Below are 57,671 nucleotides of genomic sequence, written 5' to 3' on the forward strand. Positions count from 1 at the left end.
TACCGTTGGCAGCACCCGCTCATTCTGCCCGGTGGGAATTTCATCTCCAAAAGTCTCTTCAAAATCACCAAATTCGGAACGGTTGATCGACCAGAATTTCATCATGGTGGTCAGGTCCATTACGTGCAGTCCAACCACGGTGTTACCAAACCGCATCTGCGTGCCGGCATCTAGTGAATATCCCCAGGCATCGGCAAAAGGGCCCAATCTGTGGTTAATCACTTTGGCGTTCACTCCCCAGGAGAGGCGATCACTGGCCTTTGTGGCATAGGAGAGAATAAATGCCATATCGGCGACGCTGAACTCTTCGATATAGTCCTGCACATTTTCGCGGGGCAGGTTGCGTTCGCGGTCCCAGGCGTTCAGCGTATTGGCGATGTTATCCACACCCTGACGAAAGAAACTCAGTGCGATGGTGGCATCAGAATCTCTCAGCGGGTAGGCGATGGCGCCGTAATCGTAGCTGACAATCCCGGCAAACCGTTCGGAGTGCATGTAGGCGATATCGATTCTCTCCACGTGCGCCAGTCCGGCGGGGTTCCAGTAAGCTGAGGTGACGTCGTTAGAGATTGCTGCGTGAGCGCTCCCCATGCCGAGTGCGCGAGCCCCGGCACCTACAGACATAAAATCACCGCCATACTTGGCGTTGGTGAACGACTGTGCCGCAACATCAGAAATGCAGAAGAATGCAGCGATTAAGAGAATTAGAAATGACTTCACGAAAAAAAATATGGTTGAATCTGGTGCCCCAATATAGGATTTCTTACCGGCAGATAACAAACGAACGAATAAAATGACCCGATCATATACCTCCGGTGAAAAGAGCGGTTAGAATATTGGATAACTCATATCTTGAGCAATCTTGATTATTTTATTGGTTTGAATATCAATAACCTCAAGTCCATTTTTCGATTTAGAGGAGTTGGCCAACTTTTTTTGCTGAACCATTCCTTCAAACCTAAAAGATAAACTACGTTTAACTCTGTCCTCGGCAGTTATTTCATTATTTAGTAACCAAACAGCTAATGAACACGACTCTAAGACTGAACGACTACATGTAAATGGCGCTACTGTTTGGATTGGTTCTTTAAGAGTTCTAGAAAAGGCCATTAGTTGGTCGCATGCCACTTCGACAAAGGTATGACCTTGACTATATGCTGTTTTTAGGGACAGGGGACGTTGAAATGTTTCTAATTCCTTCGACGATATTGAACCAGGTTTTGAATTAACGCCATGTATGTTTATTAACTCTCCGGATTTATCGATAAGATTTTCAATTGCTGAAACTATGTTTTCAGTATCTCTTTTATTCAAAATATAAGTTTTGAAATTTCGGTTTCAATCAAACAACTAACGGTCTTGCGGCTAAGTGGCTAGGCGACCAACTCTGCTAAAATCCCAAAACGCGAATTTGTCATTTTGAGTGGTATTGTGAAGGTACTGGTTCTTCATACCACCAATACGTTTTGTCAAAATCACGTTGAGCTTATGGGGTAATTATGAATGGTTTGCCCACAATACCTTATAAATAATTTTTTCTGAATTCGCTCCAGGGCTCTCCCTTCTCTCTATCCTCATCAAGAGTTTTTAGACGCTCATCCAAAATGGTTTTATGATGTTCTGGTAATGGAACATCCTCGGGCTCGGATGCGATGGAATCCCACAGAGATTCTACCAAAAGCAGTTTCTCACTCGTATTTAGCTTTTCAATCTCTTTGCTAAGTGTGTCTTTCATAATAGTTCGACTAAGATTCATAGTATTCAATTTCTTTAAAAATGGGTAAGAAAGTACCCTATCATCAGAATTTTGCGAACTTTAATTATTATTTATCCCGCCCATTCATCACCTCTCATCCCATTTCGGCGTCGGAAAACGGGGTTCGGTTTGTGAGAGGTCATCAGGCCAGACGATCACTTTTTCGCCATCCTGCCACTGGATAATCAACCCGCGGTTTGCGGTTTGATATCCGCGCTCATCCACGGCAAAGTCGCTGAAAATGGTTGTGGTTTCGAGATTTAGCAGCTCGTCACGGATGGCGTCCGAATCAAGAGTGCCGGCCAGTTCAATCGCCTCCGCAAAAAGCTGACAGCTTCCGTACGCTCCCGCAGCGTGAAAACTGGGCTGCCGGCCAAACTCTTCTTCATACGACTCTGTAAACTCTTCGATGCCGGGATTTGGCAGGCCCGGCTCCCAGGCGGAGAGTCCGTACGCATATTCGGCCAGTTCCCCCAGTTCATCCCGGAATTCAGTTACGGCGCCTGATGTGCCAAACATCTGCACGTTCACATCCAGCTCTTTCATGCCGCGAACAACGGCCGTAAAATCGCCCAGTGAGGAAGCCGCCATCCCGATCACGTCTACATCGCTAAATTTGATGAGATTAAGAATTGGAGAAAAATCATCCAGACCGGATGGGTAGGTGTATATAACCGGTACGTTCATGCCTCGTTCCCGTGCCATTTCAACGGCGCCTGATCCGGCAGCTTTAGGAAAAAGCTGATCTTCCTGGATGATGGCAACCGACTGCAGGCCATTCCGGTCCGCCATATCAATCAAACCGGCAAGAAAATATTCTGCCGGGGGCAGCACCATAAACAGGTATTCGCGTCCCTGTTCCCAGATGGACGTAGTTGCCGCCAGCGGGGAGATGTGAACCATTTTATGCGCTTCCGTGACGGGAGCTACCGCTTCGGTCAGAGTTGAACCGTACGGACCCATCACCAGGTCAACTTCATCTTCGGTAATGAGCTGCTCATAAAGAGCAATTGCCCGGTCGGTGCTCGATTCATCATCGTAAATCAAAAATTCAATATTTCGTCCAAGTATGCCGCCCTGTTCGTTGAGATGTTTCTCGCAAAGCAGATATCCGTCCCTCGCCGGAATACCCTGCGTGGAGTACGCCCCGGTTTCTGACATCGTGGCACCGATACGGATGGGCGGATCATCATTTGGTATAAAAGCTGTTGCCATAAGAAAAACAGCCAGGATGAAGGCAGAAATTAAACGGGTTGAAAACGTGGAAGCGGGATGATAGGCCATCGTTCGGAATGATTAATGCGCAATAGTTTTTCGGTTCACAGAAGAATATGGTTAAATATGATTTAAATAGAAAAACCGCTCTCGATTTTCCTCTTCAAAAACGATCAGCGGATATTTGCATTGAGGCGGCTAAGGCGTATTTTTAAAACTATGCCCGGACAAAGCTGGAATAAATTTAAAGAGTACTGCCGCCTTGCCGCACGCCTGGCGCTGAAAAAGAACATTTTTTTTAATGCTTCCGCAATTACGTTCAACTTGTTCCTCTGTGCGATACCATTTTCACTGATACTGATCTCCTTCCTTGGATATGTGCTATCTGCAGAAGCGGCTTTCGATGAGCTGATGCGCTATGCCCGCGAACTTTTCCCTACATTTACCTACGAAACGCAGGGAGGAGATGTCATCGAAGGCGTAGTTACTCTCGAAGCACTGATTATGCCGCTTGTGGAAGCGAGGAGAATTTTCGGGATTGTCGGTCTGATAGTGCTGATGTTTTTTGCCCAGGGATTGTTTCAATCCCTCAAACATGTGCTGTTTGAAGTGTATGATATCGAGGAAAGAAAACACCCGATCCTTGAGCTGGTCTACAATTTCTTTACGTTTGGTGTGGTGGGCGGTGTTTTTCTTTTCTTCACGATTGCAATTTCGCTGCTTACACTCTATCCGCTCGATTCCATCGTAATTCCCGTTACGGATACGGTGATTGTATTAGGCTGGCTCAGTGATGTGCTGAATTTTCTGGTTCCCGTAATTTTCACTCCCATTTTGTTCTATGTGATCTACAGGTATATCAGTGAAAAACGAATCACGAGAAAAGTAGCTCTGCTTTCAGCACTTACCTATACCATTCTTTTTGAAGCCGCCAAATATGGCGTTGGTCTTTATATTGAATACGCCTTCACCGCATACCGGTATTTTTACCAGGGCTATACGGTTATCGTAATTATCGGCGTTTGGGTGTTTTACACGGCCGCACTTTTTGTGATCACCGCAATACTGGCCCGCGCATACCAGGATGTGTACGAAGAAGATCAGCCGTCGATCGAAAAAAATCCTTATACCGCTATTTCCTGATGATTAACAAAGAGGCACTTCCCGGCCACGATTTTTATGCACGTCCGGATGTGGTTCAGGTCAGTAAAGATCTGCTTGGCTGCACACTTCACACATTTTTTGATGGAGAACACACCTCAGGAATTATCGTCGAAACGGAGGCGTACTGCGGGCGAAACGACAAAGCGTGCCACGCCAACAACGGAACCCGCACGGATCGCACCGAAGTGATGTATGGTCCGCCCGGCCACTGTTATGTATATCTCTGTTATGGAATTCATCACCTGTTTAATGTGGTTACGAACCGGGAGGGGCTGGCAGACGCTGTGCTTGTTCGTGCACTTCAGCCGCTGAACGGAGTTGAAATCATGAAAAAACGCCGGGGGATGGAAAAGATCAAACATCTCACCGATGGCCCCGGGAAACTCTCCCAGGCGCTTGCCATTCATACCAACATGACCGGGAGCGCCCTCTCCGAACCCCTGCTCTGGATTGAACAACGCAGGCAGGAAATTTCTGATGAACATATTGAAGCCTCAAAACGTATAGGGGTGGACTATGCAGGGGAAGATGCACTTCGTAAATGGCGTTTTACCGTTGATAGCGGTCTTTTTAGATAGGTGTAAAATAGTTTAATGTTTAATGAAACGATTGTTGAATTGCCTTGGTTTATCGCTGAAGATTTATCAAACAATTAATATCTAACATTAAATTACACGGTTATGCTGAACAAAATTACAACCTCACTTTTTTTACTTTTCTTTGCCTTTTCGGGTACAATCCTTGCCAATGGTGATCATGAAGAAAATCTGCGCTCCACAGCGTGGGAGATCGACAAATCACACAGCGCGATCAATTTTAAAATCAATCACTTCTTTACTCCGGTTGATGGAACGTTCGAAGATTATGAAGCAACCGTGTTATTCGATCCGGAAAATCTCGAAGGGAGCAGTTTAGATGTGGTGATTCCGGTTAATAGTATCAATACAAGAAACGACCGGCGCGATGGTCACCTGCAATCTGAAGATTTCTTCAATGCTGAGCAGTGGCCAACCATCACATTCAACAGCACAAGCATTGAAAGCCGCGGTGATAACGAATTTGTAGCGATTGGTACGATGACAATCCGCGACGTAACCCACGAATTTGAACTTCCGTTTTCGCTTTTAGGTGTGATGGATCATCCGATGAGAGAAAACACGCGCGTTGCCGGAATTGTGGCAAATGCTGAATTGATGAGAACCGACTACGGAGTGGGTGTCGGCGATTGGGCCGCTACTGCTGTTGTAGGCGACCGGGTAAACATTGAGCTGAATCTGGAATTGACAACAGGCATCTGATCTGTTAAATGTATACCTTTTAAGCCGCAGGGAGTGATTCTTGCGGTTTTTTTTGTTTTACTCAACCTATTCTGGAATTCCAATCATGTTTAATCTTACGTTCGATCACTACACCATTAAAGTTAACAGTCTGGACGAAAGCGCGCGATTTTACAAAGAGGTGCTGAAACTAAAGGAGATCAAAAACCGCACGGAAAAAGAGTATATCCGATGGTTTTCTCTCGGCGATGGCAGTGAACTTCATGTGGTGGAAGGTGATCAAACCGGAATTGAAACCAATGTTGGGCTGCACCTTGCGCTCCGGCTAAAAGAGTTTGATGCTTTTATCCGTCAACTTGAGGAGAATGGCGTTCGTCAGCACAACTCAAAGGGTGAGCCGGATCAGATTAACGTCCGGGCAGACGGAATTCGGCAGGTCTATTTTAAAGATCCGGATGGCTACTGGATTGAGGTAAACGAGGCCGCAATATTGGAAACCTGAGTTCGATTCTTAAATATGACGTAAATCATAAAATCAGTCAAACAAGGGCGTCATCTCGCATCCGAGCGTTCGGGACGTGATCTACTTTCCTTAACAAAGGCAGGAGATGCCGGATCTAAGTCCGGCATGACATAATTTTTGACGAGTTAGTTTAACTAACGCCCTTTTTTGAACTGATTTTGCCATTTTTTAATCGAACTCAGGTTGGAAGAAAATTAAAGAAAAATTCGCGGTGGGCGTTCAAGGCGTTAATCCAATGCCCATGACATCTCTTCCTTCAGAACCTGGCAGCAGTTTTCACGTTGATACTGCCTGCAGGGCATCCGGATTTAATTTTCAACTTACGATTCAAAAGCTTTACTTGGTCAGAAATGGAAAAAGACTGAAATCTAACACTACAGGCGCATCATGGAAGAAAAGATTTTGAAATACAAAGCCAAGGATATCACAGTAAAGTATGATGTAAAGCGATGCATCCACGCGGCAGAATGTGTGAATGGGTTGCCCGATGTTTTTAATCCAAAGCGCAAGCCGTGGATCAAGCCGGAACTGGCCGATGCCGATGCGGTTGCCGATGTCATTGAAAAATGCCCGACCGGTGCGCTTCATTATGAGATGGAAAATTCCGATCGGACCGAATCTGCATCATCTAAAAACCGAATCCTTCTGCAAAAAGATGGCCCGGTTTACATGTTCGGTGATATTGAAGTTCAGGATCATGAGGGCAATACCATACTGGAGGATACGCGATTTGCTTTGTGCCGCTGCGGTGCGTCTGTCAATAAGCCCGCCTGCGACAACTCCCACAAAAAATTTGATTTTGAAGCCGGCACAAATGCCGATTCGTCTAAACTTCCCGCTCCGGAAAACGGGGAAAGTGATAAGCTCATCGTGAAGCTGATGAAGAATGGCCCTGCTATTCTTGAGGGCACCTACACCGTGGAATCCGGCTCGATGGACCCGCTCACAAGTGACAAAGGTGTGGCGCTATGCCGTTGCGGGGAATCAGCAACAAAACCGTTTTGCGATGGGAATCACAAAGAAGTGGGTTTTAAAGGGTAGATAAGTGGATTGGATTTGTTCTCTTACAAAAACGAATCTCCAGATAGGTTTGTAATACAATCAGCCATAAATAAAAAAGGGCGGAAATCTCTTTCCGCCCCCCTCGTTTTGATCACCCCGAAAGCCAGTTCGAGGAATCACAAACCGATCCTCATGTACTCACTGTTATTATCAGCCATAACGGGTAAATCTTAAGCACTCTTTTTTATTTTTTTTTGTAAACCTGAGTTCGGTTGGTCAGGTTTTTAAAGGACCAATCGTTGTGAATAACTTCATCTACCTGATCTATAAAACCAATACATTCTACGAACAATTGTTCATTTTTTGACCGAAGGACGGCATTTAAAACTGTTTCAACGCCCTGATTCTATTCCGCACTATTGAGTTCTGAATCCGAAATGAATTCCAATGATTTGAACAGGCGAGAGGTTAATTGTAAAATTAAATGAAAAGGGAGACAGATTGATGAGAATTTAGGTTGAGTCATTGATTAGCATACATCATTTAACTTTCTTCCTGCTTACTTTCATTCAACCTATTTTTATATGACATTGCGATACTCATTTTTTTCATTTCTGATACTTCTCTTTTCATTACAGCTCTCAGCTCCAAACACAGCCGTTTCACAAAATGGCCCGGATTTTAGTGATGGATATCTCACGCCTGCGGAATCCATTTCAGATGAGGTTCTCGCTCCCCGCCACGAAAATGTAACTTTGAGTAATCTCAGCCCATCCGGCGAATGGTTTTTGAATACGGTTCAGAGCGGACTTTCCCCGCTATCTTCACTGGCAAAACCGCATCACAACCTGGCCGGCCTGCAGGTTGATCCGCGGGCCAGCCGTCACCGCTCGTTCAACACCCGTACACCAACTGTCGGTTTGGAACTGATTGACGCACGTAACGGTGAATCGCGAACGATAAGCACGCCCGGAAATGCAACAATTACAAATGCAAGCTGGTCGCCTGACGGTGAACGCCTCGCATATTTTGCACACTATGAAAATGCTACGTTCATTTATGTGGCCGAAATGGAATCGGGCCAGTCTACACTCCTGACCAACCGCCCGGTTCTCGCCACTTCTGTAACATCATTCCAGTGGTCGGGGGATGGAAATTCTATATTTGCAGTATTTGTCCCTGAAGGTCGATCTTCAGCTCCATCCGCACCGCAAACATCTAATGCACTCCAGGTGCGTACCACATCTCCCGGAGAAAATCGCCTGCGAACCTATCAATCGTTGCTGAAAGATCGCCACGAGGCAGATCTGCTGGAACATTTTGTCACAGGTCAGCTCGCCAAAGTGGGTGTCAACAGGCGATCCATTAACCTGATCGGCGAACCGGTGATGTTCAGAAGTTTTGATGCATCCCCGGATGGTAATCACGTAATTGTTCAGAAAACGGAGAAGCCGTTCTCTTATATCGTGCCGGCATCGCTTTTTGGCTGGACAGAAGAGATCTGGGACCTCAACGGTACTACGCTTACCGAACTGCGAAAATCAGATCTTCGGGTCGGAAATCCCGATGCTGACGAATTCGAAGATTTTGGGCGCCGCAATATTCAGTGGAGGCCCGATGGTAACGGACTGAGTCTGCTTCTAAAACCGGAAGATGAAAAAAATGATGAAGAACCGGAGGAAAACGGTGAAGATGAAGAAGAAAACGGGGATTCTGATTCAAAACCGGCTGACCGCGTGATGCAGTGGCTGCCTCCATTCGGAGATGATGACCTTTCGGTTGTTTATCCGGCGGACAGGGAAATGAGCTCTGTTTCATACTCTGATGATGCAGAAATCCTTTTTATTACCGAACGCCGAAGCGGAAACGAAAAGCTGTACGCGGTTTACACGGAGCAACCCGACAGCACCTACACGATTTACGATTACGATCGTGATGATTTTTATGAAAATCCCGGTAACCTGATGGAGGAAACCGGCTCAATGGGTGTTCGGGTAGTGAAACTCTCTTCCGATGAAAATCACGTCTACCTTCGTGGTACCGAGTATTTCGAGGATTATGAAGAGCAGGCGCCGCGGCCGTTCGTAGACCGCGTTACGATAACGGAAGAAGAGACCGAGCGTATCTTCCAGAGTTCAGAAGACCAGTTTGAGCGGATGCTGGCTGCTTTGGATGACGATCTGAATGAGATGATTGTAGAACGCCAGTCTTCAGAAATTTTGCCCGATTCCTGGCTCTACTCCAGGGAAACGGAAGAGTATACCAAACTCACGGATAACCAGGATTATAACGAAGCTGTAACCCAGACCTATCGCGAGCGGATCAAGCTGAAACGAGCCGACGGCTATGAGTTCTGGATGGAAGTTGTGATGCCAAACGACTGGAACGGCTCGCCGCTTCCCGGTCTGATCTGGCACTACCCGCGCGAATTTAATGACCAGGAGTCGTACAATGAAGGGCTCCGTACCTACAATAAAAACAGTTATCCGAGAATAGGTGCCCGAACGGCCGATATTATGGTGAAAGAAGGATATGCGGTCCTTAAACCCGACTGGCCGATTGTAGGCGAGCGCGGTACATCCAACGATAGTTTTGTTTGGAGCATCGTACAGAACAGCACTGTGGTGATCGATAGCGCAGCTGCCCGTGGTTATATCGACCGTGACCGAATGGCGATTGGCGGACATAGTTATGGCGCATTTGGCGCTTCCAACGCTATGATTCACACATCCTTTTTTAAGGCAGGGATTGCCGGTGCAGGAAATTATAACCGAACTCTTACACCGATGGGCTTTCAGCGGGAACGAAGCGATCTCTGGCGGGGCGCCGACCGTTACATGCAGATGTCTCCCATTTTTTGGGCTGACCGGATTGACGGCGCTCTGCTGATGTATCACGGGGAGAAAGATCAGAATGTGGGCACCTGGCCGACCAACTCAAACCGGATGTTTCACGCGCTCAACGGTCTCGGTAAAGATGCGGCTCTCTATATGTATCCGCACGAAGGCCATGGCCCGTCAGCAGAAGAAACCCTGCTCGATATGTGGACCCGCTGGGTTGACTGGCTCGATTTTTACCTGAAAGAGGACGGCTACCAGCGGAGTTATACTGATGAATAGGAAGACGAGCAGGCGGAGGAGTGATTTAATCATAAATGGTTTAATTCCCCGACCCTCTGAACGAAAAAGATAATAGTCCCCCTTTTGCCGCGGGCATCCCATTGGGGGAAAGGGGAAGCGAACGATGTGAGCAGGGGGATGACTTCCTGAGTTCGGAAGCGTCCATCTCTTGTTGTGAAGCTCAGCAGGCCATCCCCCATTATCCCCTTCGAGAGGCTGTGCAAATATTCCTGTAACCTGTTTAGCACTCCTGACATTTTAAAGTTGTAAAACTCATTCCGAAGCTCCCCTCTCTGGCAAGTCCCGCCAGGGCGCGGTAGAGAGGGGGCGGGGGTGAGTCAGAAGGACTGGTGACGATGGAAAAGACATAAATCTTAACTTATTTAGGTGCGATTTCTTTGGAAGGTAGTTTTCTCATAGCCTCCCGAAGGGGGACACTCTAAAATAAACTCCATATCAATCAAAAGCAGTTTGTATAAAGTCTTCATTATCAATTAAATAGAACGGTAGATGCACTTGATTTTTTAAACTTTCTGTATAAATTGACGGTGTAAGATGTAGATCTCCAAAATAAACCATCATTTAAACAGGAACAGGACTATGGAACTAAAAGAACTAAGTAAATACGACGGACTGGCTACGCTATTCATTAGAATCGGAGTAGGTTTGATTTTTATCGTAGCAGGCTGGGGCAAACTTACAGGTATTGAAGGAACGCAGGGGTTTTTTGGAAACCTTGGAATTCCGCTGCCGGGCCTGATGGCATGGGTTGTGGCACTTGTAGAATTTGTTGGAGGTTTGATGGTATTGTTCGGCTCTTATATTCGAATCCCGGCCCTTCTGCTTGCCATTATTATGGTTGTTGCCCTGCTGACCACAAAACTCGATGGCGATTTCAGTGCGGCACGGCTTGATCTTCTGCTTCTGCTCACAAGTCTGGCGCTCTTTTTTCTGGGCAGCGGCAAATATTCCGTCGACAATGCGATGAACAGATCCTGATCGTTTTAACCAGTTTAATATGGGGGGTATTGATTGCATTCAATACCCCTTTTTTATGCCGTATATTCCTATTCTTTTGTACATACAATTAAGGGCAAGCCAAAAAGCTCTCCTGAAATCGCAAATAAATGAAGCACACCGTTTTTGTACTATACAGTCCGCTTGTGGATCGGTATTTTGTTGGTTCTTCTTCGAACCCTGAGAAGGCGATCAACCGTCATAATTCAGGCAAAAATAAGCATACAAAATCAGGCATTCCGTGGAGAGTTGTCTGTCAAAAAACGTTCGATACCGTAGAAAAAGCGAAAGAAGCTGAGGCCAGTATCAAATCATCGGGTGACAGGACGGAGCTCGAATCGCGTATAGAGAAACTGAAGTGAGTGATCAGGTGAACAGCAGCTATTTGTACTCGCTTATTGCATCATCCAGTTCTGCATCCTTTTCATAAAAAAGCTTCCATTTTTCGTCCGGATCCGGTGGGGTTAGTAGAGACACCACAATCAAAACAGTTATCGACAGACCGGCAGCGGGAAGTACGATATAATCAAAAGGGATTAGCGGCTCTTCCCCAACCGAGTTAAGTATAGTGATAAGCAGTGTGACACCCATTCCCGTTGCGATAGAGGCAACTCCGCCCGCTGTGGTTACGCGCTTCCAGAGAAATGCGGCTAAAAGTGCGGGGGTAAGCCCGGCGCCGATCATGGTGTAAGCCGTAAATGCCATATCAAGAATGGTTCGGAACTGCGTAAGAAGCAGCCAGGCCAGGATTCCGAGCAACAGAACCATCAGCCTCTGGAAAAGCACAATTACCTTTTCACCCGCATCAGGGTTAATAAACCGCTGATAGATATCCCGCGTCAGATTGGTGGATGGAGTGAGAAGAAAGCTGTTTCCGGTAGATGTGATGATCGCCACCGCGGCGCAGATCAGCAGGAGTCCGCCTGCCAGCGGAATTCCAATTTCAGTGCCAAACCGGGCGGCATGCAAAATAATCCGCTCACTATCTTCAGCGGCAAGATGCATGATACTGGATGGGTCGAGCGCGTTAAAATGGCTGAACGCGAGAATAGCCAGTGAGGCAATCGCCGTTTCGATGATGATGGTACCGATCACCCAGAACATCACGGCATTTTTTGCAGATTTTTCGTTTTTAGCCGAATAGAATTTTTGATACATATTCGACTCTCCCAGCAACAGCAGGAAAGTTGGAAAAAAGACGCCCATCACCCATATCCAGCTGTGTCCGCCGGTAATGCTAAACAGCTCCGGATCCAGTTCTGTTGTTACAAATTCCATCCCGCCCAGATTAAAGAACACAAGCGGCACCGCAATCAGAACCGCTACTGTAATTACCGCACCGTTGATGATATCCACGGAAACGATAGAGAGCATTCCCGCAAAGGCAGTAAACGCGATGATAAAACCGGCAGTAAGCAATACACCCTGCCACTCAGGAATATCGGCAATAAGATTCAGTACAAAACCGCCGCCGCGAAACTGGTATCCAACAATTGTTGTATATGCAATTACAATGACAATCGTACCCAGAATTCGCGCCCATTTATTGTAGCGGAGTTCAAGGATATCTGGAACAGTGTATTGGGCGATCCGGCGCACGCGTCCAGCTAAGAAAAAAACGATAACTATCCCGATCCATGCCCCGGCGGCCAGCCAGAGTTCCGAAATCCCTACCCGTGCAGCCAGGCCGGCGCCCGCCAGCAGTGTGCCCGATCCCAGCCAGGTACAAAGAAGAGTTCCCACCAGTTTTGGCGTGGATACCGATCGCCCTGCTACCATAAAATCTTCCTGGTTTTTGATAGCGCGGCTTTTCCAGATGGATATACCCATCAGCATGGCGAGGTAAAGAAGTACGATCCAGAAAAAGATGGACATGATACAAGGTGCAAGGTTTGTCCGGTATCGGCCGGGACCAGAGTTGTCGTTTCAGGATTCAAGTTTAACCACGAAAGTATTCATTTTAATGATGGAATTCACAAATCTCTTGCGTATTTGTATGTTTGAAAGTGAAAGAATATTTATAGCACCTGAGTTCGATTTAAAAATGTCAAAAACAGTCCAAAAAAGGGCGTTAGTAAAGTTAATTCGTCAACAATTATGTCATGCCGGACTCCGATCCGGCATCTCCTGCCTTGAAGGACGGGAGATCACGTCCCGAACGCTTTCGGGATGCGAGATGACGCCCTTTTTGGACTGTTTTTGTTGATATACGATAAATTTAAGAATCGAACTCAGGTTTATAACATCTGAGGTAAGATTTTCTGTTAAATTCCTTTTGAGAAGCTATATTTGCAGGGACTTCATGGAAATCAAAAAACAATCAAATGTCGCAACGAACATACAGCGAAGAAGAAATTGCTGAAATTATCAAGCGGGCAGCTGAAATGGAGTCAGGTCAGCTGAGTGAAAAGAATGCTCCCGGTGATCTGCCGGGCCTCAATCTCGATGAACTCTCGGAAGTGGCTGCAGAAGCGGGAATTGACCCGGAAAATGTTCGAAAAGCGGCACATCAGCTCGATCAGCCAGTTCCGGATCAAAGCACTCCCCCGTCAAAAAATGAAGTGTTTGCCGAACGCTGGGTTAAGGGTAAACTGACTGAGGAGTCCATAGATTTGATCATTTCTGATTTGAATCATAGGCACAATGCAACCCACAAGAGAAAAAGCTGGAGAGAGAATATTCTTGAGGACGGAGAGGACGAACTTGAGAAAAGCACCGTTCAGCGTACCGGTCAGAGCGTGGAATGGAAATATTCAGATGATTACTATGAAGGAGTAGAATATCGTGTACTGATTCAGCCCCGGAAAGATCAGTTTCGGATCAGGGCGAGTATGAAAGGTTTATGGGGTTCAAATCTTGGAGATTCCTATTATGAGGATGATCCGATTGAATATCTCTCGTATGTCCCCTACCTGGCCGGAGCTGTGGCCCTGTTTTCGCTGCCCTACTCGTTTCTCTTAAACCTGATTGTTGCTATCCTTGCCTTTTCCTTTTTACAGCTCACACTGGTGCCCGCAGCCAAAAAATTATCTGACCGTTTTGCAGATTCCGGTTCATCAAAACGGGAAAAACGCATCGACAGATTTAAACGAGAAGTTGAACAGGTGGCCGATGAGCTGGTTCAGCTGACCGGCGGTTCAACAGTGAGTACCGAGAATACCGGTCGGATTGAGTTGCCGGATTCAAAAGAAAACGAGCAAAATTCAAAAGAAAATATCCAGGGCTCAAAAAGCAGAGAGAAAAACTAAACCTCACCAACCTGATTCATGATTCCTGACTCCTGCATGATCAGGAAAATCCAAACATCACCATCGCAACCATGCAGATTGCAGCCATAGCAAGAAGTTTAATCAGCAGCGGCAGGCAGAAGCGGAACCATCGGTCATATGGGACGCCGGCCATCCCGAGGATTCCCATTAAGACGGCATTGGTTGGAATTATCATGTTTGCAAACCCATCTCCGAAAAGAAAAGCCTGAACTGCAATCTGTCGTGAGACTCCGAGAATGTCACTGAGCGGAGCCATGAGCGGCATCGTAACGAAAGCCTGACCACTGCCTGAGGGTACAAACAGGTTGAGAATGGTCTGCATAATCATCATCCCCACAGCGGAGAGTTCAGGGCCCACCATTCCAAGTGGAACAGAAAGGCCGTGTACGATGGTGTGGAGAATTTGACCGTCTTCGAGGATCAGCGCGATTCCCCGGGCAATTCCCACCAGGAGGGCTGTCTCCGTAAGTTCTTTCGCGCCACTGACAAACTCCCTGGCCATCAGGCTTGGACCGATTCTGCCGATCAGTGCAGCGACAATGCCAAGGATTAAAAATGCGGATCCAAGCTCAATAAGGTACCATCCGTGAAAACGGATTCCATAAACGGCGCCACCGAGTGCGATCAGAAAAGCGGCGATGATAGCAATATGGGAAACGGTCAGTGCGGGATACTCTTTAGGTGGTGCACCCTCATCCGGCGGTTTTATACCTGCCATCAAACTGGCGGATGGGTCAAGTTTCACTCTGCGCGAGTAGCTCCAGACATGATGTGCCCCGACAAGCACAAACGGAACAAGGATGGCCATACGGACCTCCATTCCGGAGTACGTAGGTAAACCGGCAACTTCCTGGGCGACCACAACTGTGTATTGATTAAACGCTGCTGCGCCATACCCTACGCCATATCCAACTACAATAATCCCAACTGCGGTCATGGTATCCATATCCATACTTCGGCAGAGCGCGACCAGGATCAGAACAAAGGGAATGTATTCTGCCGAAGCCCCCACTGCACTTGATGTAATGGCGAAGACAAACACCATGATGAAAATCAGTGTACCGGGTTGGCCATCAAGTTTTTCAAGAAGCCGGCCGAGAAGCGCGTCGATCGCGCCGGTTTTACGGATCACCGCCAGTACACCGCCGATTATGAAAAGAAAGAAAATGATATCCTGTGCAGCTGCAAAAGCCCTTGGGATGGCGGTAAACAGATCGAGCGGGCTTAACATCTCTCCCTCTTCGGCAACTTCGAATGTGCCCGGTACCACAACCTGACGTCCCTCAACAACTTCGGAATCGAACGACCCCTGGGGAATGATCCATGTAAGCACGAGCGCCCCAACCATCATAAAGAATAGCAGGGTAAGGGTGTGGGGCATTTTAAATTTCATGGAGTCGGTCTGTTGTTAGTCTTGCAAATGAAACCGCGCTCAAAATAGGAATGGAGCACACCCAATACAAGCCGTCATAGTCACTCCCATAAAATTCGTCTGCAATTTTTGATAATTTTACCATAGCCGGGTAAGAAAACCCCGGCTGTGATTGGCTAAGGTGGGTCATCGGATGAATCATCCACGATTAAGATGGTGATTCTTCGAGACTCGATTTTTCGACAAGCACATCCGATGACTATACAACATTTTACTGTTGAAGCTGCACGATGATAAGTTTACTAAATGCTCATTATATATCAGCGGCGATCCCTCATGTAGAGTTCACCTTTTCGGTTGGAAAAGTGGCTTGATGAGGAGTAGATCCTGCCGGTTCGTCCGGTTGATTCAATCCTTTCTTCGGCGAGCCGGTTGGAGGCCTCTACGGTTGTAAGGCTGTTTTCATCGGCGTAATCCAGGATATTGGTTACCGTATCATAAATCCGGGCTGTTTTCCGCATGGCGAGTTCTTCATTGTATCCTTCAAGCTCGCTCGAAATATTGATGATTCCCCCCGCATTGATCACATAATCGGGAGCGTAGATGATTCCGCGATCACTCAGCGCATTTCCGTGTTTGACCTCATCTTCAAGAATGTTATTCGCACCACCGGCAATAATATCGCAGTTCAGGGCCGGCAGCGTATCATCATTCACAACACCGCCCAGGGCGCACGGACTGAAAATATCTGCATCGAGCCCGTAAATTTCATCCGGAGAGACGTATGCAGCCGAACATTCAGCGGCAACTTTCTCGGCTTTTTCCTTGAAAATATCGGTGATATAGATCGTTGCGCCCTCTTTGGCAATATACCGGGCCAGGTTTGATGCAACATTGCCTGCACCCTGGATTGCGATCTTTTTGCCCTTCAGCGAATCGCTGCCGTACGCTTTTTTCGTGGCTGATTTCATGCCCATATAAACGCCATACGCCGTGACAGGTGACGGATCCCCGCTTCCTCCCATCGATTTCGGAATGCCGGTTACATACTTGGTTTCGGAGTAAATCCACTCCATATCCTGCTCCGACATCCCCACGTCTTCAGCCGTGATATAACGCCCGCCCAGGCCATCCACAAAACGGCCGAATGCCCGGAAAAGATGTTCATTTTTATCTTTATACGGATCTCCGATGATCACCGCTTTGCCGCCGCCCAGATTCAGTCCGGAGATTGCTGCCTTGTAAGTCATTCCCCTCGACAGGCGGAGGACATCCCGCATGGCATCGCTCTCATTTTTGTAGGTCCACATACGCGTGCCGCCCAGTGCCGGGCCAAGCGTGGTGTCATGAATGGCGATGATTGCTTTTAGTCCTACATCAGGTCGTGAACAGACGAGAACCTGTTCGTGTCCGGCAGTAGCCATATCGGAAAAAAGTGGGAATTGATCGTCCTGAACGCTCTTTTTCTGATCTATTTCTTTAATGAATGTATCCATGAATCTAATCTTATTTGTGTGATGTTTGCTTGATTGGAAGCGCTTTTAAGATAGTGAATTGTGCGGGGATTTGGCAAGCTTAAACTGCACTATGAAGAACACTGAAAGCATATGTTTTTATGCAAAAAGAGATACTGCATGTGAATTTAAAATACTCGACGATGCAGTGACTGTGATAACCTTATCGGTTGAAACAGTCGATGTTTACCTCCCGCAAAAAACAGAAAATAAACTACATTTGATCAAAGAGTTGCATGATTTGAGAAAATATTTTCCCATTCACTTTAATTTTTGGAAACGGTTTTCCATATTGTGAGAGCAATTAGAGGGGAATTAATACTGAGAATGTGTTAAAATCGGAGTAAATGATTGCGCAAAATAATTCTCACATGGGCAAAGAGCATTTTTACTATTAATAAGAGTTTTGCCATTATCCGCTTAATTGTTTTCTCATGGCATATGTCAACGAAAATTTAAAAAATCGATTCGACCTATGAATACAATCACTACTAAACCGGCATTCTTAATTTTATTCTGGAGTTTTTTTATGATGAATTCGATACAGTCTGCCAGCGGTCAAAATCTGACGATCCATGAGAACGAATATTTTGAAGATCGCGGAGTGAACGTGCTGGTGTTTAGCAATCAGCCCGGCGGCATGTTTTTTGATGCGAAAACCAGCGGGATCGAAATTATTCATCATGGTGAACGTACCGCAACTAATGGTGATGTACGGTTTTTGCACACACCGGAGCAGTGGGACGGCCTCGGGGAGTTTGTAGACCGCACAATCGACCGGGAGAATAACATTATAGAAACCAGGCTCGAATATCCTGAACACGATTTTTCCTACCGTGTTCGCGCTGAAGCGAAAGACGGAGGTATTTCCATAACTGTTCATCTCGAAGATCCGCTGCCGGCTGAACTGGCCGGAGATGCCGGGTTCAATATGGAGTTTTTACCGTCTGAATATTTTGGCAAAACCTACCTGATGGATGAAAAAAGCGGATTGTTCCCAGTTCACCCAACGGGGCCGATGAACGTCCGGGAGTCTGGCTTAACGGAACCGGCGCCAATGGCCAGGGGGACGAAACTTGTTTTGGCACCCGACGATCCGGAGCGTCTGATCACTATCCGCGAAGCGACAGGCGAAAATGAGTTGATGCTTTTTGACGGGCGAAATAAGGCTCAAAACGGCTGGTTTGTGGTTCGCAGCCTCATCCCGGAAGGAGCGCAGGGAAATGTAATTGAATGGTTCCTGGAAATTCACACAATACCAGACTGGATCCGTCAGCCGGTCATCGGTCATTCCCAGGTCGGATATCACCCCAACCAGAATAAACGAGCGGTTATTGAGCTCGACCCTCATGATCAGCCGGAAACAGAAGCGCGGTTAATTCAAATTACAGAAACCGGCGAATCGAATGTAGTTCATTCCGGCGCTGTAGAGAGCTGGGGCTCTTATCTGCGGTATAACTATGTAACATTTGATTTTACAGAAATTACCGATCCCGGCATTTATGCGATCGAATATGGAGATCAGCGCACCAACGCTTTCAGGATTACGGAAGATATTTACGCGGATACCTGGCACAAAACCCTGGACCTGTTTTTCCCGATTCAGATGGATCATATGCGGGTCCGTGAGGCGTACCGGGTATGGCATGGCGCATCCCACCTGGATGATGCGCTCCAGGCACCTCCGAATTATGAACATTTTGACCTCTACCGGCATGGCGATTCCACAGATACAGATTTTGATACGTTTGAACACATACCGGGCCTCAATTACGGCGGCTGGTATGATGCTGGTGATTACGACATCCGCACGCAATCACAATACTTTACCGTTCAACACCTGGTACACACCTGGGAGCAGTTCGGCATCGATCGCGATAATACCACCGTCAGCCAGGAGAAACTCTATACCGAAATTCACCGGCAGGATGGTAACCCCGACATTTTGCAGCAGATTGAACACGGAACGCTTGGCCTGATAGCCCAGCACCGCGCTATTGGCCACGCCATTCCGGGTATCGTAGCCGGGCACCTTTACCAGTATACACACCTGGGTGATGGGGTGACCAAAACCGATAACAAAATCTATGACCCTGAACTGGATCCGTTTTCCGATGAACGAACCGTGGGGGATATGTACTTGCCTTCAACAGATGCACCCGGCCCTGATGAACGGGTCACCGAAACCGATGGCAACCGAAGCGGCTTTTTTGATGATCGATGGGCGTTTACAACCAATACATCAGCTTTGAACTACGGTTCAGCCGCGGCACTGGCAGCAGCGAGCCGTGCGCTGCGCGGGTTTAATGACGAACTCGCTGAGGAATCACTTGAAACGGCGATCGGGGTATGGGATTACGAAAATAACCGTGAACCTAATCTCTTCAGGCACGGAAACACCACAGGCGGACGGCTCGAAGAAGAAAAACTCAAACTGGCTGTGGAGCTTTTGCTTTCAACGGAAGATCAGCAATACGCCGATGCTGTTGCAGAACTGTTGCCGATTGTAGAAGAACGGTTTAGCAGCAATGTTTTTATGCTGATCCAGGCGATTCCCTATATGGATGATTCCTATAAAGAGAGATTGCGGGAATTGACCGAAGTTTACCGTGAAGGGATTAACGAGATTGAAGACGAAAATCCATATGGTGTTCCGATAACCCGCGGCGGTTGGGCCGGGAACGGGACAGTTATCGGCTTTAGCATCAATAACTACTGGCTCCACAAAACCTTTCCCGATATCGTAGAAGCGGATTGGGCGCTGCGCGGATTGAATTATATTTTTGGAACTCATCCGGAATCAAACTATTCGTTTGTTTCTGGAGTAGGAGCAAACTCACAGCTTGTTGCGTATGGAATAAACCGGGCAGATTTCTCATTTACTCCGGGCGGAATTGTACCCGGAATATTGATTCTGAATCCCGACTTCCCGGAAAACAAAAAAAACTGGCCATTTTTCTGGGGCCAGAACGAGTATGTTATAACCGTAGGGGCAAGTTATCTCTTCCTGGCCAACGCGATTCACGATTTACTGAGTGAATAAATTTACAGGCAGCTTTAGTGGAGAACCGCACAGTTCTCATTACTTTTGCGATCAAATGATTCAGTTCATCACAATACTGTCCAAAACATTTAAAAAATTCATTTAATATCTTCGTTTCTGTTCATTCGGAATAGATATTTTTATTGATCGAAATTCGATTCCCTGCTTTTTTATCACCAGAGTTATGGGGGATGAATTCGCTGATTCCCGAAGATTTTCTGTGTATATCTGCGCATTTCTGCGATAAACTCATCGATAATCTGCGAAAAGAAGAACAGATCTCATTCAGGGTTTCAAACTTCTTATAAATTTATTTATCGTTTTGGACAGTCTTGAGTTCATCACTATCAAAATTGCATATAACAGGTATTTTCTTGTTTAAAACCTGAAGATATGTTTGGGTTTTACGACGGAAATGGCAGAGTGCAGGACAACCGTCGATTTAAAAAAGTTCTCATCGATTGTCTTGTACTTTTAGTATAATGGATCAAGAGAAGAACCCGTTATATTGTTACATCAATTGTCAATCCTAAATGGATTGAGATCTTTTCAGGGTACATGTATATTCGGTGAATTTTTTTGATGATAGTCACAAGAAAAAGTGACTGAATCCAGATTTTGGCATTCATGAGGTGAAGCTCAGCTGCCTGTTCAATGAAAATAAAATCAAATAATAATCATGCCATTAAGATGGGTATATGCCACACCTGACAGAGATGAGACCGTCCAATATTTACAAGATCAGCTGAATATTCCGGAGAAAATTGCGCACCTGTTGTCCCTGCGCGGAATTGATACTTTTGGTAAAGCGAAAGGATTTTTCAGGCCCGATATCGAGGATCTGCACAATCCGTTCCTGATGAAAGATATGGAGAAGGCCACTCACCGTCTCTGCAAAGCGATTCGCGACAGTGATACTGTGGTTGTGTATGGAGATTATGATGTGGATGGCACAACCGCCACCAGCATGATCTACACGTTCCTGCAGAGTTTCGGCCTGCATGTTGAATATTACATTCCGCATCGTTTTAAAGAGGGATACGGAATCAATCCCGACGGTATTCAGTACGCGATCGATTTGGGAGCCGACCTGATTGTTTCGGTTGATTGCGGAATTACGGCGATCGAAGAAGCGAAGTTTGCCAGGGAGAACGGAATCGACCTGGTGATTTGCGATCACCATAATGTGGGAGCTCAAATTCCCGATGCTGTTGCCGTGCTCGATCCCAAACGTCCGGATTGCAAGTACCCGTTTGACGGGCTTTCCGGCGCGGGAGTGGGTTTTAAGCTGATCCAGGGCACAATTAAAAAACTTGGTCTGTCGCACACACTCGCTTACAAATACCTCGATCTTGTAGCAGTCTCAATCGCATCGGATATCGTGCCGATTGTTGATGAAAACCGGATCCTGATGAGGGAAGGCCTCAGGATGCTCAATTCAAACCCAAGAGTGGGATTCAGAGAGCTCTTTAACCTGATAAAAATTCAGATTGGTACCATAACCACCTCAAGTATTGTGTTCTCTCTCGGTCCGAGGATCAACGCTGCCGGCCGTATGGGGGATGCCACCGTTGCCGTTGAGCTGATGATTTCAACAGACCGGACAGAAGCCTCCCGGTTTGCGAAAGAGCTGGAGTCGGTGAATAAAAAACGCCGCACAACCGACACCCAAACGATGGATGAGGCGGTTGAAAAAATTGAAAGTGATTTTAATATGGATGAGCTTTCATCGATGGTACTGCACGATCCCGGCTGGCATCTTGGTGTGATCGGTATCGTGGCCTCCCGCCTGGTGGATGCCTATTACCGGCCTGCGATTATGCTCAGCACGGTGGAAGGGAAAATTAAAGGATCAGCCCGCTCAATCAAAGGGTTCAACATTTATGAAGCGCTGAAAAAATGCGATGATCTGCTGGAGCAATTCGGCGGTCATGAATTTGCCGCAGGGCTTACCATGGAGGCTTCAAACCTGGAAGAGTTTCGTGAAAGAATCGACCAAATCGCATTTCGATATCTGAAAGAGAACGATTTTTCCCCGGAAATTACGATCGATAGCCGGCTGAATCTTGGAGAAGTTGATACCCGTTTCTGGAAACTGCTGAGCCAGTTCGAACCGTTCGGCCCGGGCAATCTCCGGCCGACTTTTGTCAGTGAAGATGTCTGCATCGAAGGCGTTCCGTCGATTGTGGGAAGCGGTCACCTGAAGATGAAAATCCGTCAGGATAACTCCCAGGTATTCGATGCCATCGGGTTCAATATGCACGAATATATGCCGCGGCTGTTAGATTGCAGCGAAAATAAAATTGATGTGGCGTATGTTCTGGAAGAGAACTACTGGAACGGGCGCCGATCCCTGCAAATGCGGCTTAAAGATATACACGTGGGGGATCGAACGGGCTGAGCAAAACAGTTTAAAAAAATGATGGGGTATAGATTGTGATAAGGATAAAAACCCCTTATCTTAGGCGTCTTGAGTTAAGGGACTGTAGCTCAGTCGGTAGAGCAACGGACTGAAAATCCGTGTGTCGGCGGTTCGATTCCGCCCGGTCCCACATTCAAGTAAAGCCCTTGTAAGACATAGAGATATGAGCTTACAGGGCTTTTTTGTTTTGATCGATTTTTACAGCAGATATAATTCCGGACAAAACTGTACAAAACAATACATGAATGTGAAAGAAGTTTGAAACCCCGAATGCAATCTGTTCTTCTTTTCGCAGATTATCGCTGAGTTTATCGCAGAAATGCGCAGAAAATTTTCGGGAATCAGCGAGTTCATCCTTGTAACACTGCATTAAAAAAGAAGGGGATCGATTTTCAATCTACATTGATATCTATTCTGAATTAACCTAGGTGAAGTTATTGGATGAATCATCTACATGTTTCGGACAGTATTGTTCCGGGACTTTATTGGGGCAACAGTTGACAAAACCCTTATCAAAATTTGAAGTTTAGGTGACAACTTCTAAAACCAAACTTCGAATGAGATCCTTCAATATTCGGTGTTTGATATTCGATATTCATCATTTACATGGGCTTTCTGAAATCAAGAACCTGTTTAGGAGCATTAAACCACGCATTTTAAGAAAAGTAATTTCCTCAGGTAGGCATATCATTGTCACTGTCAATATCAGCAGTTTTCAATATATCTCTGATCCGGTCGATATGAACCTGTGACTTTTCGGCTCGTTCAAGTGCTGATTTAGAACCAACGCCCTTTTCCCCTCGCGCCATTTCAGTCAGAAGGTTCTTACGCTCTTCAAACATCCGCAGCGCAGTCCACATTGTTTCTTCAATTTGGTGAGTTTGCTCCGCCAAAAGAAACGCTGCCGTATATGCGTGCCCTGTATGGCAGCGGTATCGTAAGTCGCTATCCTTTCCAACTTTCCATAAAACACCACCGCAGCCCGGACAGTTAAATGGAACCTGTTCGCCCAGTTTATTTACAGAAGACAAATCACTTAACACCCGTTCGGCTATTTCAGCTTCTATTAAAATATCTTCCGGAACAGTTTTTCGCTTTTTTATTTTCTGTGGGATAATTTTGTATAGTTGGGGCCCCATCTCAGAAATAGGCAGGCAATAGTCTACCTCTACATTATTCAGGGCATTTCTTGGCATGTCAGGATATTCGGCTTCGTCGGGATCCTGAACAATACAGATTCCGCCACATTTTTTAATAGCTTTCATTCCCGATGTACCATCATCAAGATAGCCGGTCAGCAGTATTCCGATAACTCCAGTCCCAAACGCTACTGCAGCTGACCGAAATAACGGATCAATAGCAGGTCGCGATCTGTTCTCGTGGGCTCCTTTTGTCACCAGCATTTTCAGGTTTTCTCCTATCAACAAATGATGATCGGATGGCGCCATAAATGCATGTCCGGGTTTCAGATTAGTCCCGTTTTCTGCATGCTGACATTTTACGCTATTTAGTTTATTGAGCTCATCTAAAATTACATTTCCTGTAGCATCAGGAGAAATATGCCGGACAATCAATATCGGGAGAGGAAAGTCTTTAGGCAGCTGGCTGATAAGTTCTTTTAATGCCTTCAATCCTCCTGCAGATGTACCAATTACAACGATCCGGGAAACAGGGTCAGGCTTTTTCGTTTTGCTCTCTTTTGTCATTATTTAAATCTATTAAAGTTAAATGCTGATAACTCAGGTGAATTGTAATTTATTCTCTTTTATACCACAACTATTTATGCTCAGCTTTTTTAAAGTACACTGTCCATTTCAAGTAACTAAAATTGTCAAATTAGTCATTTAGTTACGATTAAAGGACTATTTAGAACCAATCTGTAATTAATGCAACTTTTACGTGGGAATTTGTAACCACGAAAGTCACATTATCTGCATCTTATTAGGTGAGAATTACACTCACGAAAAATCAATGACCGTTTAAGCTACGTTTTGAATGATAATAAGATTGAATACACTCGCAATTTTAAGTACGTTAAATCATGGAAAATGCAAATAGATTTGAACCAATCCGCCGTAAGCTAAACATAATCCTGGCTGAAGATGATTATGATGATCGACTCCTGTTTGAGGAGGTTATAGACGAACTCCCGGTATCTGTTGATCTCATTACGTTCAATAACGGTGATGAACTTATGGAATGGCTCACTGATAATAAAAACAATCTGCCTGATGCCCTGTTTCTGGACCTGAATATGCCCCGAAAAAACGGGTTTGCAGCTTTGGGAGAGATAAAGAGGGACACCAAATTACAGGATTTGCCGGTGATTATTTTTTCCACTACTACAAATAGTGAAATGATAAAGCAGGTGTTCAAAGATGCGGCACACTTCTACATCCGTAAGCCGGCTAATTATCTGGAACTTAAAAAACTGATATATAAATCACTTAAATTAGTTGCAGATAAGGAGTTGGATCTTCCCGGCAAAGAAAGCTTTATGTTAACTACTGATTGAAATACCTCAAGGCTGTCCAAAAAGGGCGTTGAAATAGGTGAATATTAATATTACAGTCATGCCAGACTCCGATCCGGCATCTCCTGTCTATATCAACAATAGGTGATCAAGTCCCGAACGCTTTCGGGATGCGAGATAACGCTTTTATGGACAGCCTTGGAATTAAACCACGTACGATTAATAAAAATGGCTAAAAAGTCAGATACCCAGTCAACTGACGAAGAAAAGAGTATAAAATCTGAAGATTTATTCCCTGTTGTTGCTATTGGAGCATCAGCCGGGGGGTTAAATGCATTCAAAAAATTACTCAGAGCCACGTCGAAAGAGCCCGGCATGGCTTTTTTATTTGTACAGCATTTAGATCCGGATCACGAAAGCCTGCTGCCCGACATACTTCGAAAAGAGACAGAAATGCCTGTAGTGGAGATGTCAGAGGAGTGTACAATTGAGCCCAACCACGTCTATGTGATGCCCAGTGATAAGTTGATGAGTGTATCAGATGGCAAACTGCAACTCACAGATCGGCCCGAAAAGAAAAAATCAGAACGTGTTCTTCCCATCGACCTGTTATTTTCAGCACTTGCTAACGTTTATGAATCACACGCCATTGGGGTGGTGCTGTCAGGTACGGCATCGGATGGCACGAAAGGGTTAAAAACCATAAAAGATGGCGGGGGCATTACCTTTGCGCAAAATGTAGAGACGGCAGAATACAACGGAATGCCCGGCAGCGCTATTCAGGCCGGAGTCGTTGATTTTGTACTCCCGCCGGAAGAGATCCCGAAAAAATTACTCGAGATTAAGCACTTTATTAAAACCGGCGATGCTTTAGAGACCCCCGAAGAAAGGGATGATGAGGGTGACTTCATGCAAATTATCACCCTGTTACGAGTTCGAAAGGGCACGGACTTTACCTATTACAAACAGACCACAATCCGCAGGCGAATTCTTCGGAGGATGGCGATTAACAAAATCAAAAAGGTTTCCGCCTATCTCGAATATTTAAGAAAACACAAAGAGGAACAGGATACATTGTACAGTGATTTTCTGATTCCGGTTACCTCATTTTTCCGTGACCCGGAAATATTTGAAAATCTATCCGACAAATTTTTGCCGGATCTAATAGACAGAATTCCCGACGATAAAACCGTCCGGGTATGGGTAGCGGGTTGCAGCACGGGGGAGGAAGCCTACTCTCTGGCCATCTTGTTTAGGGAACTGTTGGAGACGCGTTCTGTGGGAACCCCTGGAAAAAAAGTGCAGATCTTTGCATCTGATTTAAGCGAATCCGCAATCGATAAGGCTCGCCTGGGCACCTATTCGGCTACGGAAATGGCAGGGGTTTCTGAAAAACGAATCAAAAAGTACTTTACCAATTCAAATGGAAATTTCCAGGTAAACCGGCAGGTTCGGGACATGTGTGTTTTTGCCGTTCATAATTTTTTGAAAGATCCGCCATTTGGCAAAATTGACCTGATAAGCTGCCGTAATGTGCTGATCTATTTTGAGCCATATTTACAGAAAAAAGCACTCACCACGTTTCATTATGTGCTAAACCCAAACGGGATATTATTGCTCGGCAAATCAGAAACAACCAGTGGCGTACCCGACCTGTTTTCTGAAGTTGCCAAAAGTGACAAAATATATTCACGTAAAGAGGCTTCCAGTAAGTTCGTTCAGGTGGTGAACCGGAGATCGGAGCTTGATTATAATCGGAGGCAAAAAAGCGAAGTTGCGGAAAAGAAGAGTCCCGACTTCCAAAAAACGGCTGATGAGTATATGCTCAAAAATTACACCCCTGCCGGTGTAGTGGTAAACGAAGCGATGGATATTGTACAGTATCGGGGCAAAACGGGCCCGTATTTAGAGCAATCGTCCGGGAAACCGAGCCATAATCTAATGACACTGGCCGTTCCGGGCCTGGCTTTTGAACTTCGAAATGTTCTGCATAAAGCAAAACAGGGGCATGAAGAAGTAAAAAAAGAGAACATCCCGGTTAAGCTGAATGATGAGCTTCACTCTATCTCCATCGAGGCTATTCCGCTTCCCAATACCATAGAACCACATTTTTTAATACTGTTTCACGATACCTCTTCAGAAAAAAACAGACAGGGTTCTGAAACGGAAGGCGCAGAAACAGACGAAGTGCCGGATACCGATAAAAATCTTCGCATTCAGCAATTAGAGCAGGAGCTGGTTGATACAAGGGAGGATATGCGTAACATCACGGAGGATCAGGAAGTTGCCATCGAAGAGCTCCAGAGCGCCAACGAAGAGCTGATGAGCAGCAGTGAAGAGCTCCAGAGTTTAAATGAAGAGTTAGAAACAAGTAAGGAGGAACTTCAAAGCACAAATGAAGAGCTGATTGTCCTGAACCAGGAGATGAGCAGCTTAAATGAACAGATTGAGGCTGAAAGAAATTACTCCGAATCTATTGTCGCAAACATTCGCGAACCGCTGCTGGTGCTGGATAAAAATCTGCGGATAAGAACGGTTAATAACGCCTTTTACAAACAATTTAAGCTTAAAGAAGAGGAAACCGTTGGGTCACTGATTTATGATCTCGGGGATAAGATGTGGGATTTCCCTGAGATCAAAAAATTGCTCGAAGATATTATTCCCGAAAACCCTGTTGTTGTTGATTATGAAGTTATTCACAACTTCCCGGGTATTGGGGAACTTCACATGTTGCTGAACGCCCGTGAAGTTGCCAAAGATGATGAATCTGAAAACCTGATCCTCCTGTCAGTAGAAGACATTACTGAACAGGTAAAAGAGAAAGAAAAACGCCGCAAAATTCAGGAGCAACATACCAAAGAACTGGAAGAGAAAATAGAAGAACGGACGGTTGAGTTAAAAAATGCTATTGAAGAACTCCGGGAAATGAACAAGGAATTGGTGGAAACAAACAAAGAGCTGGAAGCTTTTACCTATATATCAAGCCACGATTTGCAGGAGCCGCTCCGAAAAATTCAAACCTTTGCAGGCCTGGTACTCGAAAAAGAGAATCAAAACCTGTCCGATAAGGGGAAAACCTATTTCAATGTAATGCAGGGGGCTGCAAAACGGATGCAGAAGCTTATTGATGATCTGCTTGCGTTCTCACGGCTCAACACGTCAGAGAGAACGTTTGAAACCGTGGATCTGGGCACTATTATTGAAGAGGTTTTAACAAACTTCAACGACGTTATTAAAGAGAAACAAGCCACTATTGAGCTGCAAGAAATGTGTGAGGTAGATGTCATTGTCTTTCAGTTCCGGCAACTGATGCACAATCTTATCAGCAATGCGCTCAAATTTTCAAAACCGGGAGAAAAACCGCACATAAAGATCAAAAGCACTGTTGTAGATGGCAGTGAACTGAAGGCAAAAGACCTGTCTCCGGATCAAAAATACTGCCACATTTCAGTTACTGATAACGGTATCGGATTTGAGGAAAAATTCAATGAAAAAATATTCGAGGTATTTCAGAAACTTCATTCAAAAAATGAATATCCGGGTACGGGAATCGGGCTGGCAACTGTGAAAAAAATTGTGACCCATCATAATGGGGAAATATTTGTTGATAGTGCGCCGAACAAAGGAACAACATTTGATATTTATATTCCGGTTTCGGGTACTTCAGTGGCTGAATAGATTTTGCTTTTATTGAGCCTCTTCTTTTTTAAATTCTTACTATAAATTGATCTGAGAGTTGACATTGAAGCTGTCCGATAAGAGTGTCATCCCGCATCCCGAAGCGTCAGGACGGGATCTCCTACCCCCAATACAGGCCGGAGATGCCGGATCGGGGTTCGGCATGACAGAGTTGGAGATGAGTTTCTTCTTTCACACCCTTTTTGGACTACCTCCCGGCAGAGACTCAAACATTAGCGAAATCATGAAAAATCATAAAACTCCAATGCACGTTCTTCTAACCGATGATGATGAGGACGACAGGCTTATTTTCAAAGAGATCCTGGGTGAGATGGACAGGAATATCAACCTCCGGATGGTGAATGATGGTAAACAGCTGATGGATTACCTGACAACCGAAAATAATCCACTCCCCCATATTATCTTTCTGGATCTCAATATGCCGAATATGAGCGGTGTAGAATGCCTGAAGGAGATCAGAAGCCATGAGAAGTACAATGATATCTCCATTGCAATCTACTCTACGTCAACATCTAAAAAGGATATCGATGATACATTTTATCACGGAGCCAATATCTACATCACCAAACCGGCTGCTTATAGTGAACTAAAAAAAGTATTGAAAAAATCTCTTTCCGTTGTTCGTTTGAACCTGAACTCTGAATTCGACAGGTCAAATTTTGTACTTAAAATTTAGTTTTCGATACCCTATTCTTTATGCGCTTATTTAAAATCCTGTTCTTATTAAAGAATTACAGTGGGCTGTGTTAGTTCGCATTTCTGAGCGTTGGACAGAGTCTTTTATTGAATTGGTCTGAAAATATAGATCAAAGGATTATCAATCATATAGATAGCATCATTCAATTTTTTTGTGTAAGAAATGCGGGTTACGGTCAGACTTTCCCCAGGGACAGCCAGCCTTAAATAGGTGCCGATCCCAACACCTGGACATCCAAACCCGAAATGCCATGGGTGTTAAACAATTGTTTTTATTGGGTAAACTATTGTGTTTTAACAGGATCGGAGGTTAGTCATTCTAACCACGAGCGTTTTACAAAATAAGGAGGCTCACATAATCTCAATTGTGAGAATAGTACATACAGTTTTATTATTCCAGCCCATTGGAATATATGGTTTCTTATTCTAATTAAACGGTATATATTAGAATAAGGAATAGTATAATCCAGCACGTTAGAATATGGAGAATATAAAGTACCACAATCTGGCTCTGCTGCCTCCCGAAGAGGAGGTACAGCCTCCGCTGAAATTAATTACGGAAGCCTATCATGCCATTGGAGAACTAAAGGGCAGAATGTATCGGGATGTGATTAATCCGAACCTGATTGTGGGCCCGTTGTTGAACAAGGAAGCAGTAGCCAGTTCAAAGATTGAAGGTACCCAAACCACTGTTGAGGAGATCTTGCGTTATGAAGCCGAAGGCCAAAAGGAAGATGATCCTGAGATTAAGGAGGTCTTAAATTATCGGCAGGCTATTTACGAATCAATTGATTACCTCAAGAAAAAACCATCGGGTGAAAACCTGATTAAGGCCCTGCACCACACCCTGCTTTCTTCGGGTCGGGGAAAAGAAAAAGATCCCGGCAATTTCAGAAGAACAGCCGTTCATTTAGGTAAACCCGGCAGGAATTTAGATGAGGCCGCATACATCCCCCCGAAACCGAATGACATCACAGGACTGATGAAGAACTGGGTAGAATTTGTGCATAATTCTGAACTGGATTTGCTAGTAAAGGTGGCTATTTCTCATTATCAGTTTGAAGCGATTCATCCTTTTATGGATGGTAATGGCCGGGTGGGAAGACTTATGATTCCTATTATTATGTATGAACATGAGATGATTCCCTACCCCTATTTTTACATTAGTGATTATTTTGAACAGCACCGGTCGGAGTATTATGATGCACTGCGGCTCGTTGACCGAGAACAAGATTGGGATGTCTGGGTAAATTTTTTCCTGATTGCAGTGAAAGAGACAGCCATACAGATGCAGGCAAAAGTGGTGAGCATGTACGATTTGTACGGACAGGTAAAAGAGGAAATTGTAGCCATGAACTCTCAATATGCCCAGCTGTTTCTTGACTTACTTTTCGAAAGACCTATTATTTCTGTTAAGGACATCCAAAAAAAACTTGAACAACCCAGTACACAAACCATCTATAATTTGACAAAGAAATTTGAAACTGCCGGAATAATCAGAGAAATAACTGGAAAGAAAAGAAACCAGGTTTATGCCTTTGATGCCCTGTTGGATATCATCAAGTAACCTTTATTCCACCCTGTTTGACTATGGGATCTCTTAATCTAAAAAAAAAGAAAGTTTGAATATGGCAGACAGGATGTTGTCTGTGTAAAATCTAAATAATTGAGAGTCAATGAATAATAAAAAGTGGGTGCCAAGCAGATAATGCTTGAGCATTCTAATGCTAAGGTAAAATTATTTTTACTTTTTTTATCGATTTGCTTAAAAACCACTATCACCTGTTGACTTTCCTGGAGGTAAAAGATTAGAGAATATTTGGAAGCAAATATTTGAAGATGAAAAACCAAACGCCGAGAACCAAGAAATCTTCATTAAATCAATATATAAAGCTTTCAAAGTGTGAGTTCATCAAAATAAATGAAAAAAATTTCCAAAATAGTTATTCAATTCCTGATTGGTGCAGCTGCAGGTGGTGGTGGAATGGCACTCTATTTTTATTTGCGGGATCTGCTTCAAATTCAGTCGGTGAGCTGGCCTGAAGTAATTATTATTCTAATTGCGGCGATTTTTATAGTGGTTTTAGTACATGAAATAGGGCATTTCATCGCCGGAAAAATGGTTGGTTTTTCATTTTATATGCTTACCGTTGGACCATTTAAAATTCAGAAAATTGGCGATAAAATTCGACCCGGCATTAACAAGCATCTGAATACTGGAGGTGGGCTAACCCTGATGGTGCCACGTCAATCATCCCCCGAAAATTCGAAAATGTACTGGTATATCGCAGGAGGCCCGGTGGCAAGTTTTACATTGGGAATCACCACAATGTTGATCCTTTTATGGTTCGCAGGTTCAACTGAATCACCCGGTTTTGATGTTGCTTTATATGCACTCTATACTACTGGTTTTGTCAGTTTTGTGATAGGCTTTACTTCCATCATTCCAACAGGTAGTGAGGTATTTGAAAGTGACGGTAATCAAATTCTTGATCTTTATAGAGGCGGTGAAAAGGCGACCATCAAACAGCAAACGATGTCGCTTTCTGTTACAATCTGGAACGGCACCCGCCCCCGTGATATTGATAAAAATCTACTGGATTCTGTTTTACTGAAAGCTGCATCAAAAACCAGCACTCAAGCACTTAATGCCCGATTAATTGCTGTCTATTATCATCTCGATAGTAAGAAAATTGATGAAGCTGAAGTTATTCTAAACTCACTGATTAAAGATCTTGAAAAGAACAGTAACACCCTGTTAGAAGGAACCGTGTTTATTGAAAAGGCATTTATCAGCGCAGCCTATCGCAGGGATTCCAAAACAGCAAAAACGTTTTTTGAAAAAGGGAAAAAAGGTTTTGTAGAATATCAAACAATTGCGAGAGCTGAATCTGCACTTTTGATTATTAATGGTGAAATAGAAAGAGGAATGGCACGTGCAAAGCAAGGGCTTAAAGTTGCGGATCATTCAATGGACAAAGGAGGTATCATTTATGAAAAGGAGATTCTTAAACAACTTGCAAAGGGAGATCTTCCAGGTCAGGTTGTGGCTAACTAAAGATGGCTGAATAATTTATGACGATATTTTCAAAAATTGGTTACAATACCTTTATTTAGTGTTTAGAACGAAGCTTTATAAATTAACCAGATAAACCTGACTGTAAAACTTTAGTATGGATAGCGAAGTCGCACAAAAATTTGATTCTTATCCCGATTACATCAAACCGAAGATGCAAAACCTTCGCGATTTAATTTTTGAAGTAGCAGAAACTACTGATGGTGTGGGGAAACTAAACGAGACGTTAAAATGGGGTGAGCCGGCCTATTTACCTTCAAAAAAGAAAACTGGAACGACAATACGAATCGACTGGAAATCTAAGAGTCCTGAGCAAGTAGGTATGTATGTCAGTTGTAATACTACGCTGATTGATACTTTCAGAACCATGTTTGGGGATGACCTTTCGTTTGAAGGAAAGCGGGCAGTTGTGTTTCCGGTTAATGAGCCAATCCCCAGAAAAGAGTTGATGATTTGTATCAGGATGGCACTTCGATATCACCTGGATAAACGCGAATAACAAAGTAAGGCGCGGAATTGACCGTAGAAAATTGATTGGTCCGAGTAGTAAATCCTTAAATCTAAAGTAGGCCTGTATTCCTATTATAAATTAAAAACCAACACGTTTTGCCACTTGAACAGGTATCAATTTTAAGGACTGCATTGCTCTAATGTGAAACGGAAGGTTTACTTTATTGAAAAATGTATTCATATATGCCTTAACCTGTTCTGGAGGAAAATCGCGGTCTCTTAAAACGGCTTTCAAGAATTGATTGCATTTGATTATGGTATAATCCCGAAAAGAATGAAGTTTATCCCCTGTAAATCTGTTCTGAGCACATTCATATACATTTGTTGCACATTCAATGATATCAGGTATCTGCTCAGTTTTTACATTATTGCTGAGTGAACCCGGCCGCTGAAAATACAGGTAATTTTTCTTTGTATAGTACAATATATTCGAACTGTAAACCATGCATTTCATGGTGAATTCCTGATCTTCCAGTACTACTCTGCCTGGAGTGAAACGAATATGGTTTGATTGCACAATAGAGTTTTTGACTACTAAATTATGCATATATCCGCTCATTTTATTCTCGCGAATTAAATCCACCGGTGTACTTAGACTAATTTCATAATCCGGGTCAGGTGCCGGATCTTCATCTCTTGAAAATACTTTTCTTCCTTTCAACCGAAACATATCTATGTCAACATAATTATTAAGCTGTTCTGCCAAATCTGACAACATGTTTGGCAGTATCCAGTCATCTGCATCAACAAAAACCAGATAGTCACCTTTAACTTGGTCAAGGGCTACGTTTTTAGCGGCAGTCAGGCCAACATTTTCAGATAATTGAATCAGCTTAATTCGTTCGTCTATGGATGTAAATTTTTTAACCTTATCAGAGGTACCATCCACAGAGCCATCATCAATTATAATCATTTCAAAATCGTCGAATATCTGCCGACGAACGCTATTGATGCATTTTTCAATTCGGTCTTCCTCATTATATGCGGGAGTTACTATACTGAATTTCATGTATTATATTAACTGATGATTGTTTTTTTGATTAGTCCTGTCAAAGACCATTGAAGATTCTGAAATGATCTTCCCTGCAAAAAGCGAGTTTTTCAGTATTAATTTGAAGAAACCTGGGTATTTATTTAGCCCTTATTTGTGGGGATATGTTTGCGGTATAGCAGCCGTACCGAAAAACGAACAGTAATGAAATGAAATTGATCCGAAGTTACAAATTAAGATTTTGAGATAGTAAAACGCTTAGCGACTTATTCACTCTATTGTAAGGGATGTATTTCTACCCTTTTATTGAGCCGTTGGTTTTTTATACAGCGTAATTCAAGGAATCTTACCGGGTATCAGTAAGATCCATATTGTTTGGGAAGGACAGTGTATAGAAATAATCACGGGCGGTCACCAAACCTATACTGCTTAAACCAGGTTTTTCAGAAGGGCTGAAAGATCCGCGGCATGTTTGTGGCGATCAAATCTCTCTTTCACAAATTGGAAGGAGTTCGTCGTAAGGGCCCGGCGTTTTTGATCATCGGCTTTGAGTTTTAAAATTGCTTCAGCCAAGAGATCCGCATCTCCCGGAGCAACGGTTACTGCAGCTCCGCTCTCTTCTCCAATCACCCTCAGGGCTCCTTTTGCGGATGTGATGACCGGCACTTCGCAAGCCAGGTATTCATAAAACTTAACGGTCACAATAGACTCCAGCGCAAACCGGTTATTCACGGGGTTCACGGCGATATCAAACGAAGAGATATAGTACGGAATTTGCCGATGCTCCTTTAGCCCAACCCACTGCACGTTTGCCGGCTGATATTCATCAAGCAGATACTGCAGCCGATTGTTTCGCCCGCTGTCGCCCACAATGATAAACTCAATATCGGGGTTGGTCTCACACATTTTTGCCGCACGGATCAGCGTATTCAGATCGTGGATGAACCCGAGTGAGCCCACATAACCCACTCTGAATTTATTCGGGTTGATCGGTTCATCAACCCCACTCTGAACATCGGTTTTTTTGTGAAACAGGTTCAGATCCACGCCGTTTGGGATAACGACGGTAGAGGTTCCCGACGCTCTTTTTTCAATTATTTTTTCGGATGCGGGCGTGACAGGGATCAATAGGTCGGCTTTTCGATAAAGCCATCGCTCCAGGTAGTTGCCGATTTTTACAAAGAGTGTGTTGTTCTCAAGCGCCTCTTCATTTACAACTGAATCGGGCCAGATATCCCGTATTTCAAACACAAACTTTGAGCCAAACAGCCGGGAGAGAATACATCCGGTGATTCCGGCAAAAATAGGAGGAGAGGTTACGTACACCACATCGTATTTTTTGGGATGCATCAAACAAAACAGCAGACTGCTGATCATAAAAGAGAGAAAAAACGTAATCTGCTGCCAGAAATTCCGCCTCTGGTTTGCCTTAACCCATACCCTGTTTATGGTAAGCGTATCGCTGATCTTCTCCGTGTAAGCCCATTTATCTTTAAAATTATTCGGAATATTGCCGGTGGGATAGTTCGGGATTTCACATACCACATCTACATTCCAATCGTCGCCGGAAAGAAAGCGGGTAATCGCTTCGCTTCGAACGGCGCCGGCTCCGATTTCCGGCGGATAATATTGTGACAGATATAGTATTTGTTTCAAAATAGCATGCCCTAACGTCTGATGGCTACATAGGTGGTCACTACAGCGGTAATTGTTGATACCGTGGTGAGCACCAGCTGCAGATTGCTTCTCCTCAGGTTTCTCAGCTGTATATCGTAACTTCTGGATGCCTGGAGTTCATCATAAGGTACTCTGTCCACATAGATGATATCTCCTGACTGTAATCTTGTTTCATCCGGGTTTTTCCATGCCCGGCTGCCCGATTTTATGATGAAAACCCGCTCGGTGTCGGCGGCAATCGTCATTCCGCCTGCTTGTTGCAGATAATCCTGCACACCCATCGACTCATTAAAAGAGTAGGTTCCGGGATTGTTTACTTGCCCATAGAGTACTACTGAATTAAAATCTTTTGGAATAAAAAGCCGGTCACCATCATTGATAACAGTCTGTTCAAGCTCATCGGGATCGGTTAAATCTACGTGAACGCGGTTCTCCGTATTCAGCTGATCCTCCTGCTGAAGGTACTCAAAACCCTGGGCAAGCTGATCGGAAGTTCGCTGGAGCTCCGCGACATTAAAGTCGATCGAAGGTCGTACGTTGCGTGTCTGAACCGGAGATCGCACAATGTAGGCGCTCTCACCCAGTGCGCTGCGGGTCATGCCCCCGGCCGTTTCAAGAAGCTCCCTGAGTGTGGTTTGCCTGTCCTGAATTGGAAAGTTTCCGGGAAGAATTGCCTCACCGTACACCCATGCAGAATAACTCCGGGCATCTTCTTCGAGATATGGAATAACGACTCTGTCATTCGGATAAAGTTCAAAATCCTGGCGGTTTTCATCCGTCAGTTCAAGATCAAGCCTGCTGGTTTGCTGATCTTCTGTCCGGTGAATAACCACCCGGCTTTGATCCGCCTCTTCCAGGTAACCGCCCGCCATGCTGATGAGGCGTTCAATATTATCCGCTTGCTGATATTCAAGTTGATGCGCAGAATAAACCGCGCCTGAAATAGAAATGGTTGGAGAGGTTTCCGATACTCTGGGTATGCGAACCTGGTCTCCGCTAAAAAGATAAGGGTTAGAGTCGGTATCTCCGTCACGGAAATAGCGGATCAGGTCTCCGTCAGCACGGATTGCGCCCCCATCACGCGTTACAGAAACGTTGCGGAGTGAATAATTTCGAGAGGAGAGAAGGGCTTGCTCAACTTCGCCGGGGTTCACCTGGTTCGGATCTACCGAGCCGGTATTCAGTGCGGCGTGTACCACAGCATCGAGCCGGGTACCTGCCGGCACGATATAGCGTCCGGGATAAGGGATATCGCCATGAACGTTTACCATTACGCGGCGCGGGCGATCAACGGTCAGTTTTACTTCAAATTCATTCAGTTCTTCAGCCAGGGCAGATTCAATCCTGTCGCGCGCCTCGCTGATTGAAAGGTTATTGATATCCACATTACCAACCATGGGAATATACACCTGGCCTTGTGAATTAACGGCGAGGCCACGTGCACTAATTGGGACCGTTCCGGATATATCTACAGAGAGAACATCCTGGGGACCCAGACGGAAATTTTCATCTTCCAGATAATCAGAGGCGGGTATCTGGCGGTCAAGCAGCTGAAGACCGACCTGGTCCACAAAGTAAATCTGATCTGATCCGATAATACTCTGAAAGGTGCCGGGCTGAAATCTATCTGATTGGCCGTTCTGGGCATTTCCGTTCTTACTCAACAGAAAAGAGAGCAGAATCAAGCTGCTAAGTGCTAATAGAATGCGATAAAAATGCATAAACCTAAACTCGATTATTTAAAATGGCGCAAGAAATTCTTGAGTTTTTATAGCCGAACAACCCACCTGCTGTTCGTTTATTGTGCAAAATAGCAGGCAGTTCATTCCTGATTCAGCCTGATTAAGATAACGAAGTAAATCGCTCATTGCACCTTAAAGCTGTGTAATTTATTGAACCGGATATTGAAGTTATTCACCTTCACTGACGACTTCGCCATTGATTAATACCCGGGTAACGGTCGTTGTGTATTCAAACGGATCGCCGGTAAAGAGAACCAAATCAGCCTGTTTACCCTCTTCAATGGATCCAATGGAATCTTCAAGGCCTAATACTCTTGCAGCATCAATTGTTAGTGCGCGGATCGCCTGATCGTGAGCCATTCCGTTCGCAACGGCGATAGCGGCCTCAAAATGGACAACTCGTGTTTTTGGCACATAAGCCTCGTATCCGCTCTGAAATAGAACTGTAATGCCCGCATCAGCCAGTTTTCCTGCGGTTTCGAATGAGGCATTTTCCCCGTCGCCACCCAGCCGCATCATGGTAGGATGAATAATAACCGGTACATCCGCCTCTTTGATTTCATCCATCACCATATACGCTTCTGCAGCGCCATCAAGCAGGAGTTTGAACCCAAATTCCCGCTGCAGTCTCAGGGCCGTGAGGATGTCCCTGGAGGTGTGAGCGGTAATCAGGGCGTAAATTTCTCCATTCAGAAGCTGCGTGAGCGCCTCCATTTTAAGATCACGGCTGCCATTCTCGCTCCGGTCGTTGTACTCCTGCGCCCGGATCAGCTCCTGCCGCAGCATGGCAATGGCTTTCGACCGCGTACCCGGATTGTCGAAATTATTTCTAACCACAGCTCCGATCGTCATTGCAAGGGCCGTCGTGGAATCGACCAACGCCTGGTCAACCGTTGTGCCAATTGTTTTAACGATCATGGTCTGGCCGCTGATCACTGCGCCGGGACCGTGACCGGTGTGCACGGTTGTAATTCCACGGTCGCGCAGTACTCCGACCAGTTCATCGCGGGCGTTATACCCGTCAATGGCCCTCAGCTCAGGCTGAATGGCACCGGAGAGTTCAAGCTGATCCTGATCATCATCCACATTGTAAATTCCTGCCAGGCCAACCACAGAATGGGCGTCAATAAAACCCGGAGTGACCACCGGGGCCTCAAGGATCTCGTAACCGGATGGTATTTGCACACCGGATTCCGGGCCGACCTCCTCAATGATACCGTCTGAGATCAATACTACGCCGTTGGCAATCGGTTCACCTGTTGCAGTGTACACCATTTCGCCTTTCACTGCGATCTGCTGTGCGTTTGCCTGATATACAGCGGTACAAATCAGGAGTATTGAGAGCGTGGCAAATGGCAGCTTGAATCCGGAAATTGCTGTTTTCATCTTTTTTGATAGGTTCATCTTATTTCCCTCCCTCATGTGAATGGTGGTGGCCGGATGATCCGGAAAACACTCCGTCACCTCCGGTACCAAACTTTCTGTCATCCGGGTTTTCGCGGTCCCATTCCAGTTTTCCATCAATCCAGGTCTGCTGAACCTGCGTGTAAACGCTGAACGGGTCTCCATTCAGTATGATGAAATCAGCATCTTTTCCCTCTTCAAGCGACCCGATTCTGTGGTCCAGGTCCATCATCCGGGCATTTGCGATAGTCAGCGCCTCAAGTGCCTTCTCGCGGCTCATCCCGGCACGCATTCCAAATGCCCCGCTTCGCAGAAAAAGCCTCGAGTCGGTTATTGGGTCATCGGTATGGTACGCCACATCTGCACCTGCCGCCTCCAATTTCGGCCCGATTTCATAATCCAGGTTAATAGCCTCATGTTTTCCGCCGGGAGAATCGAGCACAATGATGGATGCGGGATATCCTGAAGCGGCAATTTCTTCGGCAACCTGTCCCCCTTCACTTACGTGATGCAGCACCATCCGGTACCCAAATTCATCCGCCAGCCGAATGGCCGTTAAGATATCATCGTGGCGATGCGTGTGGTTATGCACAATCCGCTTTCCTTCCAAAACTTCGATCAGCGTTTCCATCTGTAAATTTCGCGGCGGCAATGCGTCGGGATCACCATTCGCCGCCTCTACTTTGTCGCGATACTCCTGCGCCTGGATGTAGAGATTTCTCACCATGGCTGAAGAGCGGGCCCGGGTTCCGGGAAACGGACCGGATGTGCGTATGGAGTTGGTACCGTTCGCCATTTTTAACCCGCCGTAGATGCCATTTTCCTCATCCGAATAGACGAGCATATCCTCAATTTTGTTCGCCTCTTTCAGCTTCACATACACCGTCTGGCCGCTCATCAGGTGCCCGGACCCCGGCATAATATTCGCGGTTGTTACCCCGCCCGACAGTGCTCGTTTAAACGAATCGCTGGTTGGGTTAATGGTGTCCATAATCCGAACATCGGGATGAAGCGCAGCGGATCGATCACCCCCATCTCCTTCCCCAATATGTGAGTGGCTGTCTACAAGGCCTGGCATAATCACCCGGCCCGTAACGTCAATAATTTCGGCGCCGGAAGGAATCGTGATGCTTGCTGATGGACCTACGGAGGTAATCTCACCATCCTGGATAATCAGTGTGCCGTTCGGAATAGGATCGCCTGCTACCGTGATTATTTCAGCGCCCTGAAACGCTTTCGGCTGCTCTTGTGCAATGGCTGCTGTCGCTGTAACCAGCATGGCCAGCAATACTGTAAAAGTGGATATGTATCGCATAAAGGAGAATCGATTCGTTAAAAAAGTTTCTCAATTGTACTATAAATTATTGAGCATCAAAAATGGAGGAGAGAATTGTTTCAAAAGGCAAGTGGCGATGCCAATACTGAGGAAGGAAGCTGCCGGATCACACGATGCAATCCGACAATTTATATTCTTAAGTATTTATTTTACTGCATCTGAAAGCGCATCAACAAAATCGAGCTGCTCCCAGGTAAATTCATCACGGCCGAAATGACCATATGCTGCCGTTTTCTGGTAGATCGGCTTTCTCAGATCAAGCCGTTTAATAATGCCGGCTGGAGTCATATCAAATAATTTATTTACCACCCGGGCCAGTTCAATGTCGCTCACTTTGCCGGTTCCGTATGTATTTATGTTGATGGATACCGGGTCCGGCACCCCGATCGCATAAGCGATCTGCACAAGGCACTCTTCGGCCAGTTCAGCCGCCACAATATTTTTTGCGATGTGGCGGGTTGCATATGCCGCGCTGCGATCTACTTTTGTAGCATCTTTTCCGCTGAATGCGCCGCCGCCGTGAGCTCCCCGGCCTCCATACGTATCAACAATGATTTTACGCCCCGTAAGTCCGGTGTCGCCGTGCGGGCCGCCAATCACGAATTTCCCGGTTGGATTGACGTGCAAAATGGTATTTCCATCAATCAGATCCTTGGGTATCACAGCTGATACAAGATGCTTTTTGATATCTGATTTAATCTCGTCCTGCGAAACACCCTCATCATGCTGCGTTGAAAGTACAATCGTATCCACCCGTTTAGGCTGGTTCTCATCGTCATACTCAATGGTAACCTGGCTTTTACTGTCAGGCCCGAGATAAGGCATCAATGCAGTTTCTTTGCGAATATGTGCAAGAGTTTTCAGCAGCTCATGAGAATACTGCAGAGACATCGGCAGATAGGCATCCGTTTCAGAGGTGGCGTATCCGAACATCATTCCCTGGTCGCCGGCGCCTTCTCCTTTATCTTCTTTTGCATCCACGCCCTGTGCAATTTCGGGACTCTGCTGGTGGATAGTGGTGAGCACGCCGCATGAATCGGCATCAAAACGATAACTCGCTTTCGTATAGCCAATATCGCGAATGACTCCGCGCACGATCTCCTGAACATCCACGTATGAATCGGTTGTAACTTCACCTGATACGACGGCCAGGCCGGTTGTGACCAGCGTTTCAACCGCAACCCGCGATTTTGGGTCATCGGTTAGCATAGCATCGAGAATGGCATCAGAAATTTGGTCGGCAATTTTATCGGGATGCCCTTCAGAAACGGACTCAGAGGTAAATAAATTTTTCATTCAAAAATTGACTGCTTATTGGATTTAAAACGGCAGTAAAAGTACAAAATATTCTTTTGATTCACACAGGCAGGCAAAGATTATCACGGATTAGTCATCGGCGTTAAACAGATCGGTTTCACTACCGGTCGGGTTCACCCCGAGATAACGATAGGCTTTTGGGGCGGCAATTCTGCCTTTTGGTGTTCTCTGCATAAACCCTTCTTTGATCAGGAATGGCTCGTACACTTCTTCGATTGTCCCTTTATCTTCACCCACGGCAACGCCGAGCGTTCCCAGCCCAACCGGGCCGCCGCTGTAATTTTCGATGATCGCTTTCAGAATTCGTATATCCATATCATCCAGGCCGTTGTGATCAACATCCAGGGCGTTCAGTGCTTTGTCTGCGATGGCGTCGTCAATTGAATCAAGGCCGTCTACCTGGGCAAAATCGCGGGTACGCCGGAGCAGCTTATTCACAATTCTTGGTGTACCGCGGCTTCTGCGCGCGATTTCATGGGCTCCTTTTTCAGTGATCCCAAAATTAAGAATGTGAGCGGTCCTCAGGGCGATCCGCTGCAGTAGTTCCACATCGTAGTAATCAAGCCGCATGTCAATTCCGAAACGGGCTCTCAGTGGTGCTGTCAGCAGCCCTTTTCGGGTTGTTGCGCCTACCAGCGTAAACCGGTTCAGGTCGATCTGCACACTACGTGCATTCGGGCCGGAATCGATTACGATATCGAGCTTATAATCCTCCATAGCAGAGTACAGGTACTCTTCGATCACCGGGTTCAGCCTGTGAATTTCATCAATAAAAAGAACATCACCCTCTTCCAGGTTGGTAAGCATTCCTGCGAGATCCCCCGGTTTTTCCAGTACCGGCCCGGTTGTGGGCTTAATCTGGCCTCCCATTTCTTTCGAGATAATATAGGCAAGGGTAGTTTTGCCAAGGCCTGGCGGCCCGGAGAGGATTACGTGATCCAGCGCTTCACCCCGTTTTTTTGCTGCCTGGATAAATACACTCAAATTGTTGATCACTTTTTGCTGCCCGACAAACTCCTGCAGCGTGGACGGGCGCAGCGACTCTTCTGAAAGCTGATCTTTGTTTTCCGGGTCTAAAAGCGGATTTTGCACAATGGAGCAGTATTAAATTCGGTTTATAATTTGTTAATTGTAGCATCGTAACTTACAAAGAATTTCACGCCGAATCTCAGCGTGTTACCGGAATAACGAAACCGTTTTCATCCATTTTTGATGCAAGCGGAGAACCAATAGTAAATAAATCCAGACCTGTGGATAAGAGCAGCAGTAAAAAAAATATAAACCTGGACCGAACTGAAGTCATCGGGGCATATATTTCTGGCCCTGACTATTTTTTGAACTACGAACTCAGCTGGCTTCAGTTCAACTGGCGGGTGTTAGCCCAGGCGGAGGATCCCTCCATTCCGCTGCTCGAAAGAATAAAATTTATCGGCATTGTATGCTCCAATCTCGATGAGTTTTTCCAAAAACGGGTTGGAGGCTTAAAACGTCAGCTGCATGCGGGAGTTACCCGGCTTTCAGTTGACGGCCGGACGCCCGAAAAGCAGCTTCGTGAAGTTCGCAAAGAAGTTCTGAAGATGATCCACGCCTATCGAACCTGTTATTTCGAAACACTGCTCCCGCAGCTCGAAAAAGAGGGTGTTCAGATCGTGAGATACAGCAAGCTGAGTAAAGAATTAAAACGTAAAGCGGAAGAGTTTTTTGAGTCTCAGCTCTACCCCATTATCACCCCGCTCGCCGTGGATGAAGCACATCCTTTTCCCTTTATTTCTAATAAAAGCCGGTCTTTGGCTATTAAACTGCAGAATCCACAAACAGGTGATCATCATTTTGCAAGGATTAAAATTCCGTCCAATCGTCCGCGATGGATCACTCTAAAAAAAGGAAAAGGCATCCGGATTCTTGTCTCTATCAGCGATATCATCACAGAAAAAATCGATCGTTTCTTTTCGGGGATGAAGGTCGAATCGGTGCATCTTTTTCGCGTCACACGAAATGCGGATGTAGAACGGCAGGATGAAGAGGCAGATGATCTGCTGGAGATGATTGAGGATGAACTTCGGGAGCGGCGGTTTGCGGAAATTGTTCGCCTTGAAATTGACAGCCGAACACCTGCAGATGTGAAAGAATATCTAATGAAGAACCTGAAAATCAAAAAGAAAGACATTTTTGAGATGGATGGCCCAATCGGCCTGGCCGACTGCACCCAGCTCTACGATTTTGACGGGCTGGATCACCTGAAATACGAAAAGTGGGTTCCGGCACTGCATTCCGTTTTTCGCCATAATACTGATGAGGAGCTTCCCGACATTTTTGATACGATCCGAAAGGGTGATTTTATAGTTCATCATCCCTATCACAGTTTTGAGCTAACAACTCAGCGGTTTATCGAGGAAGCAGCAAAAGACCCCGGTGTGCTCGCGATCAAGCAAACCTTATACCGCACCTCAAGTGATTCGCCATTGATGCATTCGCTTATAAAGGCTGCGGATGATGGTAAACAGGTTGCGGTGCTCGTTGAGCTGAAAGCTCGGTTTGATGAACAGAGGAACATCACCTGGGCACAGAAACTTGAAAAAGCAGGCGTTCATGTATCCTATGGAATATCAGGGCTGAAAATTCATTCAAAAATGACAATGGTCGTCCGCGAAGAGCGTGGAGAACTGGTTCGATACGTGCATATCGGCACAGGGAATTATCATCCACATACTGCGCAGCTTTATGAAGACCTGGGTTATTTCACCTGTGATACTGAAATAGCAGGGGATGTCACCGATGTTTTTAATCTGCTCACCGGGTACGCGCCGGATCAAACCTATAAAAAACTGCTGGTGGCCCCGCGTCATATGCGCGGTTCAATTATTAAAATGATTGATGGAGAAATTGAAGCAGCTGAAAATGGAAATGGCGGAAAAATAATTGCGAAGATGAATAGTCTTGAAGATCCTCTGACAATCGAGAAATTGTACCAAGCGTCTCAGGCTGGAGTTGAAATAGACCTGATTGTCCGGGGAGTGTGCCGTCTGATCCCCGGGAAAAAGGGGCTGAGTGAAACGATACGCGTCCATTCCATTATCGGACGGTTCCTGGAACATTCAAGGTGTTTTTACTTCAAAAACGCTAAAAAGCATCGATACTGGATTGGGTCTGCAGATTGGATGCACCGAAATCTTGATGCACGGGTAGAGGTGTTAACCCCCATTCAGGACAAGGGGTTGAACTTGTACTTGAAATTTCTCTTGCAGCTCTATTTACGGGACAATCAACTCAGATGGATGATGCAGTCTGACGGATCTTACAAGCGGATTCAAATAAATAAAGATGAAAAAGCCATTTCCGTCCATGAACAATTAATGGATCACATTAAAAACAACAACAATCCAATACCAAAGTCGATGGACTAATTGTTCAATTCAGATTTTTCGTAATCTATTGATTTATACTAACCTGAACTCGATTCTTAAAATACAACCATAAAAGTCCACCTTAGAGAGGCTGTGAGAAAATTAATTTCAAAAGAAATTGCGCCAAAGTAAATAAAGATTTCTTGTACATTCTGCTCCCAGTCTTTCTGATCCACCCCCGCTCTATCGCGCCTAACGGGACTTGACAGGGAGGGGAGTTTCGAGATACATTCATGGCCTTAAAAAAGTTAAGTTGGCCTGAATTTGAGTCTTTAATTTCTCACAACCAATAGAAAAGGGCTCCTCTATTATCCCGCGCCAGCTGGTGTTTTTCCAGTCCCGACTATCAGGGCGAGATTGAGATGTTATCCATCAGAATAGGGGAAAAGTCTATGGACACCCCTCTAATTCTCCCTTTTTTAGGGCAATGTCACTAACGTTGATGACTTTTTTCAAAGGGAACCAAATGAGCTGATATACTCAACAACTTTTTATCAACTTTTGAATAGTCCGGCCTTTGATTACTGAAGGAGGTGTTTGGTTTGCGGGGAGTGTATGCGATGTTTGTAAAAACTACCGGCCAAATCTAAGATTATTGTCACTAAGTGATATGGACCTTTGTTTTTACATCGCAAAACGGACCGCAAATCCCGACTGAAGGAATCACCAGTCCGGCGGGTTTTGGGTACTTTTGACCGTTCAAAAGTACCAGGAAAAGAATTTTAAATTTGGATTATGTTAGTGTCATTACTTATTTGGGGAGACTTGATACAGAATAAATAAAATTGATTAATAATCGAACTAAGGGTACTACCGAAAAATGTCTATTAGGTCCGCTGTGCAGTTTGCATAAGTAACATCTGTTACACAATACAATCACAAACCAAGACGAGTACGATTCAGATTATTATTTCCTTTCGATCAAAATTGCTATTTTCAGATACAATCACGCAATTGGGATGTGAGAAAAAATACAGATGACGAGTTATACATGTGATGCGACTGTTCTTTTTTGTGATATTCGCAACTTCACCACGCTCCTCGAAAATCAAAAACCGATAGAGGCAGTACGCTTTGCAAATGAAGTACTGGCTGTGCTTGGTAATGAAATTGAGATAAATGGCGGAACGGTTGATCGGTTTACCGGTGATGGGTTTATGGCTCATTTCGGAATTAACGGAAAAGCAGACAACCATGCTGAATCGGCATGTAACGCTGCGATAGATTTAAGAAAACGGCTCACTGAAATCAATTCAGAACGATATCGAAATGATCAGCTTGTGGTTAATTCAGGGATAGGTTTGCACACCGGAGAAGTTGCCGTAGGGAACATAACCACTGGTAAAATCACGCAGCTTACCATTCTTGGTGATACCGTAAACACAGCGTCCCGTATTGAAGGGTTAACAAAATTTTTCTCAGTTGATGTTCTTGTATCTGAATCGACACAGATGAGAATCAGCGATTTATTTAAATTCCAAAAAATGCCTTTGAAAAAGCTGAAAGGGAAAGAGAAAATTGTACAAACATATTGGCTATTACCAACAAATTCTAAATAAATAACTTTGATAAAATGAATATCACCGTACAGGATGGCAGTCAGATCAGCGATGAAGCGATAAAAGAGCTTCAAAAACATGCCGACATGATTGAATGTCAATGCCCTAATAAATTAATGGAAATCCTGGAGATGGTAAGAGATTTTCAAGAATATACCAGAGAGTGCATCGAAAAATACCCTGATGATCGCGACACACATATCTGGCTGAAATCATCTGCCATCAATATCGATCAGCTGCTTTCGACTACTATTATTCAGCTTGCCCGGTTTGAAGGTTTTATAGATGAAAACAATAAAATCGTGAATCGTGGTGAAGGGTATTAGTGCCCGGTTAATGAGATGACCTCATCCGCTGACTTCACGTCTTCGGATGAGTGGACAGGACTCACGTTATTTTGTCAGCTTATACGTTGGATAATGAAAAGGTTTGACAATTCACCGGATCAAGCGAATTTATCCGGTGAAGATTCTCATCTTATATCTCCGTTTATATCTCCGTCGCTATATCAATGACAAAACACTATCCCGATTCAATCAACCGGTTTGCAGCTTACGTAAAATCTCAGCTGCATCGGTGCTGAACGGGCTGTTCCCGGCCGATATTTGTTCCAGAATTTCGATTGCCGAATCAATATCCCCGGCTTTCAAATAGGCGTTCGCCGTAAACCATTCTGAACGCTCGAGCAGATATGCCGGAGTTCCATCGAGGTTGAACAGAGTTTGGAAATTGTTACGCGAATGATTGTAATCACCCGCATTATAGGCAAGAATTCCCAGGTTATAATTCACTCTAACCTTTTGTTGTTCGGTAAGTTCTCTTTCTGAAAGATTATTCAGTATTTCGTAACCGTCGGTAACATTACCATCCAGAGCATATGCAATTGCCCGGTTGATGTCTAAGTCAGTTGCTTCAGTGGCTGCATCCTGTTCGCGATAGATATCAGCTCCCACCATTTCTGTGAGCTCAATTTCTGTGACAGCCAGAGAACTTGTTTCGGAAAATTGATAGTTAAAAAAGAACAAACCTGCTATCAGAAGAATTGCCGCTGCTGCGGTGTAATACCACGGTTTATAGCTCACCACCGGATTTTCAACTTTAGATTCGGCCTCGTCAAGCGAAAAACCTTTGTTTTGAAACAGATCGTACAGGTTTAGTTCTGTTTCATATTGTTTTAAGAGAGAGCTGTCTTTTAAAAACTCTACCCACAGCTGATCCTCTTCTTCGTCGGATAGTTCCCCTTTAATGTATCGGCTAATTAATATGCTGATCTCTTTTTCTGTCATGTTATTACTGAGATTCCTGAGGTATGTGATAATCCATCTGTATGTATGGTCCGATTTTCCATAATCCCTTACACTATTTTTTTTAAAAATCAGATTTTACTCTCTACACACTTTTTCAGTTTGTTTATGACCCTGTGTTTACGAATCCAGGCGTTGTTTACCGAGATTTCAAAATATTCAGCAACATCTTCTGTTGAGGCATTAGGAAATGAGAACCAGTAACTAATAAATTCACGATATCCTTCCCGAAGTTCCTGGAGGCAAATTTTCAGTATTTCCTGTTCCTCTTCATTCACCAGGGCCCATAACTGATTTGCATCACTGACAGGTTCACAGGTTATTATATCATGCTGTTCCGTTGATTTTTCCTGTTTCATTTTGAGATAGTTATGTTTACAGGTTTTCAGCATGTATGCGAGAAGGCCTTTTGGGTTCTCAATCTCATTCCCCCGTATTTTCAAGATAATGTATTCATACATTTTTTGGATAGCATCATCCGCATCATCCGGTGATGCTCCAAACTTTCTGATAAGATATTTCTTTATGATAGGGGTAGCCTCGGTGCATAATTTCGCTGTTGCTAAATTATCACCTTCTTTAATTGATGTTACCAAACCCGAATAATCCATATTTGTAGTCCGTTTGAGCTCAAGTTTTAATTATAAAACAGTCGTGCCTTCTTTCAAAAGAGAACGGTTGTTAATCTGAGCGTTTTACCGGATTGCTAATAAATGCATCTCTCAAGAGGATTAAAGCAATCCTTTGTTTCTAAAACTAACAAAGCTGTCCCCGGCAATAATGATATGATCATCAACGGGAACGCCCATTTTTTTCCCAACATCAGCTATGCGCCTTGTCAGGTTTACATCTGCAGCTGACTCTCTCATCATCCCGGAAGGATGATTATGTGCCAGAATGATGCTATTTGCCTGATTGAGGATCGCCTGTCTCATCACCTCGGCAGGTTCAACTATCGTTGAATTTCTTCCTCCGGAACTGATCCGTCTGTACCCGGTCAGAATTTTAGAATTGTTCAAAAAACCAACATAAAACTGTTCGTGAGACAGATCTCTGAGCATCGGCATAAAGTAGGCTGCGGCATCTCTGGGTGAAGTAATTTTAACCTGTTCCCCGAGAGCAGCAGTTTCAATACGGCGGGACAATTCAAAAATCGCCTCCAGAGTTATCGCTTTTACTTTCGCTATACCGGGGATGACACGCACAGACTGCCAGTTCTGACGCGCCAGGTTCCGCAAGCCATTAAAATGACTGATCAGTGCGTTGGACGTCTGAATTACGTTCATCTGCCGGCTGCCGGTTCGCAGCACAATCGCCAGCAACTCACTATCCGAGAGCGTATCGGCGCCATATTTTGCCAACTTCTCTCTCGGCTGCTCATCGGGATTCATCTCTTTCACACTGCGGTTCAGAAATTGATCCGTATCAAACTGTTCACAATCCATTCTTGACTCATCTCTTTTCCGTTCTTGACTGATTCTTACCTGTAAGAGCCAAAAAACGACGATCCCTTACACAAAAGTCTAAAATTTCTATAAAACACGTTCGACAATTTTGTGTAGATGAAATAAAAACAATTTTTTAGGGAAATATTAAATTTTATTCAGCTCCTCCCATCAGCGGTTCGTTGATGGCGCGGATGCTTGCATTCGGAAGACCCTCGGGATAGGTCCTCTTACTCAGTTCGATGGCATCGATTACCAGTTTAAGGTGCATCTCTTTTGAATTCTGATAAAACGTTTGTGCAGCCCCGCTCAGTTTTGGTTTCCCGTGAAGCGGCTTATCGCTCACACAAAGAAGTGTGGCAAACGGAATTCTGTATCGATAGCCGTTTGTGGCCACGGTTGCCGATTCCATATCAATCGCTACGCTTCGGCTTACGTGAATCTGCTCCACAGTTCTGCGCTTCATAAATTCCCAGTTTCTGTTGGCAGTTGTGTAAACTGTTCCCAGCCTGTAGTTTCTTTTATGCTGATCGAGTTGCTCTTTCAGATATACATTCAGCAGGTGGTTGGGTGTGATGGGAATGTTTAGCGGAAGCGTGTCATCCAGAACTCCGTCATCGCGCATAAAACCGGTGGCCAGAACAAAGTCGCCGATTTCCTGGTGGTTTCTCAATCCCCCGCAATGGCCAACCATTACCATTGCATCGGGCCTCAGAACGGCCACATGATCGGATATGGTTTTTGCATTCGACGGGCCTACGCCAATATTCACAAGCGAAAATCCTTTATTTCCCGACATTTTGTGGTGGTAAGCGGGCATCTGAACGGTTCGGTCGGGTTCAATACAGCCGGGGAAAAGTTTTTTAAAAACCTCCACATGCATATCGTAATTTGTAAAGAGAATATAGCGCTGAAAGTCGCTCGGATCCGTGCCGGTGTAGTGTTTCAGCCGGTCAAGTGAAATATCAATCCGCTCCGGGCTGAACAAAAACATTTTTTTCTGTGTGATATCCCATTCGTCCTCATCTGCATTATCAAAAATCGAGGGGTCATTTGGTTTCAGGCGGGGCCGGGAGGGGAAAATATTGATTTCGGCCCCTTTTTCGGCAAGTTTCTTTAGTTCCCGTTTCAAATACCATCGATATGCTCCCGGCATTGCAATCTCGCCGGTAATGATCGGGTTATGTTCAGACCATGATCTCTTGACGGTGAGCTTGGGATAATCTCCTTCCTCATAGATCTTTTCCATCATATCGCACGCTTTTTCAGTTAACTTGATGAGTTCTTCTTCGTTACTGAATGCATCTTTCGTAAATTCAATTCTTTTTTTCATGCTAAATGTTAAGTGCGATTATGTTCCGATTTTCAAAGCCCCGGTGGGAGATCCTCAAAGATAAGAAAGTATATGAAACTCCAATTTTTTCTCTCCATGAAAAAAAGGTGAAGCCAGAAGGAGATCAAAAACCGGCCGATTTTTACGTTCTTAACGCTCCGGAATGGATCAACGTGATTGCGCTGACACCCGATCGAAAGATTGTTCTGGTGGAGCAGTACCGCCACGGGGTCGACGAAACAACGCTCGAAATTCCGGGCGGCATGGTTGATCCCGGTGAATCGCCGGAAGAGGCGGCCCGGCGTGAACTCCTGGAGGAGACCGGCTACAGCTCCGGGAACTGGAGTTACCTGGGGAAAACAAGCTCCAATCCTGCGATCCTAACCAATTTCACTCATCTCTATCTTGCCGGCGAATGCGTGAAAACGGCCGAACAGCAGACCGATGGGCATGAAGATATAAAAATGCATGTCATCCCACTTGAAGAATTCCTGGAGCACGTTGATCAGGGCGTTGTGCATCACTCTATTGTGCTTGCAGCAGTTGCGAAATACCTGCTGAAATTCCCCGGAAATTCAGGGGGTGGTGAATTAGAAAAGTAACAGTTGTTCTAAAATCCCGAGAATCATTATACTGTAAAGCTCATATCAGATCAAATCAGAACGAATTGTTCTTCGATTTGGGTTAAGAACATTCATCTTCAACATACTACAAACATCACAACCATGGTAGAAACAGGTGATAAAATCGACACGAGCTTCACTCTTAAAGTGATTCAGGACGGGGAGGAGAAGGAGGTTCAGTTTAGTGAGCTTCTAACCCGCCCGACGATTGTTTCGGTCTATATGAGAAATAACACCAGTGGCTGCGATAAGCAAAACCGGAGCCTGTCGGAACATTCCGAGTGGTTTGATGATAAGGGATATAACCTGGTTGCACTGAGCAAAGATACCTGCGGCTCTCATAAGAATTACGCCGAAAAGCTCGACATCAACTACACATTAGCTTCAGATCCCGATTATAAATTCGCTTCCGCAACCGATTCCATCGTAGAAAAAAAGATGTACGGGAAAACATTCGATGCTCCAACAAGATCGGCCTATATTATCGACACGGACGGAACTGTTCTCGGAATCATCAATAAAATCAATACCAAAGCCCACGCCGAAGAGCTGAAAGAGCTTGTAGAATCCTTATAAAAGCGTATCATGAAAAAATTAGTCATTGTTGAGTCACCCACAAAAACGAAAACCATCAAGAAGTATCTGCCGAAAGAGTATACGGTAGACTCCTCCATGGGGCATATCCGCGATCTGCCCTCTTCAGCTAAAGAGATCCCAAAGAAGTATAAAAAAGAGTCGTGGTCGAATCTTGGGATAAATGTGGATGAGGATTTTGAACCGCTTTACGTTACGCCATCCAGTAAAAAGAAAATTGTCACCCGGCTGAAAAAAGCGCTCAAAGATTCGGATGAACTGATCCTTGCGACGGATGAGGACCGCGAAGGGGAGGCGATCAGCTGGCATCTTGTTGAACTGCTGAAGCCGAAGGTTCCGGTTAAACGGATGGTGTTTCGGGAGATCACTAAAGAGGCGATCCAGAACGCAATGGAAAACTTCCGTGATATCGACATGAACCTGGTTCACGCGCAGGAAACCCGCAGGATTCTCGATCGCCTGGCAGGATATACAATTTCTCCCCTGCTCTGGAAAAAAATCTCTCCCGGCCTTTCAGCCGGACGCGTTCAGTCAGTTGCCGTAGAGTTCCTGGTCGATCGTGAGCGCGAAAGAATGCGCTTCAAAAGCGGAACGTATTATGATCTTAAAGCTGAACTTTCAAAACAGAAACAGAAGGCGAAATTCAACGCGGATCTCTCCCACCTGAATGATAAGCGTCTGGCCAGCGGAAAAGATTTTGACGAAAGTACCGGGAAACTGAAAAAACCCGATAGTGTGGTGCTGCTGGATGAAGAGAAAGCATCCAAACTGCGCGATGAACTGCACGAGGCAACATGGAGCGTGAGCAAAGTGGATGTTAAGCAGCAGAAGCGAAATCCATCTGCAGCGTTCATTACTTCAACACTGCAGCAGGAAGCGAACCGAAAGCTCGGATTCTCCGCCCGCGACACCATGGGTATTGCCCAAAAACTGTATGAACGCGGTCTGATTACCTACATGAGAACCGACTCGGCAAACCTCTCCGGCCAGGCAATTAATGCCGCACGAACGGCTGTAGAGAAGGAGTACGGCGAAGAATATCTGTTTGCAAAAGTACGAAATTTCGGGAAATCGAAAGGAGCACAGGAAGCTCATGAGGCGATTCGTCCGGCGGGTTCAAGCTTCGTAAAACCGGAAGATGCCAAACTGAGCGGACGTGAGTTCAAACTTTACGACCTGATCTGGAAACGGACCATCGCCACGCAGATGGCGGAAGCCAAACTGGAGTTCACCAATGTTACCATCACAGCGGAACATGGTGATACCCGGGCTGATTTCAGGACCAGCGGGAAGAAAATTCTGTTTCCCGGATTTTTCAGAGCCTATGTGGAGGGCAGTGATGATCCCGAAGCGGCGCTCGAAAACCAGGAAATTTTCCTCCCCGAAATGAAAGAGGGTGAAGAGATTGATATGCATGGACTGGAATCGATCAGCCATGAAACAAAACCACCGGCCCGCTACACAGAAGCTACGCTGGTGAAAGAACTCGAAAAACGAGGCGTAGGCCGGCCAAGTACTTACGCATCCATCATCAGTACCATTCAGGATCGCGGGTACGCCAAGAGCGACGGAAAAACGTTGATTCCTACATTTACAGCATTTGCGGTTACCGGGCTTCTTGAAGAACATTTCCCGGAACTGGTAGACAGTGACTTTACGTCGGAACTGGAGAAGAAACTTGACCTTATTGCAAAAGGCGAGTACGATCCGCTGAAATATCTTACCGATTATTATCACGGAGATGAAGGCCTGAAAAATAAGGTAGACACCCGTGAGGATAAAATTGATGGTGCCAAAGCACGAATGCTCGATCTGCCGCTTGAAAACCTGAACGGCATGAATGTTTTTGTAGGACGGTATGGACCGTATGTGAAAAGCATGTCAGATGGTGAAGAGATTACAACTTCCCTTCCGAACGATATGGATCCCGCGGATATCTCACCCGAAAAACTGCTGGAACTTCTGAAAGCTGAAAAGGAAGGGCCGAAATCACTCGGGAAAGATCCGGAAACCGGCGAGGATATTTACGTGCTGAACGGTCGATATGGCCCCTATATGCAGCTCGGTGAAGTGAGCGATGACAATAAGAAACCGAAGCGCGTATCCCTGCTGAAAGGCATGAAACCGGAAGATGTAGACCTGGAACTGGGATTGAAGCTTTTGGAGCTTCCGCGTCCGCTCGGCGAACATCCCGAAACCGGAAAAGTGGTGAAAGCCGGTGTGGGCCGTTACGGACCGTATGTACTGCATGACGGAACGTTCAAATCACTAAAAAAGACCGATGATGTACTTGAAATTGAACTTGATCGAGCCGTAGAACTTTTGAAGGAAAAGAAAGGGAAAGGCCGGGGAAGTAATGCAATACAGGATCTTGGAAAACATCCCGAAACAGATCAGCCGATTAAAGTGATGGACGGCCGATACGGTCCATACCTGAAGTATGGCAAGAAAAATGTGTCTTTGCCGGATGATATGGAGCCGGAAAAAGTAACGATGGCCGACGCCGTTCGGGTAATTGATGAAAAAGGAAAAAAGTAACTAAATCGTAAGCGGTTTTCGAATCAATCCACGTTTTCTATTTTGCTGATGATGGAAAAAAAGACGGATCATATATTTCGCTACCCGCCAAACCTGCAGGAGCTCGACCTGGCCACCATGGTTACGCTCTACAGGGAACGGGGTGAAGTACATCGTGCCAAACCGGGCAGTTATCTTGCATGCGCGGCGAGCCGTAAGCTGATTCGGGAAGCTAAAGAGTGGTTCGGCCTTTATTACAGCCAGGAATCCTGGGATTCAATGCTAACGAAAGGTTCCAACGGGTATCCGCTGACGGAAGCTGAACTGAACGCTCTCGGGCTGATTTTTTCCAGTTCCGATGATCCCCCGCACAGGGAGTATGTTGAGAAACATATCGGCACGATTCCAAAACTTGCCTACCTGATTTTGAATGATTTGAAACAGTTCGGTTTTCTGGCCGAAGATGAAAGCGGCTTTCTTTCGGCAACGCCACAAGGTGAACGCGCACTGCAGAGCCTGGCCAAACGAATCTATGGAAAGCCTTTTTCAACCCGGATGCTCGTTCTACATCAAACTGAAAAGCAGGAGAGTGGTACGCGTGGAAAGGTGAAGCAGAATGACGATCAGACCAGCCTGTTTTAAGAACTGATTAATCCGCTGATTTTCGCAGATAGGCTTCAATTCATTCAGGAGTTATCAGCGATACTCCGCGAAAAACAGTGCCGGGAAAGATTTTGACCATCTGAATAATGTTATAGATTGTGTGAGCTAAATTATAGCATCCGGTTATTTTGAATCAACCCCCGTCTTTTTTCCTGAAATTTCCACCCTGATACGGCACCAAGCAGAACTAATTTGTCAAAACATCTCCATACAAAAACGAAAAATGTGAAAGGAGCCGTTGCAGCCGGCCATCCTGAAACTGCGAAAGTTGCTGAACAGATTTTAAAGCAGGGGGGAAATGCTTTCGATGCGGTGATAGCGGCTCAGATGGCGGCTTTTGTTGCTGAGCCGGTGCTTACCTCACCCGGTGGCGGTGGGTTTCTGATCGCTGAGAAAAACAGCGGAAAACAGATTGTATACGACTTTTTTGTCCACACTCCCCGTGAAAAACGACCGGCATCAGAACTGGATTTTTACCCGATATTTGCCGATTTCGGCGAAGTACACCAGGAGTATCATGTTGGGCCGGGTTCTGTAGCCACGCCCGGGATGGTTAAAGGACTTTTTGCCATTCACCGCGATCTTTGTACGCTTCCGTTCAACGTACTGGCCGAGCCCGCCATCCAGCTCGCCCGCAGCGGTGTCCGCATGAATTCATTTCAGTCCGGGGTATTTGACATCATCAAACCGATTTACCTCGAATCGCCCGAAGCGAACAAAATATTCGGAAGCAGCAGCCACCCCGGTAAACTTGTACGGGAAAATGAACTGTTGAAACTGCCCGGGATGGCTGATTTTCTTGAAATGCTGGTCCGTGATGGAGAACACGCTTTCTATGAGGGTGATCTGGCCAGCGAGATTTCCCGGATATGCTGTGAAAGCGGAGGACATCTAAGCCGGCAAGATCTGCAGAATTACCAGGTTATCAAGCGTACTCCGCTGACATTCAGCTACCGAGCAGACCAAATATCCATCAATCCGCCGCCTTCATCAGGTGGGATTTTGATCGGGTTTGCGCTTCGCCTTCTTGAAACGATCCGCCGGAGGCCCGGGGCGTTTGGATCTGCTGAAACCCTGGGTTTGCTTGCAAATATTCAGAAAATGACGGATAAAGCCCGGATTGAGTCGCTGGCCCATGCCGATCAAACTGAAACGTATGAGGGGATTTTGGATGATGATTTTCTCAAACGCTTTGGCAATGAAATATCAGGAAGAAGTGAAGCGAATCGTGGCACAACTCACATCAGTGTGGCTGATTCCGATGGTAATGTGGCAGGATTAACTTCCAGCAATGGCGAGGGCAGCAGTGTGATGATTCCCGGAACCGGCGTGATGCTGAACAACATGCTCGGTGAGGAGGATCTGAACCCGTCTGGTTTTCATTCGTGGACGCCCGGCCAAAGGGTATCTTCGATGATGGCACCCGGAATACTCAAAAAAAGGAACGGTGAAAAGATTGTATTTGGCTCCGGGGGATCAAACAGGATCCGGACAGCAATTCTGCAGCTATTGCTGAATCTTACCGATCACAATATGCCCCTGAGAGAGGCGACCGACGCTCCGAGAATTCATCTCGAAAAAAATATTCTGAACCTGGAAGCGGGATTTGATTCCGATGCTATTTCGAAACTGATCACCGATTATCCGGATCATAAAATCTGGAAAAAAAAGAGCCTCTATTTTGGCGGCACTCATTCAGTTTGTTCCGGACCAGATGGATACTCAGGTGCAGGTGATTCCCGACGCGGCGGCGTTTCCATTCTGTGTAATATTTAACCCGATTTAAACTCAGTCCTTTAAAAAAATAGGATACCCGTTATCAGCAGGCATCCTATTGGGTTTGGTGTATTAAGGGAATAATTGGTTTTCGTTTTGAGGGAAAATGCTAGTATTAATGATGAAGATGTAAGGTATCACATAAACCTAGTGGCGTACGAGTGAGCCGATGGTCATATCTAACCCGGCATCGAGTCCCATCACTCCGGCTCCCACAAGCGGAAACATGAAAAACCAGACAAGTGCTACAACTTGTGCCGTGATAAAGATAAACGGACGAATCCAGGCCGGACCCCACAGCGACGGTGCAATACCTGCATAAAGTATAGCAAGGAGTGCTCCGTTACTGAAGTGGCCAAACACGCCGTATGCCAGGCCAAGTCCTGTTTGTTCACCGAGCATGGAGGGTATATCCCACCAGCCCATTCCCATTACAAGTCCGAACAGGTCGAACAGAATGGTTCCCAATAATCCTGCGAAAATCGCTCTTCTCCAGTTTATTTTATGCATTCCGGTACTCCCTTAGCTTACGGTTTCTTTAAGCTCAGGAGCTTCTGGAAAATCAATCGGAATTTCAGTTACGTTATGCAGTAAATTGGTGGTTGTTTTGTCGCCAATAGTCACAATCACGTCCACCAGGTTCTCTTTGCTGTATCCCGCGTCAAAGAAATTTTGCAGTACATCATCAGAAATTCTTCCGCGATTCTCTGCAACAGATTTTGCGAACCCGGCAAGAGCATCAAACTTTTCGTTGAATGAAGCTTCTCCTTTTCTGAGTTCAATCGTCTGATCTTCTGAGAAGCCATTCATTTTTCCGATTGCCGTATGTGCTGCCTGGC

46 protein-coding genes and 1 tRNA gene (2 of these 47 cut by a window edge) are annotated in these 57,671 nt (G+C 45.4%); 26 read left to right on the forward strand and 21 right to left on the reverse strand.

The window, feature by feature from the left end; translation table 11 throughout:
* The 4 genes from DYD21_RS00240 to DYD21_RS00255 form a co-directional block, all read right to left on the reverse strand.
* A protein-coding gene (locus DYD21_RS00240; protein WP_116033358.1) for a PorV/PorQ family protein crosses the window boundary here: on the reverse strand, positions 1–720 show its 5' portion. Its footprint begins 345 nt before the window's first position; the window shows 720 of its 1,065 coding nt (coding positions 1–720); the start codon lies at positions 718–720; its stop codon lies off the left edge, out of view.
* A gap of 108 nt (positions 721–828) precedes the next feature.
* The gene (locus DYD21_RS00245; RefSeq protein WP_116030691.1) at positions 829–1,314 is read right to left on the reverse strand and encodes a hypothetical protein; all 486 of its coding nucleotides are present in this window, start codon (positions 1,312–1,314) and stop codon (positions 829–831) included.
* 208 nt (positions 1,315–1,522) lie between these two features.
* On the reverse strand, positions 1,523–1,735 hold the full coding sequence (locus DYD21_RS00250) for an addiction module protein (RefSeq protein ID WP_158551355.1): 213 nt from the start codon (positions 1,733–1,735) through the stop codon (positions 1,523–1,525).
* 108 nt (positions 1,736–1,843) lie between these two features.
* A complete protein-coding gene (locus tag DYD21_RS00255; RefSeq protein WP_116030695.1) occupies positions 1,844–3,040 on the reverse strand; it encodes an amino acid ABC transporter substrate-binding protein in 1,197 nt (398 codons plus the stop codon).
* A 150-nt stretch (positions 3,041–3,190) separates the two neighbouring features.
* On the opposite strand from DYD21_RS00255, the gene DYD21_RS00260 reads away from it, so the two are divergent.
* From DYD21_RS00260 to DYD21_RS00295, 8 genes are all read left to right on the forward strand, one after another.
* Positions 3,191–4,114: a YihY/virulence factor BrkB family protein gene (locus DYD21_RS00260; RefSeq protein ID WP_116030698.1), complete on the forward strand. Its 924-nt coding sequence runs from the start codon at positions 3,191–3,193 to the stop codon at positions 4,112–4,114.
* Complete coding sequence (locus tag DYD21_RS00265; protein ID WP_116030700.1) at positions 4,114–4,713, forward strand: DNA-3-methyladenine glycosylase; 600 nt, start codon at positions 4,114–4,116, stop codon at positions 4,711–4,713. The genes DYD21_RS00260 and DYD21_RS00265 overlap by 1 nt, the downstream gene beginning before the upstream one ends.
* 102 nt (positions 4,714–4,815) lie before the next feature.
* The gene (locus DYD21_RS00270) at positions 4,816–5,433 is read left to right on the forward strand and encodes a YceI family protein (RefSeq protein ID WP_116030702.1); all 618 of its coding nucleotides are present in this window, start codon (positions 4,816–4,818) and stop codon (positions 5,431–5,433) included.
* Between the two features lie 85 nt (positions 5,434–5,518).
* Complete coding sequence (locus tag DYD21_RS00275; protein WP_116030704.1) at positions 5,519–5,914, forward strand: VOC family protein; 396 nt, start codon at positions 5,519–5,521, stop codon at positions 5,912–5,914.
* A 408-nt stretch (positions 5,915–6,322) separates the two neighbouring features.
* Positions 6,323–6,976 (forward strand): CDGSH iron-sulfur domain-containing protein, encoded by a 654-nt coding sequence (locus tag DYD21_RS00280; RefSeq protein WP_116030706.1) that lies wholly within the window; start codon positions 6,323–6,325, stop codon positions 6,974–6,976.
* A 545-nt stretch (positions 6,977–7,521) separates the two neighbouring features.
* The gene (locus DYD21_RS00285; RefSeq protein ID WP_116030708.1) at positions 7,522–10,056 is read left to right on the forward strand and encodes a prolyl oligopeptidase family serine peptidase; all 2,535 of its coding nucleotides are present in this window, start codon (positions 7,522–7,524) and stop codon (positions 10,054–10,056) included.
* 600 nt (positions 10,057–10,656) lie between these two features.
* Entirely contained in the window at positions 10,657–11,055 is a 399-nt protein-coding gene (locus DYD21_RS00290) for a DoxX family protein (protein WP_116030710.1), read from the forward strand.
* A gap of 128 nt (positions 11,056–11,183) precedes the next feature.
* Positions 11,184–11,435, forward strand: coding sequence for a GIY-YIG nuclease family protein (locus tag DYD21_RS00295; protein WP_116030712.1), 252 nt, complete (start codon positions 11,184–11,186; stop codon positions 11,433–11,435).
* A 19-nt stretch (positions 11,436–11,454) separates the two neighbouring features.
* Here the strand turns inward: DYD21_RS00295 and DYD21_RS00300 are convergent, their stop codons facing one another.
* Entirely contained in the window at positions 11,455–12,948 is a 1,494-nt protein-coding gene (locus DYD21_RS00300; protein ID WP_116030715.1) for a sodium:solute symporter, read from the reverse strand.
* 449 nt (positions 12,949–13,397) lie between these two features.
* Here DYD21_RS00300 and DYD21_RS00305 point away from each other — a divergent pair, with 449 nt between their 5' ends.
* Positions 13,398–14,321 (forward strand): hypothetical protein, encoded by a 924-nt coding sequence (locus tag DYD21_RS00305; protein WP_116030717.1) that lies wholly within the window; start codon positions 13,398–13,400, stop codon positions 14,319–14,321.
* A 40-nt stretch (positions 14,322–14,361) separates the two neighbouring features.
* Here the strand turns inward: DYD21_RS00305 and DYD21_RS00310 are convergent, their stop codons facing one another.
* Entirely contained in the window at positions 14,362–15,735 is a 1,374-nt protein-coding gene (locus tag DYD21_RS00310; RefSeq protein ID WP_116030719.1) for a YfcC family protein, read from the reverse strand.
* Positions 15,736–16,034: 299 nt separating this feature from the next.
* Positions 16,035–17,210, reverse strand: coding sequence for a Glu/Leu/Phe/Val dehydrogenase (locus DYD21_RS00315; RefSeq protein WP_280842325.1), 1,176 nt, complete (start codon positions 17,208–17,210; stop codon positions 16,035–16,037).
* A 547-nt stretch (positions 17,211–17,757) separates the two neighbouring features.
* Here DYD21_RS00315 and DYD21_RS00325 point away from each other — a divergent pair.
* The 3 genes from DYD21_RS00325 (at position 17,758) to DYD21_RS00335 (ending at position 22,823) form a co-directional block, all read left to right on the forward strand.
* Positions 17,758–20,271, forward strand: a complete 2,514-nt coding sequence (locus DYD21_RS00325) for a glycoside hydrolase family 9 protein (protein WP_199535428.1) — start codon at positions 17,758–17,760, stop codon at positions 20,269–20,271.
* A 679-nt stretch (positions 20,272–20,950) separates the two neighbouring features.
* Complete coding sequence (recJ, locus tag DYD21_RS00330; RefSeq protein ID WP_116030725.1) at positions 20,951–22,672, forward strand: single-stranded-DNA-specific exonuclease RecJ; 1,722 nt, start codon at positions 20,951–20,953, stop codon at positions 22,670–22,672.
* Positions 22,673–22,750: 78 nt separating this feature from the next.
* A tRNA-Phe gene (locus tag DYD21_RS00335) sits at positions 22,751–22,823 on the forward strand.
* Positions 22,824–23,367: 544 nt separating this feature from the next.
* Here DYD21_RS00335 and DYD21_RS00345 read toward each other — a convergent pair.
* Entirely contained in the window at positions 23,368–24,399 is a 1,032-nt protein-coding gene (locus DYD21_RS00345; protein ID WP_116030729.1) for a chemotaxis protein CheB, read from the reverse strand.
* A gap of 335 nt (positions 24,400–24,734) precedes the next feature.
* Here DYD21_RS00345 and DYD21_RS00350 point away from each other — a divergent pair, with 335 nt between their 5' ends.
* From DYD21_RS00350 to DYD21_RS00375, 6 genes are all read left to right on the forward strand, one after another.
* Positions 24,735–25,208, forward strand: coding sequence for a response regulator (locus tag DYD21_RS00350; protein ID WP_116030731.1), 474 nt, complete (start codon positions 24,735–24,737; stop codon positions 25,206–25,208).
* Between the two features lie 186 nt (positions 25,209–25,394).
* Complete coding sequence (locus tag DYD21_RS00355; protein ID WP_116030733.1) at positions 25,395–28,844, forward strand: CheR family methyltransferase; 3,450 nt, start codon at positions 25,395–25,397, stop codon at positions 28,842–28,844.
* A gap of 244 nt (positions 28,845–29,088) precedes the next feature.
* On the forward strand, positions 29,089–29,541 hold the full coding sequence (locus DYD21_RS00360; protein WP_199535429.1) for a response regulator: 453 nt from the start codon (positions 29,089–29,091) through the stop codon (positions 29,539–29,541).
* Positions 29,542–30,042: 501 nt separating this feature from the next.
* Positions 30,043–31,128: a Fic family protein gene (locus tag DYD21_RS00365; RefSeq protein ID WP_116030735.1), complete on the forward strand. Its 1,086-nt coding sequence runs from the start codon at positions 30,043–30,045 to the stop codon at positions 31,126–31,128.
* A gap of 354 nt (positions 31,129–31,482) precedes the next feature.
* Positions 31,483–32,619 (forward strand): M50 family metallopeptidase, encoded by a 1,137-nt coding sequence (locus tag DYD21_RS00370; protein WP_116030737.1) that lies wholly within the window; start codon positions 31,483–31,485, stop codon positions 32,617–32,619.
* 115 nt (positions 32,620–32,734) lie between these two features.
* On the forward strand, positions 32,735–33,136 hold the full coding sequence (locus DYD21_RS00375; RefSeq protein WP_116030739.1) for a DUF1801 domain-containing protein: 402 nt from the start codon (positions 32,735–32,737) through the stop codon (positions 33,134–33,136).
* Between the two features lie 90 nt (positions 33,137–33,226).
* Here the strand turns inward: DYD21_RS00375 and DYD21_RS00380 are convergent, their stop codons facing one another.
* The 7 genes from DYD21_RS00380 to ruvB form a co-directional block, all read right to left on the reverse strand.
* Positions 33,227–34,156, reverse strand: coding sequence for a glycosyltransferase family 2 protein (locus DYD21_RS00380; protein ID WP_116030741.1), 930 nt, complete (start codon positions 34,154–34,156; stop codon positions 33,227–33,229).
* 411 nt (positions 34,157–34,567) lie between these two features.
* Positions 34,568–35,794, reverse strand: a complete 1,227-nt coding sequence (locus DYD21_RS00385) for a glycosyltransferase family 4 protein (RefSeq protein WP_116030744.1) — start codon at positions 35,792–35,794, stop codon at positions 34,568–34,570.
* 11 nt (positions 35,795–35,805) lie between these two features.
* A complete protein-coding gene (locus DYD21_RS00390) occupies positions 35,806–37,536 on the reverse strand; it encodes an SLBB domain-containing protein (RefSeq protein ID WP_116030746.1) in 1,731 nt (576 codons plus the stop codon).
* Between the two features lie 189 nt (positions 37,537–37,725).
* Positions 37,726–38,943 carry an amidohydrolase family protein gene (locus DYD21_RS00395; protein WP_116030748.1) on the reverse strand — a complete coding sequence of 406 codons (1,218 nt, stop codon included), beginning with the start codon at positions 38,941–38,943 and terminating at the stop codon, positions 37,726–37,728.
* A 19-nt stretch (positions 38,944–38,962) separates the two neighbouring features.
* Positions 38,963–40,276: an amidohydrolase family protein gene (locus tag DYD21_RS00400; RefSeq protein ID WP_116030750.1), complete on the reverse strand. Its 1,314-nt coding sequence runs from the start codon at positions 40,274–40,276 to the stop codon at positions 38,963–38,965.
* A gap of 165 nt (positions 40,277–40,441) precedes the next feature.
* Positions 40,442–41,593: a methionine adenosyltransferase gene (gene metK, locus DYD21_RS00405; RefSeq protein ID WP_116030752.1), complete on the reverse strand. Its 1,152-nt coding sequence runs from the start codon at positions 41,591–41,593 to the stop codon at positions 40,442–40,444.
* 90 nt (positions 41,594–41,683) lie between these two features.
* Positions 41,684–42,706, reverse strand: a complete 1,023-nt coding sequence (gene ruvB / locus DYD21_RS00410; protein WP_116030754.1) for a Holliday junction branch migration DNA helicase RuvB — start codon at positions 42,704–42,706, stop codon at positions 41,684–41,686.
* A 158-nt stretch (positions 42,707–42,864) separates the two neighbouring features.
* Between ruvB and ppk1 the strand changes: the two genes are divergently transcribed.
* The 3 genes from ppk1 to DYD21_RS00425 all read left to right on the forward strand — a co-directional run bounded on the left by ppk1 (position 42,865) and on the right by DYD21_RS00425 (position 46,903).
* On the forward strand, positions 42,865–45,018 hold the full coding sequence (ppk1, locus tag DYD21_RS00415) for a polyphosphate kinase 1 (RefSeq protein WP_233505456.1): 2,154 nt from the start codon (positions 42,865–42,867) through the stop codon (positions 45,016–45,018).
* A 977-nt stretch (positions 45,019–45,995) separates the two neighbouring features.
* On the forward strand, positions 45,996–46,577 hold the full coding sequence (locus tag DYD21_RS00420; RefSeq protein WP_116030758.1) for an adenylate/guanylate cyclase domain-containing protein: 582 nt from the start codon (positions 45,996–45,998) through the stop codon (positions 46,575–46,577).
* A 14-nt stretch (positions 46,578–46,591) separates the two neighbouring features.
* Positions 46,592–46,903: a hypothetical protein gene (locus DYD21_RS00425; protein WP_116030760.1), complete on the forward strand. Its 312-nt coding sequence runs from the start codon at positions 46,592–46,594 to the stop codon at positions 46,901–46,903.
* Between the two features lie 210 nt (positions 46,904–47,113).
* Here the strand turns inward: DYD21_RS00425 and DYD21_RS00430 are convergent, their stop codons facing one another.
* From DYD21_RS00430 to DYD21_RS00445, 4 genes are all read right to left on the reverse strand, one after another.
* The gene (locus DYD21_RS00430; RefSeq protein ID WP_116030762.1) at positions 47,114–47,863 is read right to left on the reverse strand and encodes a tol-pal system YbgF family protein; all 750 of its coding nucleotides are present in this window, start codon (positions 47,861–47,863) and stop codon (positions 47,114–47,116) included.
* 89 nt (positions 47,864–47,952) lie between these two features.
* Positions 47,953–48,492 (reverse strand): RNA polymerase sigma factor, encoded by a 540-nt coding sequence (locus tag DYD21_RS00435; RefSeq protein WP_116030764.1) that lies wholly within the window; start codon positions 48,490–48,492, stop codon positions 47,953–47,955.
* A gap of 120 nt (positions 48,493–48,612) precedes the next feature.
* Positions 48,613–49,326, reverse strand: coding sequence for a DNA repair protein RadC (gene radC, locus DYD21_RS00440; protein ID WP_116030766.1), 714 nt, complete (start codon positions 49,324–49,326; stop codon positions 48,613–48,615).
* Between the two features lie 154 nt (positions 49,327–49,480).
* Positions 49,481–50,659: an AMP nucleosidase gene (locus tag DYD21_RS00445; RefSeq protein WP_116030768.1), complete on the reverse strand. Its 1,179-nt coding sequence runs from the start codon at positions 50,657–50,659 to the stop codon at positions 49,481–49,483.
* A gap of 20 nt (positions 50,660–50,679) precedes the next feature.
* Between DYD21_RS00445 and DYD21_RS00450 the strand changes: the two genes are divergently transcribed.
* The 5 genes from DYD21_RS00450 to ggt all read left to right on the forward strand — a co-directional run bounded on the left by DYD21_RS00450 (position 50,680) and on the right by ggt (position 56,832).
* The gene (locus DYD21_RS00450; protein ID WP_116030770.1) at positions 50,680–51,261 is read left to right on the forward strand and encodes an NUDIX hydrolase; all 582 of its coding nucleotides are present in this window, start codon (positions 50,680–50,682) and stop codon (positions 51,259–51,261) included.
* Between the two features lie 123 nt (positions 51,262–51,384).
* Entirely contained in the window at positions 51,385–51,858 is a 474-nt protein-coding gene (locus DYD21_RS00455) for a peroxiredoxin (protein ID WP_116030772.1), read from the forward strand.
* Positions 51,859–51,867: 9 nt separating this feature from the next.
* Positions 51,868–54,414 (forward strand): type I DNA topoisomerase, encoded by a 2,547-nt coding sequence (gene topA, locus DYD21_RS00460; protein WP_116030774.1) that lies wholly within the window; start codon positions 51,868–51,870, stop codon positions 54,412–54,414.
* A gap of 48 nt (positions 54,415–54,462) precedes the next feature.
* Positions 54,463–55,035 carry a hypothetical protein gene (locus DYD21_RS00465; RefSeq protein ID WP_233505457.1) on the forward strand — a complete coding sequence of 191 codons (573 nt, stop codon included), beginning with the start codon at positions 54,463–54,465 and terminating at the stop codon, positions 55,033–55,035.
* Positions 55,036–55,248: 213 nt separating this feature from the next.
* The gene (gene ggt, locus DYD21_RS00470) at positions 55,249–56,832 is read left to right on the forward strand and encodes a gamma-glutamyltransferase (protein WP_199535430.1); all 1,584 of its coding nucleotides are present in this window, start codon (positions 55,249–55,251) and stop codon (positions 56,830–56,832) included.
* A gap of 147 nt (positions 56,833–56,979) precedes the next feature.
* Here ggt and DYD21_RS00475 read toward each other — a convergent pair whose 3' ends face one another.
* Both DYD21_RS00475 and DYD21_RS00480 read right to left on the reverse strand, forming a co-directional pair.
* A complete protein-coding gene (locus DYD21_RS00475; RefSeq protein ID WP_116030776.1) occupies positions 56,980–57,342 on the reverse strand; it encodes a hypothetical protein in 363 nt (120 codons plus the stop codon).
* A gap of 12 nt (positions 57,343–57,354) precedes the next feature.
* Positions 57,355–57,671: the 3' portion of a carboxymuconolactone decarboxylase family protein gene (locus DYD21_RS00480; RefSeq protein WP_116030778.1), read on the reverse strand. 232 nt of this gene lie beyond the right edge of the window; 317 of the gene's 549 nt are visible here — the last part of the coding sequence; the start codon falls outside the window, past its right edge; it ends in the stop codon at positions 57,355–57,357.

It is taken from the genome of Rhodohalobacter sp. SW132 (assembly GCF_003390325.1).
Taxonomy (GTDB): Bacteria; Bacteroidota; Rhodothermia; order Balneolales; family Balneolaceae; genus SW132.

Bases quoted from the DNA above. Each gene is read 5' to 3' on its own strand.
- DYD21_RS00290 (WP_116030710.1), top strand. From the start codon at position 10,657: ATGGAACTAAAAGAACTAAGTAAATACGACGGACTGGCTACGCTATTC.
- topA (WP_116030774.1), top strand. From the start codon at position 51,868: ATGAAAAAATTAGTCATTGTTGAGTCACCCACAAAAACGAAAACCATC.
- DYD21_RS00275 (WP_116030704.1), top strand. From the start codon at position 5,519: ATGTTTAATCTTACGTTCGATCACTACACCATTAAAGTTAACAGTCTG.
- DYD21_RS00430 (WP_116030762.1), bottom strand. From the start codon at position 47,863: ATGACAGAAAAAGAGATCAGCATATTAATTAGCCGATACATTAAAGGG.
- DYD21_RS00370 (WP_116030737.1), top strand. From the start codon at position 31,483: ATGAAAAAAATTTCCAAAATAGTTATTCAATTCCTGATTGGTGCAGCT.
- DYD21_RS00310 (WP_116030719.1), bottom strand. From the start codon at position 15,735: ATGAAATTTAAAATGCCCCACACCCTTACCCTGCTATTCTTTATGATG.
- metK (WP_116030752.1), bottom strand. From the start codon at position 41,593: ATGAAAAATTTATTTACCTCTGAGTCCGTTTCTGAAGGGCATCCCGAT.
- DYD21_RS00355 (WP_116030733.1), top strand. From the start codon at position 25,395: ATGGCTAAAAAGTCAGATACCCAGTCAACTGACGAAGAAAAGAGTATA.
- DYD21_RS00360 (WP_199535429.1), top strand. From the start codon at position 29,089: ATGAAAAATCATAAAACTCCAATGCACGTTCTTCTAACCGATGATGAT.
- DYD21_RS00380 (WP_116030741.1), bottom strand. From the start codon at position 34,156: ATGAAATTCAGTATAGTAACTCCCGCATATAATGAGGAAGACCGAATT.
- DYD21_RS00270 (WP_116030702.1), top strand. From the start codon at position 4,816: ATGCTGAACAAAATTACAACCTCACTTTTTTTACTTTTCTTTGCCTTT.
- DYD21_RS00300 (WP_116030715.1), bottom strand. From the start codon at position 12,948: ATGTCCATCTTTTTCTGGATCGTACTTCTTTACCTCGCCATGCTGATG.
- DYD21_RS00435 (WP_116030764.1), bottom strand. From the start codon at position 48,492: ATGGATTATTCGGGTTTGGTAACATCAATTAAAGAAGGTGATAATTTA.
- DYD21_RS00475 (WP_116030776.1), bottom strand. From the start codon at position 57,342: ATGCATAAAATAAACTGGAGAAGAGCGATTTTCGCAGGATTATTGGGA.
- DYD21_RS00445 (WP_116030768.1), bottom strand. From the start codon at position 50,659: ATGAAAAAAAGAATTGAATTTACGAAAGATGCATTCAGTAACGAAGAA.
- DYD21_RS00305 (WP_116030717.1), top strand. From the start codon at position 13,398: ATGTCGCAACGAACATACAGCGAAGAAGAAATTGCTGAAATTATCAAG.
- DYD21_RS00425 (WP_116030760.1), top strand. From the start codon at position 46,592: ATGAATATCACCGTACAGGATGGCAGTCAGATCAGCGATGAAGCGATA.
- radC (WP_116030766.1), bottom strand. From the start codon at position 49,326: ATGGATTGTGAACAGTTTGATACGGATCAATTTCTGAACCGCAGTGTG.
- DYD21_RS00280 (WP_116030706.1), top strand. From the start codon at position 6,323: ATGGAAGAAAAGATTTTGAAATACAAAGCCAAGGATATCACAGTAAAG.
- DYD21_RS00395 (WP_116030748.1), bottom strand. From the start codon at position 38,943: ATGAAAACAGCAATTTCCGGATTCAAGCTGCCATTTGCCACGCTCTCA.
- DYD21_RS00365 (WP_116030735.1), top strand. From the start codon at position 30,043: ATGGAGAATATAAAGTACCACAATCTGGCTCTGCTGCCTCCCGAAGAG.
- DYD21_RS00420 (WP_116030758.1), top strand. From the start codon at position 45,996: ATGACGAGTTATACATGTGATGCGACTGTTCTTTTTTGTGATATTCGC.
- DYD21_RS00325 (WP_199535428.1), top strand. From the start codon at position 17,758: ATGATGAATTCGATACAGTCTGCCAGCGGTCAAAATCTGACGATCCAT.
- DYD21_RS00345 (WP_116030729.1), bottom strand. From the start codon at position 24,399: ATGACAAAAGAGAGCAAAACGAAAAAGCCTGACCCTGTTTCCCGGATC.
- DYD21_RS00450 (WP_116030770.1), top strand. From the start codon at position 50,680: ATGTTCCGATTTTCAAAGCCCCGGTGGGAGATCCTCAAAGATAAGAAA.
- DYD21_RS00390 (WP_116030746.1), bottom strand. From the start codon at position 37,536: ATGCATTTTTATCGCATTCTATTAGCACTTAGCAGCTTGATTCTGCTC.
- DYD21_RS00285 (WP_116030708.1), top strand. From the start codon at position 7,522: ATGACATTGCGATACTCATTTTTTTCATTTCTGATACTTCTCTTTTCA.
- DYD21_RS00250 (WP_158551355.1), bottom strand. From the start codon at position 1,735: ATGAAAGACACACTTAGCAAAGAGATTGAAAAGCTAAATACGAGTGAG.
- recJ (WP_116030725.1), top strand. From the start codon at position 20,951: ATGCCATTAAGATGGGTATATGCCACACCTGACAGAGATGAGACCGTC.
- DYD21_RS00255 (WP_116030695.1), bottom strand. From the start codon at position 3,040: ATGGCCTATCATCCCGCTTCCACGTTTTCAACCCGTTTAATTTCTGCC.
- DYD21_RS00295 (WP_116030712.1), top strand. From the start codon at position 11,184: ATGAAGCACACCGTTTTTGTACTATACAGTCCGCTTGTGGATCGGTAT.
- DYD21_RS00465 (WP_233505457.1), top strand. From the start codon at position 54,463: ATGATGGAAAAAAAGACGGATCATATATTTCGCTACCCGCCAAACCTG.
- DYD21_RS00375 (WP_116030739.1), top strand. From the start codon at position 32,735: ATGGATAGCGAAGTCGCACAAAAATTTGATTCTTATCCCGATTACATC.
- DYD21_RS00455 (WP_116030772.1), top strand. From the start codon at position 51,385: ATGGTAGAAACAGGTGATAAAATCGACACGAGCTTCACTCTTAAAGTG.
- DYD21_RS00265 (WP_116030700.1), top strand. From the start codon at position 4,114: ATGATTAACAAAGAGGCACTTCCCGGCCACGATTTTTATGCACGTCCG.
- DYD21_RS00350 (WP_116030731.1), top strand. From the start codon at position 24,735: ATGGAAAATGCAAATAGATTTGAACCAATCCGCCGTAAGCTAAACATA.
- DYD21_RS00400 (WP_116030750.1), bottom strand. From the start codon at position 40,276: ATGCGATACATATCCACTTTTACAGTATTGCTGGCCATGCTGGTTACA.
- DYD21_RS00315 (WP_280842325.1), bottom strand. From the start codon at position 17,210: ATGGATACATTCATTAAAGAAATAGATCAGAAAAAGAGCGTTCAGGAC.
- DYD21_RS00260 (WP_116030698.1), top strand. From the start codon at position 3,191: ATGCCCGGACAAAGCTGGAATAAATTTAAAGAGTACTGCCGCCTTGCC.